Raw genomic sequence first — 44,180 nt, forward strand, 5'->3', positions numbered from 1 at the left:
TCATGCGTAAGATGATTGTGTGTTTAAATGCCATGTTAAAAAATAACATCGCATTTTATCCGCTTTCTGCTTGACCTTTAAGACGATAGATCCCCGCGTTCGCGAGGATGACAGTAAAAAACAAAGCCAGAGGATGACAAGGAGCACGACACTAAGGAACCAAACGGAAGGTGCGTGATTGTTCTAGAGGCACATCCAAACCTGTAGCCTCCAGTTTGCACTTAAAGGTAAATGAAGTGGAAGCATTGAACTCATTGCTTTCCGGCATGTGAAAATTGAAGTGGAAGGTTTTCTCTTCTTCGCCTGTGTCTAAGCTGCAATCACACATTGCGGGGTTTGAGCCAGGGTCACAATCTGCTGCGGGCAACGCTGATATCACATCAATTTTTGACTGAAAATCACAAGACAGTTCGCAGTTTTGCACTTTGCCTTTGCGCTGATTTTTAACCGTGATGTCCATATCAAAACGAGAACCCCAATCAACATCGCCATCAAACTGTTGGCTCATGCGAAGTTCCGGGGTGGCATCTACATTCACTTTAATCCCTTTGAGATCGTGCACGCCATCGGGGCAATCTGCTTTGGGAAGAAAATCGTAGCTTGTAGTACGTGGTGGAGCATTTCGATTTACCACAAAATAAAATTTTGTCTTACAAATATCAGCCTTCCCTGCTCTGCCTTCTCTGATAATGACGGGGTTTGAATTAAGAGAAAATTCGAAGTGACCAATGTCGGCATCAAAACTTCCAGTGTCCGCAGAGCTATGCACGGTGAGGAATTCCGACGGCACGAAAAAATCTTGCAGCGTACAATCGCAAGGATATGGAACCGAAACTTCGCATGACTGCAGCGGAGAAAGTTCACACGGCTCGCGCGAGCTCATGTGACTTATATCTCCCAAGAGATCGTAACCTAGACTGATGTCTTTTTTCACAGAACCTGCAAACCCTTTTTTGCGAATACAGTTTTCTGCAACAGGAGAAGTGTCTTCTGTTGAACTTGAAGAACTGTTCGCATTCGAAGTTGTGTTGTTTGAATTATTTTGCGTTGAAGAAGAATTATTATTCGAGTTGTTTTGGTTTGAAGAGTTTGTATTGGAGTTTGTATTTGAAGATGAGTTAGAGGACGAGCTTGATGATGAAGTATTCGATTCCTCTCCACCAAAACTGGGAACTTGTTTTGTGATCTGTTCGGCAGATATGTTCTTGGCCGTGGTTTCCGAAGGTGACGCCGAAAGCGTTTTCTTGTCTACCTCAATGCAGAACACACCCTTTTCGCCGGTGAATTGGTATTCGCCAGTTTTGTCAGAGATGAGCTCTTCAGCAAAGGTTTCGCCATCTTTTACAACGCTAAAACGCACAAACTGACCAGCCTCTTCGCCTGTATCCAAGCGGCCATTCTGGTTTTTGTCGTAATAAAAAGCCCCATTCACCTTTCCCGTGCAGGCAAAGCCAGCAAAAAGTGAAAGGATTACAGCAAGTTTCACAAAAGTATTTAGAAATGAAGGTAAAGTCATATGTCCAAATAGTACGTAATATTAGCTATTTACGCAAGCTCCTTTCTCAAAAACATTAAGGTTCCCGCCCCCACTCCTTTTATTATCGGCCGGAAGCAGGGGCAAAGTTGCATTAAAGACCAAGCTTTTTTGAAGCAAAAAACACACAACTTTTTTGAGCTTTTGCGATAAGAGAACAAGTACAACATTTCACTTTATGAGGAGTAGATATGAATATTGCAGCAACACCTATAACCTTGGGTACACAAATGACAACAGCTTCGTGTTTTATGAGGCTTCCGGCTAATTCTACCACGGATATTTTGAGAAAAGTTTTGGTCCGCCTAAATGATCAAAATATGACAACTTTTGCGTCTCCGCAGGGGATTAAACATCTACAAGATGAATTCAGGAGGAACTTATTTCCTATCTTTACTGGTAAAATGAAAGACCTCGCTCAATTGCCTAAACCTACCCAGAACATGTTAAAATGTCAGCTTCTTACGATAACAGAATCTGAAAATGGTGCACTTGATGTGAGTTCCCCACTCCCCGCTACGGTAGAGCTGGGGCTTGTTTCCGCAGCTGCTTGCATGGGATTGATTGATAGCTGCTTGGATCAAACTGCGAAAAAATTAGCTGAACTTACCGCATCACCTCTCTTAAAATGTCAGCGCGGAAGAGTTTTTGATTCAGATCAAACAGGAGGAGCAAATCACGCTCTTACTGCTTTCGTTTCTGGCCTTATTGCTGCTGGAGTTTTATTGTCGGGATACACTATAGCCACCGAACAATTCCCAGCGGAAACAAATGTTATCATGGGCGTGGCAAGTGCCATAACGGCCTGTGCGCTAGGTGCTGTTACCTATCGCCTTGAAGCTGCTGGGAGAAAAAAATTAAGCGACTATACTTACGTTCCACGGATAGACGCAGATGCTATAACTGCTGGAGCTTTAATTGAGCAGATTAAAACCGCATGGAGATACCAACTCCTTTTAGGAGAATTACGCTATCAAATCGAATGGGCAAAAAGTGAATTGTGGCATAATGAGCCCAGAGATCCTATAAGTGGCGCATTTTGGAATGTGCTTGTAGGCGGACTCACGCACGGCAAACGTCCTTACGAGTTACCTCAGTTTAACTTTGCTCCATAATTGTCTCTTGCAAAGATGCATTATCTCGTTTACGAGGGTGCGCATGAATCAAAAAGATATTCGGTGGAAACAGCGTTTTCAGAATTTTGAAAATGCTTTTTTTAATCTTGAAAATACTATAGCTATTTCAAACCCTTCCATTGCGGAAAGAGCTGGGCTTATTCAGTTTTTTGAAATTACGTTTGAGCTATCATGGAAAACGTTGAAAGATTATCTAGAGTCAGTCGGTTTTCAAACAGCAAGTCCACGCGAAACTTTGAAGCAGGCATTTCAAGAAGGCACCATTCAAAATGGTCACCTTTGGATAAAAGCTTTGGAAGACCGCAATCTTACCACGCACACTTATAATGAGGCTACTGCACAAAAAGTGGAAAAACTTATTCGTGAAGATTACTTTCCCTTGCTCAAACAACTTCACACCACCCTCAAAGGTAAACTCACGTCATGACAGTCGGTCTCAACTCTGAAGAGCTTCAACTCATGCACAATGTCTTTGTTCAGTTTTCAGATCTTGAAAAAGTAATTCTTTTTGGCTCGCGCGCCATGGGAAATTTCAAGCCAGGCTCTGATGTGGATTTGGTGCTGCTTGGTGAGCTAGACCACAGCACACTTCTTGAAGTAAAACATCAGCTTGAAGAAGAAATTCCACTCCCCTACTTTTTCGATGTCCTCTTAGAAAGTGAAATTAGTAACGAATCTCTCAAACAACATGTGAAAGAATGTGGACAAGTGATTTATAGGCGTTGAGGAAAAACAAGAATTGCTGGATCCCCTGCCCCTGCCTGCCGGCAGGCAAACCTGCTCAAGCCAGAGGATGACAAATCTAGATCCAGATTGCTTCAGCACAAAACACTTCGCAATGACGAATCAAAATTTTCTTCCTCGCTACTACTCACTCATCAATCCCTGAAACGCTTTTGTTAATTCTGGAACCACTTCGAACATGTCGGCTACGATACCATAATCTGCGTGTTGGAAAATGGGGGCGTCGGCATCTTTGTTGATGGCTACTACAATTTTGCTGGTGCGCATGCCGGCAAAATGTTGGATGGCTCCAGAAATACCGCACGCGATGTAGAGGCTTGGGTTTACGGTTTTTCCGGTTTGTCCCACTTGGTGATCGTGGCCAATGTAGCCTGCATCAACGGCTGCGCGCGATGCACCAACACTTGCGTGCAAGGCTTTTGCACAATCGTAAATCATTTTAAAGTTATCTGCATTTCCGATTGATCTTCCAGCTGAAATAATTTTGTCTGCTTCAGTTAAATCCATCACACCTGCTTCAGACTCTTCTATTTTTACCAGCTCACTTCGCGAAGCAACAGCTACAGGTGCAAAGGCAACTACATCAGCTGTTACAGCTTGGGCTTTTAGGGGAAATGTATTTGGACGCAAGGTTGCCATTTGGATTTTGCTTTCCAAGCTTACATCTACAATGGCTTTGCCTGCAAAAATAGGACGCTTTGCTTTTAATTTTCCGCCGTCGCAGTCGATGGCGATGCAATCGGTGGCTAATCCAGCATTGGCCTTCATTGCAGCCCGGCCTAAAATATCTTTTCCGAATGGGCTTGCACTTCCCAACACACACGTTGCCGACTGCTCTTGCATCACTTGCACAAGCGCTGCGGAATACTGCTCGCTGTTGAAAGCTGAAAGTGAAGATGCTGCGAAGATTTTTTTCACGCCATATTGTTCAAGTTCGGCTTTTGTGTTTTCTGCACCTTCGCCAAAGCTAAGAGCAATCAAGTCTAAGTTGCACTTGCCCGCAAGTTCAGCTGCCTTGCTGGCAAGCTCGAGGCTGTATTTTTTTACTTTTCCATTTGTATGTTCAACTAGAATTAAAAGTGCACTCATTATTTCTCCCTTTATTTCAATATTTATTTGTCATTGCGAACCGATGTTTTGGTGAAGCAATCTTAATTCTCTTGTCATCCTCGAATACTCATCAAACTGTCATCTCCGAATGTGTTAGTCGGAGATCCAGCAATTCAATTCCAATTTAAAACCCCTGGATTCCCGACAAGTTCATTCGGGAATGACAAAGAGGAGATTGCCACTCCGCCAGAGGCGGATCGCAATGACATTAAAACCTCTAAATCACTTTTGCATCTTCTCTTAAACACCTTGCTAACTCTTTCGCTGCGGTGGCCGCATCGCCTTCGATGATTTTGTGCAAGCGTTCTTGTTTGGGCAATGACACTGAAGTGTTTTTTAGCTCCACTGTTTTTCCTGCTAGCACATCAGCAAGATTTTTTTCTGCAAGTGGCTTGGATTTCGCCTTCATAATGCCTGGAAGTGAAGCATAGCGCGGATCTTTGGGGCCTTTATCGCAGCCAATTACTGCAGGCAGTGTTACTTTGTGCACTTCAGTTTTTCCACCGGGAATTGGGCGCTTTGCAGTCACAAAGCCTTCGCCAAGTTCAAGGTGCTCAACAGGCGACACATGAGGCCATCCCAAAAATTCTGCAACGCCAAGATGCACTTGGCCGCAATCATCGTCTACAGCTTGTTTTCCCGCGAAGATGATGTTGAATGATTCCTCTTTGGCAACGGCTGCAAGCGCTGTTGCTGTGGTGAAGGGATCAAGCTCTGCGCCTTCACTTTTGATGTGAATAGCGCGGTCTGCCCCCATGGCCAAACCTTGACGAAGCGCTTCAACCACTCTTGCTGGACCACAGCTTATCAATACTACTTCTGTGGCTTTGCCAGCATCTTTCAGCTTTAGGGCTTCTTCAATTCCAAATTCATCGTAAGGGCTCACTACCCATTTAAAGCCTGATTCATCAATTTTTCCATCGGACACTACAATCTTGCTCGCAGTATCGGGAACTTGTTTTATAAGCACGCCAACTTTCATAACAACTCCTCTATCTATAGTGATGTAAACCATTGAACTAGCTGCGACTACATAGCCGAGTGAAAATTTGATTCAAGGAAAAACAGCACCAGCAATGCTTGGCACTTATCTTTGTGCTGATGGGCCTAAGAAAAGGACTTCAGAACGCAGTTCTCGTTGTTGCTTGTTTTCTTTTACTTTCACGGTAAATGAAAATTCATGTGAAAAATGTTTGGCAGGCATTTCTACAAAAAAAGGAACCTGTTTATCTTCTAAACTTTTTAGAGAAATGCTTGTAATTGGCAAAAGCACATTTACTTCTTGCGGAGCTTCAACAGAAAGGAAAAAATTATTTTCCTCCCCTCCTTTGTTGGCGATATGCACTATAAACTGATTTCGAATATTTCCTTCACTTGTGAGCACATATGGCGCCTGCCCTAAAGCGCGCAGCGTATTTGCTTCGAAGGGTTTTCGCATCGTGACAAAAAAAGAAAAAACAGCAACACCGAGAAAAAAGAAAAAATTATAGAGCAAAAGCCGCGGCCTTATAATGCGTCGCGTTTTTTTCAACAACCCATTGAGTGAATCATAGCGAATCAAACCTGGAGCTTGTCCAATTTTGATCATAATTTCATTGCACGCATCGATGCAATTGGCGCAGCCAACACATTCAAGCTGCATTCCTTCGCGAATATCAATGCCAGTTGGGCAAACATCCACACAACGATGGCAATTGATACATGCTCCGCGTGCGGGATCATTCTTTTTTCCTCTGGGCTCACCTCGTAAATAATCGTAGCCAATTACCAAGGTGTCATCATCGGCTAACGCAGACTGGATACGGCCATACGGGCAAACGATTAAACAGAGCTGTTCTCGAAACCATGCAAAGTGTAGGTAAATAATGCCCGTCATTACCATCATCCACACAAACACTGGCCAATGTTCATACGGGCTTTGCTGCATGTAGTTCCACAAAATGGGAAGTGAAATAAAATAGCTCAAAAAAATATGCGTGATGACAAGGGCACAAAGAAAAAAGAGAAAATGTTTAACGGAAAACAAAAAGAGTTTTTTAATGTTCCAAGGAGCTTTTTCCAAAGCAAGCTGCGCCGACCGTGGACCTTCTATCCAGCGCTCAATTCTTCTGAAAACTCCTTCCAAAAAAACAGTGTGCGGGCAAGCCCAGCCGCACCACAACCTTCCTGCAACTGCAGCAAGATAAAAAAGAGAAAAGGCAATGCCGGTCACAACAAAAAAAACCAGATAAAAATCTTGGGCATTAAACGTAAGCCCAAAAAGAAAAAACTTTCGGTGGGTAACGTCAATGAAAACAAGTGGATTCTCACCAATTTTTATCCACGGCAAAGCTGCATAAATAAAGATGAGGAGAAGGAAGACAAGTTTTTTCCAACGCTGAAAAATTCCTTTTACATCGGCAATACGAATCTTAATTCGTTTTCCGTCGGTACGAATTGATGATGGCCGTTGATGAAGATCATTGGAATTTTCCATAGTATTTTATTTTGCTGGTATTACAAGTTCCCCCTGCGGCCCTATTGCATCCTTTGGCTGTGTTCCTCGTAAAGATAGTACGTAGGCAACAAGCTCTTCTATTTTTTCACGTGAGAGCACACCCTTCCATGCCAACATTCCTTTTTCAACAACGCCATTTTGAATTACAGCAAAAATATCTTGAACGCCAGCACCATGAATCCAATAGTCATCGGTAAGATTTGGGCCAATGCCACCACCCGCTTCAGGGCCATGACATGCAATACAATTTTGCTGAAAAACTTGCTTAGCCTCATCCATTTCATGAGCGTCAGCCTGAATTTTTTCTACCGCCGCAAGATCAAACAGCACTTCACTTTCTGCACTCTTTTCTTTGGCTTCTGACGCTTGAATACCCAGAACATCGTTGTAAGCTTCAACTTGAGATTTTCCAATGTCAAATACTTGATAGTAAAACCAATATCCCAATCCAAAAATGACGGTGAGAATAAAAGTGCCTACCCACCAACGTGGAAGCTTGTTGTCGTATTCTTGAATGCCATCGTAAGAGTGTTTTTTTACCACATCTTTTTGATTGTCGTTTGTCATGTGCTACTCCTTATCTTCATCATCTTGGAGAGGAAGTTGGGAAATTTTTTCGTATTTCTTTTTCTTTTTTTTGCGAAAGATCAAAACAATCGCAACTACAAAAAGGGTGACAAACAAAATCAAAACAGCAACAGAGCTTCCTTCCATGCCAAGTAGTTTTAGAAATTCTTGTTTCATGGTTGCTCCTTCGAGAATTGTTTGTGATCTTTTCCAATTTTTTGAAGATATGCAATCATCGCCAACAATTCACTCTCACTGGAAGTCCTTATCCCTTGCGCTTTTAAGCCTTGTGCAATTTTTTTGGCCTGATCTTTTGCATTGATTGGAGCAAGGTAAATATCTGCATCAGTATAAGGCACTCCAAGTTGCTTCATCACTTTCACGCGATGAGAAAGAGTATCGAAGTCAACGTTAGTTTTTTCAAGAAATGCATACGAAGGCATGAGCGAACCTTGTGATGTAGAGCGAGGATCTACAAGATGCTTGTAGTGCCAGAGATCTGGATATTTTCCACCAACGCGTTGTAAATCTGGGCCCGTGCGTTTTGAACCCCATTGAAAAGGATGATCGTACATCGATTCCCATGCTTCGGAATATGGACCATAACGCATTGTCTCGGAAACAAGCGGACGCACCATTTGCGTATGGCAATTGTAGCACCCTTCGCGCACATAAATATCACGGCCCACCAATTCAAGCGGCGTGTAAGGCGTTGCTGCATGCTGAAACGATAAAGCATCTTTGCTCATAAGTGGCGGAATAATTTCAGCTGCTCCACCAATGAGAATGGCAACAAGCACAAGCGATGCAAACAGAAAGGGTTTCCCTTCAAGAGCCTCATGCCATGATTTTCCGCCTGGCCTGTCTATTTTTTTACTCACCATAATTACTGCAGCTACAATCAACACCGCAAAAGCAAAGAGCACTAAAAACGATTGCACAATACTTTTACTGGCAAGCAAAAACAAAAGCGCAAGCCCCACCACAACAAGACAAAACGTTGGACTCATCAGCAAACGCTTTGTGCTCACTTCCTCTTGTTTTTCTTCAACAATGACATGCACCACTCCATCTACTGCCCGTCCGGAAAGTGCCGTACGCACTAGGTTGTAGGCCATGAGAATAAAAGTGAGGAGAAAAAGTGAACCTCCAACAATGCGAAGATAATACATATTGTGAGAAGCGATAATCGATTCCAAAAAGTTTGGATACGTTAAGGTTCCATCGGCAGAAAGCGCTCTCCACATCAAGCCTTGAGTAAGTCCACTTGCATACATGGCGGCAACGTAAAGCAAGATGCCAATGAGCCCCACCCAAAAATGGAAGTCTGCCATCTTTTTCGAATACAACTTGGTGTCGAAGAGTCTTGGGATAAGCCAGTAAAACATTCCCGCTGCCATAAAACCATTCCAACCAAGCGCTCCAGCATGAACGTGAGCAATAATCCAATCGGTAGAATGCGCCAGCGCATTGATGGACTTGATGGAAAGCATAGGCCCTTCAAAGGTGGACATTCCATAAAACGTGATGCCTGCTGCCAAAAATTTCACCACAGGATCGGTGCGGAGCTTATCCCACGCACCTCTAAGCGTGAGCAAACCGTTGATCATACCACCCCAGCTTGGAGCCCAAAGAGCAACGCTAAATACCATCCCTAAAGTTTGAGCCCAGTCGGGAAGTGCAGTGTACAAGAGGTGATGCGGCCCGGCCCAAATGTACAAAAACACTAAAGCCCAAAAGTGAATGATGGAAAGCCGATAAGAGTAGACGGGTTTTTCAACTGCCTTGGGCATGAAGTAATACATAATTCCCAAAATGGGCGTAGTGAGAAAAAATGCCACAGCGTTGTGACCATACCACCACTGCACCAACGCATCTTGAGCTCCAGAAAAAATGGAGTACGACTTAAAAAAATCGAGGGGAAGACTTAAACTGTTTACAATGTGAAGCACCGCGACGGTAATAATCGTGGCAATGTAAAACCAAATTGAAACATAAATATTTTTTTCATTTCGTTTTTTGAAGGTCCAAAAAAAGTTAATGGCGAAAACAACCCACACTACAGCAATGGCAATATCAATGGGCCATTCAAGCTCTGCATATTCCTTCCCTTGGGTGATGCCCATTGGGAGCGTGATTGCGGCTGCTACAATAATAAGCTGCCATCCCCAAAAATGAATTTTGCTTAAAAGATCGGAGGCCATTCTGGTTTTAAGTAAGCGTTGAGTGGAATAATAAATTCCCGCAAAAAGCATGTTGCCCACAAAAGCAAAAATAACGGCATTGGTATGCAACGGACGAAGCCTTCCAAAGCTCAACCACGATGTATCAAAGTTGGCTTGCCAAAACGCCAGCTGAGCCGCAACAAGCACGCCAACAAGCATGCCCACAATTCCAAACAGAATGGAGGCAAAAATAAAATACCGCGTTACACTGTCGTTATAAACTATCTTCGTTTCTCTCATGGGTATTTTCTTCCTTTCCCTGATATAATTCGTCATCTAGTGGCATAAGCGACAGTTCATCACTATGATCTAAATCATGATTTCTGCCTGAGTAAACAAAAAGAAGCACCGCTCCCAAAACAAGCACAAAAGAAATAAACAAGAGCAAAACGATGATGTTCATATTTTCCTCTTCATCTTAGAAAAACTAAGGGCAATAACCAAGAGTGAGCTTGTAGGCATTAGCACCGCACACAAGAGCGGATTCATAAGCCCTGCAAGGGCCAGCCCTACTGCTATTAGATTGTAAACCGCCGCGAAAAAAAGATTGAAGCGAAGCACTGCGTAAAAACGTTTCGCAATATCAAACATTTTTGGCAACCATGCCAAGGAACCTGAAAGAAAAAAGAAATCTGAATCCTCCAGTAAAAAAGTTTTTTCGCCCAACGGAGTTGTGGAAAGAAAAGCATTCGCAAAAGCTTGCCTATCGTTTAAGCCATCTCCCAAGAAAAGTGGGTACGTGCCTGCAAGTTGTGAAACAAAAGCCGCCTTTTCTTCTGGCTTTTGCTCACCGAAAGCATGTTGTTGTGAAATGCCCAGAGTACTTGCCATATGCTGAACTCGATTTTGCTTGTCTCCGCTCAGTAAAAAAACTTCGTATCCTTGTGATTGAAGTGCTGAAAATGATTGTGCCGCATCTTGTAAAACATCTTCTTCAAAAAGAAATTGGGCCCTAACCTTGTCATCAATACAAAAATCAACTTGGTATGAAAAATTTGTTTGCGCTTGTGATCGGCCTAAAAAATATTTTTTCCCTTTTTCAAAAATGAGAATACCCTCTCCAACCCGCTCCTCTACTGCTTTATCTGCCCATGGAAGTTTTTTGAGGGAGAGATAATGGTACAAAGCCCTGCTTGCAGGATGCCTACTTTTTGAAACCATGTGGTACAACACAGCCTGGTCTTCACTGCTTAACGATTCAAGTTTTTCCGGATTGAGCAGATACAAATCACTCAACGTAAGTGTGCCCGTTTTATCACAAACCACACTTTTTACCTTGTGAAGGTTTTCAAGCAGATCATTTCTACGAACGAAAACACCTTCCGCAATCAGACGTTGGTTGGCAATACTTCTCGCCAAAGGAATGGCAATGCCAAGGCTGCAAGGACAAGTGACCACCAAAATGGAAATCATCACCGGAAGCATAAGGGCTGCATCAAGAAAAAACCACAGTACCCCTCCAAGGCTTGCAGCCACCAACACAAAAAGTACGTAGTATTTACTCACCACTTGCCAAAGGGCAGAAAGCTCTTCTTCTTTTTCTTGCTTAAAAAAAGTTTTCCAAAACTGTGCATCATAGCTTGAACATGCAGCCACTTTTGCGGCTTTAGCGCTGAGCAAAATACTTCCTGCTTCAATCAATTCACCCGGAGAAACAAGCACAGCTTCACTTTCCCCAGTTCTGAAACTTTTGTTTATCTCAACCGCTTCCTCTCCGCACAGCGAACATTGAACGGGAAAAACATCTCCCGTTTGAAGAAGTAGAAGATCGCCTGCAACAAGCGTGTTCACACTGACCTCGCACAATTGTGTTCCTTCAATCTTTTTCACTTTTTCTGCAAAGTCATACTGCTCATTCAAAACGCGTGATCGATTTTTTGCCACAAAACGATGCTGAAGATATCGGCCCACCAGCATAAGGGCGATAAAAATATTGAGCGTATCAAAATAGAGTGCAGAATAGTGATGCTGCCAGGAAGCATAGATGGAACCTGAAAATGCCGCCACGATACCAAGCGCAATGGGTAAATCGAAGTGAAGAACGCGATGCTTTAGCGCCAAGAAAGCTCGCGAAATAAAATATGTTCCGCCCACAAAAAAGGAAACAAACGAAAGAAAAAAGTTGAGTTTTGAAAAAAGCGAAAACAACAACGCTTCATTTTGGTTGAGGCCAAGATAAAATGAGATGGTCAGAAACATCGTGTTCATCGCTATGGCAAGGCAGATCCCCATACGAAGCAAGATCGATTGATCTCCAGATCTTTCTCTCTCTTGAAGTGGAGCCGTGCGATAACCAAACTCTTGCAAACGCAGCAGAAATGCCGTCACATCAACTTTTTCTGGAAGGAAGCGAAGGTGCAGCTCTCCTAACGAACTATCAACTTTCACCTGAAGATGCGCAAACTGTTTGGCCAGCTCTTTTATCAGCCACACACATGCTGCACATTGAATGCCTTCAAGCGAAAGGTGAAGTGAACCTGTTTTGAAACCATCCTGCTCTTGGAGCCAATCGAAATTTCTCTTCCGGGAAAAATAATGCACGAGCGGCAACGTTTTTTCATCCTTCAGCTTGTAAAAGCGCTGCAAGCCTGCATCGTGCAGCAGCGTATACACCGCTTCACAGCCAGCACAACAAAACTGGCTGACACTTCGCCTGGCAGGGATAGCTTGTGAGCAATGTAAACAAGGTGCTGGCATATTTTGGGGGAACCTATAGTTTTTTCTCTTTTGAACTATGATCTAAATCATAGTAAGCAAAGAAAAAAGAAGCCAAAGAAGAAAAATGAACGAACTCTGCCACCACATCAGCACCAACATTCCACTCACTCTCTTCGCCTTTTTTCTTTTAGGGCTTGGAGGAAGCCTGCACTGCTTGGGCATGTGTGGGCCGTTATCAGCTTTGTTTATTGGGCCACAGCAAAACAGAAACACCTTCATCTTGGCTAGCTATCATTTTGCACGCCTCTTAAGCTATGCACTTGCAGGTGCTGTGCTGAATGTTTTTGGCCAAGGCTTGCAGCAGTTTTTTGTGCATCTCCCACTCAAGTGGCTTGTTGTTATTCCCCTTGCCCTTTACGCTTTTGGCCTTCAGCTGAAAGCGCCGCGCTTTGTATCACGTCTGCAACTTTCGCTTTTGAAGCATCCATTGTTTGCTTCCGCTCAAGCAAGGGCAATGCTGCTTGGAAGTTTCTCGCCGCTTCTTCCCTGCGGCTTGCTGTATGCCGCGCTGGCAAGCTCACTTCTGGCAAGTTCTGCACTTCAAGCTGCTATACTCATGGCAAGTTTTGCCTTGGGCACCATTCCCTTGCTTGCCCTTGGACAAGCTGGCCAATATTCTCTTCACAAAAAACTTGATCCCCACAAATACAGATTGGGCTTGCGTTTGGCGGCAGTCTTTGCTATCGGCGTTCTACTTGGTTTGGGGAGATTATTGCCTGGTTTTTAGTTAAAAAAATATGAGCAACTTCTTCAGCGTCCACAATCTCATTCACAGAGATACAGCTTTCACGCCTGGCATTGCACTTAGTCATGCTCTTCACTTGCGCAGTCACCTTGCGGGTGAGCGAATACTTTCTCCCACGTCTCTTAAAGCAAGAGCTCAGCCAATCACTCGTTTGTTTGAAAAAATGGGGAGGCCAGATTGGCTGAATGAAGACCACTTTTACCTGCTTCACAGTCAATCACCAGAAGAGCGTGCTCACTTTTTCACTAATAATGTTGCAAGGGTTTTAAGGCCTCTCTTTGACAAAGCTTTAGTCGATAGTGTTGCAGGAGCATTTCATCCCAATGCTGAAACTTTTTTGAAGCAGCAAAAAAGAATAGCTATCCCCTTTGATCTGCTTGCCCAGTCTATCCAAGCGGGGCTTATTACGTTAGCAGGCGCAGTGACGTTTCTCACCGGAACTTTGCAGCATATTGATCATTTAGCACATCTTCAACGTGAGCAAGCGAGGCCAAAGTTCGAGCCCGTTCAATCTCTATGCGTTGTGGGAATGGCAGCAGGTATAAACTTTATTGCGGAAGGCGCAGCTTGGCTTTACTTGCTTTCTCCACTTGCTGCTTTGCTTGGTTGCGATTTTCTCCCTCGCCTGGTTTTTTCTCACTTCCTTTCACAACATCTCAAGCTTGATGAACCTGTGAGGAGCATACAAACCAAAGCTCACACAACACTTACTCAACTACGGGAACTCCATGGGGAGGGAACTCTGTCTGGTTATTTTCCACAACAAGCACTCATTCCTACCTTACAGATAACGGCTAAAGGAGACATACCACTCCTTTCCATTTCACCTGAGGTTCATCAGGGCTATGTTCCTTTTCACCATGGCCCTCTCGTATATGGCGGACTTTATCTTAAACAAGCACAAGCCCCGGAAAGCTAGATTCTGCTTGATTTAGCTGTGTCTTATCATTATGCACACCCACCTTTAATAAAGAAATAAAGGACGTAAGCGAAGATGGCGGTTCAAGCATTTCACTATCCACGGTTCAATGCCACTCAGGTTCTTCCTCATTTATGTGTGGGTGATACTCTAAAAGATGCGCTTGCGTTTAGACGCAAGACGCTCGAAGCCATTCAAGGAAGACGCCCCTTCGATCTTGCAGAACGGCTCAATCCACTTGCATCGCTCTTTGCCAAAATGGGGCAGCCAGGATGGCTTACCCTTCCCAACACGCTAGAGCATATGGATACCCCAGCAAGCTTTGAGCGTTTTTTTGCCACTCGCGTTGCAAGACCACTTCAGCCTGTTTTGCATCGAGCTCTTATACGAGAAGTGAGCGGCATCATGCCCCGTATCACTGATGGTTTTATTGATTTTCTCCACTCAACAAACATAACTCCCAAACGTCTTGCAGCTGCAGAGCAAGCTGGGCTTCTTTCTGAAGTGGGAGCAAATCTTTTTCTTCGAGGTGTGCATCGAAGATTTTGTTTCGCTGCAAAATCAGAATTGCTGTATCGCTACCTTCTCGGCGGAATGGTTGGTGCTGCTGCGGGTTATGGCAGTAAAGATCTTTTGAAAACAACTGCCATTGCCAGCTTTCCCACTTCATATTTTGTGCTAGCGCTAGCCATCACCATTTCTTTGGGTTTGGCACAAGTGCAAAGAGCTCCCAAAACATTTTTTCATAGCCTTCCCCCAAAGGAAAAAAAGTTCGTATTAGCTTTTCTAAAAGCAGCCAGAGAAAGTGATATGAATCTTCTTCCACAAAAATGGTTTATGGAGCGGCGCAGTCATTGGAGCTTATATGCATTTCCACATCCAGATCTCTCTAGAGACCCAAAGAAAAATGAACCCATAGTTGAAGGTGGATTGTATTTGATAGAAGGGTCGTGATGTTCCTTTTGACCAGAAAGTGCCTGGCACTTTTTTGATCTTTTGCCTAAATAATCGCCACACCATCGCAGTTTTGCGTTGGCTTTACATCAAGAGCGTCAAGCACGGTGGGGAAAAGATCTGCGCTTCTGGCATGCTTCCGTTCAAAGGTAGTATTGCAGAGCATTACGCAACGCATGTGCTCCCAGTGAAGTGAACCGTGTGAGCCGTGATGTTCTGGGTGTTCAAACTTTAAACGTAAATCATAGCCAGACTTTGCACTCACAATTAAATCACCTGCTCTCGGCGAACGCAGTAATTGCGCTAGTTGCAGCGGAGCATCTGGATATTCACTGTCGATGGTGCGCTCAAAGCTTTCGGCAAAACTCATCTTTTGTGGAAGTGCATCGTAGCCGAAAGGATCTGCATTTACCACTTGATAGCAAATCTTATCGCCTTCTTCTTTTACTTTTGCCTCGCCACGCTTGCTGAGAATATCAAAACCACCTTCGTTATTTCTGATAGCCACTATATCAACTGCCTCTTGTGCCAAAAAATCTTTCAGTAAATCTGGAGACATTTTTCTCAGCTCTTCTTGCGTGGTAATACGCTGCCAACCATCGTGATTGCGAAATGAAACATTGCTCATACCATTTCCAGAAACCATGCTAGCAGCTCTGGCATTGAATCTTCGGTGAATGAGGGGATAATAAAAAGTTGGAAAATCTCGTTCTTCCAAAAAAGTGTTAATACAAAAGTGATGATCGGTTTTGGAAAGTCCATGATCAGAGACAATCCACAATTGCGTATTATCCCATTCATTTTTTTTCTTCAACTCCGCTACAATTTCGCCAATGGATTCATCCAAGAACTTGTAGCTGTCTAAAGTGGCCTCGTGCTTTGGCCCCGCCAAGTGGCCATATTCGTCAATGCCGGGATACACCACAAACAAAAAACGCAAATCGGGAATACGAAGTGCATTCATCGTTTTTTCATGCGCTGCTTTGTCGGCAAAAGTCCAGTGGTCGGTAAGATGCGCGTAATACCAATACCAAATGCGAGAAAGTTTAGTGAGATTTCGATTTCCAAAACGCGGCGTCACCGCATTAAAAATATTGTAGGCTTCGGGGATAAGATCAAACAAGGTGTCTGTTCCCGCCTTGATATCTTTGCCCATGAAGTAGCTTTCTAAACCAACATAACTCCTGTGACCATCTGGCCAGCCAAAGCCTTTGGCGAAAGCTTTTTTATCGAACCATCTTATCCCCGGCATGTTTGCCGTACCGGCGAAATTTCCGGTGAGAAATGGAAGATAAGCTGGACCTGTTGTGGAAGGAAAAGTGGTGGTGGCCTTAAAGTCAGTACCAGCCTGAATCAGGTGTTCGGTAATGTAAGGAAGTTTTCCAAGCGCAGAAAGCTCTTGAATCACGTCTGGCCTTGCACCATCGGCAAGAATGACAATTACTTTTTTGTAGTTTTTTTTCATTTTGAATTTTATTTTCGTTGTTTTAGGGCGTGTTGACAATCAGCTTCTTGTCATTCTGAGCGAAGCGAAGAATCTACTACATTTGCTGAGGAGATCCTTCACTACGTTCAGGATGACAAGCTTAGAAGATCACATTACAACTTCACAATGTGCGTCACAATATCAACCGTTTGTTCTTCATTATTTTCTTGCCACGAGACAATCAGCTTCAACTCCCGCACGGTTTTTTTGATTTCTTCAGTTAATTGCTTTCCCACCAAAGCTTGGATACTTCCTTCGTTTCCAAGAGGTGGCGCTGGAAGGTCGATGCGCTTTATTTCGTAGCTCCACTTATAGTCAGAGTAGATGCCTTCAAACGTACCCGATTCAGACTTCTCGTCTGGAAACTCGCCTTTTTTTTCATCTTTGTGCAGCTCAATTTCAATCTCGCCCATTTTTTCTTCGGCAAGTTGAGTTGCAATGGTAAGCGTTTCGGCTCTGCGGCTGGTGAGCAGTGTGTTCCCTTGCAGCGAAACAAGTGCCACAAGCGAGAAAGCCAAAATGGCACTGGATACGAGGATTTCTAGAAGCGTAAATCCTTTTGACGTTGAGGAAAAAACTCGGCTCATTTATTTTCCGTTGGCGAACCTGAAGTCACTTTTTTTTTGAGTCCGCTGCAACTCTATCGCAGCTCGTTCTTCTTTTACCTGCTTCAGTTTCTTTTCCATGAGGCCTACCAAATGGCCATATCCATCTTTATTGATAATTTTATTGAATTGGTATTTGTAATTTTGAACCAAGCTGGCTTCATCTACAATGATGTCGTAAATTTTCCACTCGGTGCCTTCTTTTTTCAGTTTATAGTTGAGCTGCATTTTTAAACGCTCGGCCGGAATGTTAATGAGGGTATACACTTGCGCGCGGTCTTTCTTTTTGGCAATGTAACTTTCTTTCACATAAGAAACGGTATATTTGCTTCCACCTTTTTTCTTTGCTTCAAGGTGTTCGTTTGAAAACAAAGCCTTCTCTTGCAAAATATCCGTCATGAGTTGCGTAAATTTTTCTTGGTCTTTAGCTGAAAGTTCAGCCCAATGACTGGCAAGCGAAACCTTGGAAAGCTCACGCACATCAAAGGTACCGTTGATAATTTGTTTCTTGAGATTTTTATTATAGGCTTTATCAGCTTCGGTTAAATGATCACCCTTTTTAAAAGAGGAAAGCTGATCATCCAAACTTTGAATAGCTCGCATGGGAGAACCAGGTTTGGCGGTGATCTTTGCATGACCAGAAGCCGAAAAAAGAAAAAGGCACACTACAAGTGCCAGAAATGAAAAAATATTTGAAGCCTTCATGTTTATTGTTCTCCTTGTTGAATCTGTTTGAGGGATACTGCAACTGTTCGTTCCAGATCTGCAAGCGCTAAATTGTAGTCGTACACCGACTTCAAGTATTCGCCTCGTTTTAAAAGCAGAGTTTGTAACACTTCGGCATATTTATCTTGGTCTCCTACTCCTATGTCTTGATTGCTTTTTTCCAGGAAAACCGCCTGCCTCGCAAGAGATTTGGCTTTGTCGGCAGCGAGATAATTTTCTTTAGAACGTTTCGCAAAAAGGAATGCCTTTTTCGCCCTAATTTCTAAACCTTTCTTGGCTTCCATTTGATCAAAACTTGCCTTGAGCATTTCAGCTTTTGCTTTTTGGATTTTAGCATTGCTCGCGTGAAAATCGATATCTCCACTTAACTGAAAGCCAACTCCACCTCGTTGATAGTTGAAAGGATTACTGTAATCATCAGTGTTCGCAACTCCCGTTACCGTTGAAGTAGTGCCACCCACTTCATAAAAAAGACCAATTCCAGCTTTGGGAAGTCTTTTATATTTTTCAAGTTTAAGCTGTCGTTTTTTTGTCTCAACCCCAATGGCCAGCAACTTGGCATCTGGCTCTGTTTGAAGCGCAGCTCTTTCAATATAAGATTCAAAGGCTTCAAGTCTGGCTGAAGTAGGATTTAAGTTTCGTGTAGAAAGTTGAAAAACTTGCTCGTCTGGAAGCTGAAGATAAAAACGAAAACCATCAGTGGCTAAGGCTTGATTTTCAATGGCTTCAAGAAGACGCTTTTCCAGCTCAACCTTAAACAGCTTTAGGCGAATAAGGTCTGTTGGTGCAATATCGGGTGTATCTTTTTCTTCTTCACTTTCAATTTTATCGTTCACTTTTTTTGCAGCATCTTGAATGAGACGAATCACTTCGTGCGCATACTGCAAGCCAAAGTAAAGTCGTTTCACTTCATACACCAGATTGAGTTCTTCTTTTTGCTTGTAGTATTTTGCAGCTTCAATTCCACCATCTGCTAAGTCTTGAGCAATTTTTAACTGCCCAAAGGTGGTGAGAGGAATAATCACATTCGTATGAAACGAATTGAACATGGTAATATTGCCATCAAAAAAAGAACCCAGCGCATTGCTGACATCACTGGGAACTGGAGCTGCTCTATATTTGTATTCTAATTTTGGCCAAAAAAGTGCGTTAGCCTCTTCGCGCTGAAATTTTGCAGCATCGATACCAGCGCTTGCACCTCTCAGTTTTGGATAATTTTCTAGTGCGCGTTCAAGTGATTTTTCTAGGCTCAGCACCAAAACTGGTGGAGCTGAAACCATATCTGCAGCTGGCAAATTATTTTCAGCGTGAACAACAACAGTAAAAAAAGAAAAAGAACCCAATATCATTATGAAAAAAAATACCTTCACCAATCTTCTCATTCAAAAACCCCTTTTCCCTGCTTATAGAGCGCGTTTTGTATCAAGAGAAAATGAGGAACGCAAGAGATAGATAGCTTAGGCACTAAGCTCGGGATGCCTTACTCCTACAGGCTTTAGCGGGAGGGTAAACGAAAATTCACTACCTCGGTTTGCTTTGCTTGAAACCCAAAGTCTTCCACCGTGTAACTCCACAATCTTTTTGGTGATGGTAAGCCCCAAACCAAGGCCTGCAAATTCTCGTGTTTCACTGCCATCACCTTGCACAAAACCATCGAATATTTTTTTTCTTTTTTCTGGAGGAATGCCCACCCCAGTATCTTTTACCGAAATGCGCAACATCTCACCAATCTTTGCCGCATCCACCGAAACAGAGCCTCGCTTGGTGAACTTCATCGCGTTATCCAAGAGATGCTTAAACACTTGAGCAATTTTTTCTTGGTCGCCGTAGACACCTGGCGTGTTTGGATTGAGGTGAATACTGAGATCAATTCCCTTTCGAAGTGAAAGCGTGGGCATGACTTCGGAAACAATTTGATGCAAATCGAGACGATGAATATCAAGGGTTAGCTGATGTGATTCAAGCTTCGAAAGATTGAAGAGCGCATTCAACGTGTCCGAAAGCCTTATGCCCGACTGGCGAATAAGCGAGAGATGTGCAATTTGCTCTTCTGTCATTTCGCCATCAGCTCCGTCTATCATCATCTCGGACAAACCAATAATGGCATTGAGTGGAGTACGAAGTTCATGAGAAACATTGGAGAGCAATTGATTTTTCAAAATATTGGCCTGCTTCAAAGCTTGATTTTGCCGAGCAAGTTTTTCGTAGAGAAAAGTATTTTGCAGTGATTGAGAAAATTGAACCGCAATCACTTGCATAAGCTCATACCATTCTGCAGTAAATTCTCCTGAAAGAGGCGAGTCAAAATTTAACAACGCGATTACTTTTTTCTGCGAATAAAGGGGTAAGCATGCTTCACACGAAAGCTGCACAAAATATCGAAGCGCCTCGCAACGACAGGCACGCCAATCATCATCCGTCATCAGCTCTTTTTTGGTAAGCAAATTTTTCCTCTTGCTAATCAATGAAACAAAATTACGGATATCATCTAAGTTAAACTGCAACGGTTTTAAGTTGTGCTGCGTTTTGATGTACCACGCACCCTTTTCATCACAGAGCAAAAGTGAACAGCCCAAAACTCCCAAGGTTTCGGTGGCGTAATTCACCATGAAGGAATACACGTCTCGAGGGTCTGAAAGTTCACTCAATCTGGTAAGTAAATCTTTTACGGTGGAAGAAACATCGAGTTTTGCTTGCTGGTGAAAAAACCGTTGGAAAAAACGTGAGACAGAAGACCAGTTGAGAATCATTTTTAGAACAAAAATCACAAGCCCAAGCAAACTCACCGCACCAAGCACCCAAAACATTCCTAGCGAAGAAGAGCTTGTGAAAAATTGTAGCAAGTGAAATCCCCCGGTTTGTAGTGAGGATATTATAACAATATTTTAAGGTAGTTACAAGATTTTCTTCAAGAAAAGATTATCTTTTTGGCTCCAAGAACTTGAAACATATCATGTATCCAAAATGAAATTGAAAAGAAAAAAATGAAGTTTGAAGGAAGCCGCTGAAAAGGTCTTGAATTCCAGTGCATTGACGACTATCATCCCTCGACTATGAAATCATATAAAAAATCGTTTTTCGGCTTCCGTTCACTCTCCTTTTTGCTGCTTTTTTTAGGGGTCTTCTACGCTCTTCTTTTTCCGCTGAAGGGAAACGCCAGCAAAACGTCCTCACACGCCCTCTTTTTTAACACCGCAAAGGCCATTGAGCTGCATTATGTGGATTCGGACCGAGTAAAAGCCGAACACATGCTTGAAAAATCGCTTGAAAAACTTGAACTCTACATTCCCGAAGTGCTCGTAAAAACAAATGGCAAATCTCTGGATGTAAATGTGGGAATGGCAAAGAAAAGTTTTTCAAAATCAGAGGCCATCAAAGACCTGAGCCATTTGGCAAAAGTTTTAGACGACATCTATCTTTTTGTTGCGGTCAATTATGATGGAAAACTCGAAAAAAGTGACATCCTCTATGTAATGCTCAACGGAATGCTGGAGCCACTTGATCCTCACAGCTCGTTTTTGACGCCCAAAATTTTTAAGGAATTCCGTGTTGGCACAAAAGGCGAATTTGGTGGACTTGGTTTTGTTATCGGCATCAGAGATGGAAATCTTACTGTCATCTCACCGCTTGAAGGCAGCCCTGCCTTTCGCGCTGGCATAAAATCTGGCGATAGCATTCACGAAATTGATGGCGTCTCCACTATTAATATGTCACTCACCGACGCCGTGAACAGATTGCGTGGAAGAATTGGCAGCAAAGTAAGTTTGCTGCTTATGCGAAAAAACAAAGCTCAAACATTTGCAAAAATACTGAAACGCGAGCTCATTAAAATTGACAGCATTCAGTCTAGCCTGCTTTCGGTCCAAGATAAGGACATTGGCTACATCAAGGTAAAAAGCTTTCAAGAAAACACCACACACGATCTCAAACTTGCCCTGAAAGATTTTCAGAAAAAAAGCACTCACTTTGAAGGCCTTATTTTGGACCTTCGCAATAATCCTGGCGGACTTTTGCAGCAGGCCATTGAAATGTGCGACCTCTTTCTTTCTTCTGGCACCATTGTCTCAACTGTAGCAGCAAGGGGTAAACTGTTGGAAGAAAACCAAGCACAAGCAGTTGGCACCGAGCCACCTTATCCTCTTGTGGTTATTGTCAATGAAGGCTCTGCTTCGGCTGCCGAAATTGTTTCGGGTGCACTCAAGGCAAATAACCGCGCTGTCGTGGTGGGCGAAAGAACCTTTGGAAAAGGTTCGGTACAAACGGTCTTCAACTTTGGTGAAGACGAAGCGCTAAAACTCACCATTGCTCAATACTTGGCGGCAGGTACTCTTCCCATTCAGCTCCGTGGACTCATCCCTGATATTGAACTTGTGCCCACTATCATCAGCAAAAAGAATATGAATTTGGTAAAAGATGAGTTCTTTGGTGAAGAATCACTCGATCAACATCTGGAAGAAAAAAACGACGCTCTCGAAAAACCGCTCTACACAATTCCCATGATTACAAAAGATGAAGATCTTGATGAAGAAGAACTAAGCGAAAAAGCATATTCAAATAAAATAAATCTGGATGATGATTTTGCAGCAACTTTTTCTCGCGATTTTCTCTTGAGAGCTGGCGCATTTGTGAGGCCAAAAAGCTTGGTAAATGCAAAGCCTTTTATCCAAGAAACGCTTCAAAAAAACACTGCCGAAATAGCAAAAAAACTTGCTGAACTTGATATCGATTGGAGTCAGAAAAAAAATGGAGCTGAGAAAACTTCGACATTAAATATCATCACCTCTTACGAATTGCTTCAAAATGAAAAGAAAGTCGCCTCTCTCACAGGTGGCGAAAAAGCTACACTCAAGTTAAGCTTGACCAACAAAGGCAAAACTCCTCTCTACCGTTTTATTGCACTGGGTTCTTCGGAACATGGACTCCTCAACAATCGTGAATTTGTGTTTGGAAAAATAAATCCGAGCGAGACAAAAAGCCAAAGCGTTTCCATCGACATTCCAGATGGTGTCCCTGCTCAGGAACTCCCCATGACCCTTAGCTTTCAGAGCGATCACACCGAAATGAAAACCGAAAAAGAAAAAATGCTCCTCATTCCTATTCGTTCTAAGGATACTCCCGAGTTTGGCATTAGCTTCAACTTTAAAGAAGAGGGTCAGAAAAATTTAGGTAACAAAAAACCTCTTCACCTCGAAGTTTCCGTTGAAAATACCGGAAAAGGAAACTCTGGAAAAGACACCATCGCCACGCTTAGCAACGAAAGTGGAGATTCAGTGTTTTTGAAAAAAGGCCGAGCTGTGTTGGGAACCTTAAAGCCAAAAGAATCTAAAACGGTTGATTTTGTTTTCTATCTCGAACCAGAATTTACTGAAAAAGACGTGCAACTCGATTTTCTCCTCTATGATTCCGAACATGTCGTTGCTCTTGAAAAAACCATTAGCCTCCACCTCGCAAATGGCCACCTGTCACCAGCTCCAGGCCAACAGCTTCGTGGACCGCAAATTTTCTTATCCCAAAAAAATACTGATTCTAAAAATGTGGGAGCAAAGTGGCAGTTGGAAGGCGTGATAAAAGACGACAAAAACATAAAAGATTATTTTGTTTTTGTTCAAGAAAAAAAGATGGCTTATTTTCCTGCTGAAAAGCTAACAAAAGAACTTCCGTTTTCACTTTCTCTTCCCCTGGAAAAAGGAAACAACAAAATCACCATTGGCGCGCGTGACTACGACGATCTTGTCAGCCGCGAAACCATCGTGATAAGGAGAAGTGATTCCTAATGGAAGTGGTGTACGGCTCTCAAGCTTTTCCAGATTCAGTTTTGTCTCCCATCGTGTGCATGGGAAATTTTGATGGCGTTCATAGTGGGCATCAGATTTTGCTCCAAAAAACCTTAGAAATCGCTGCGACACAAAAAGGAAACGCTTGTCTTTACACTTTTTTTCCTCATCCTGCGCAAGTTCTTTCTCGTGACGCAGCTCCAGTGCTTATTCAAACTCTAGATCAAAAAATTGATTTTCTTTCTCAGTTTCACCTTTCGTTTCTCATTATCGAAAAATTCAATGCAGCCTTTTCAGAATTAAGTCCCGAAGCTTTTTTTCGTGAAATCATTCTTGATAAACTTCATCCAAACACCCTTATTGTGGGATACGATTTTACGTTCGGAAAACACCGCACAGGAAATATTGAAAGCCTAAAAAGAATGTGCACCGAACAAAACATAAAGCTTGTTGTGGTTGAAGCACAGTTTCAAGACAAAACACTCATCAGCTCTTCCCACATCAGAACTTTGGTGGCCGCTGGAAATATTTCAAGGGCAAATGAATTGCTTGGGCACCCTTACCAAATTGAAGGCACGGTCATTAAAGGCCGTGGGATGGGCGGTTCGCTTGGTGCTCACACGGCAAATATTGAAACCGAAAATAAACTTGTTCCAAAAAATGGCGTTTATCTTACGCGCACTTCCATTTTAGAAAACACAAAACCACTTCACAGAAGCTATCACCTCAAAGAGGCTCCCAGCATTTCAAGTGTCGGCTGGAACCCTACTTTCCCAGGTTCGCCGTTTTCTATTGAAACCCATTTTTTGAAACACAACGAAAATATTTTGGGAAAATTTATCCAAATCGATTTTCTCGAACGTCTTCGAGATCAAATCAAATTTGAATCTCCTGCTGCTCTCAAAGAACAGATTGCTGCAGACATTGATGAGGCAAGGCAAAAACATGGCTTGTGAACTTGATCTTGGTACTTTAATTGGAGTTGCCTCAAGAAAAAATGCTGCTTCACATAATTTTCATCAGCTTACGCAAAAAGTATTTTTCACTTCTCCCAAAAAATTTACGTTTATTCCCTTTCATCTCCCGAAGAAAAAAGAAAAACACCTTCCGCATCTCATGAAACTTCTCGATTTTGAAGCTCTCTTTTTAGAAGAATCTGTAAGTTTCCCACACACAAGATTTGAAAATGATTTTTTGTACCGCAAAGGAAAAACAATTAAAGCATCTTCACTGAGTTTGCTGGTATTGCAAGAGCTCTCCAAGGAAATGAAGTACACTCACTTTGTTTTACGGGGCTCCAAAAAAACGGCGTGGCTTCAAGCTGCGCTTGGAGGAAAAAAATCTCACTTCACGCATAAAGCAAAACACACAAAACAAGATTCAAAACTGATCATCGAAATCTCTCCACCAAAAACAAAGTCAAAACAAAAGCCTTTCATCTCCCATACCACCTTTCAACACCTACGCACACTCATGGCCTTAAAGCTGATGAGAAAAAAATAAAAGCGCACATTTGAGGTAGTTTTTACTCGTTTAAAAGGTAAGTTTCACCCCTTTTTCTACTTCTCGATTTTTTCCACTTCATTTTCACCTTACAATTCAGACGTTTACGAAACATCTTTCAAGCAGTTCTTGGCATAAGGCTTGTAGCCTATCACCTTGGGGCCAACAGGGGTGGAGGTAGATGTGCCAAAGGTTCAGGAAAAAAAGATATTGCTGGTAGAAGAAGATTCAGCGAAAACGAGATTTTGGGAGCGATGCCTGAAGGAAACAGGTGAACACGTTCATCATGTTACGTGTAGTTTTGAAGAAGCTCAGCATTTACTTAAAGACGAACGCTACGATCTTCTTATCAGCGAAGTAAACCTCAAAGATAAGCACGGCTTCGAACTCTCGCGTTTGGCGAAGGCAAAAAATCCAGCTATCGAAGTGATTTTCACCACCAGCTACAAAACGGATTTTTCGCGCTATCATCTTTCGGATAGCCATTTTCACTTTTTGCAACAGCCGTTCATCAACGTTTCAGAAATCGCGCAATTTATCTCACGGCTCCTCTACGGAAAAAACGTCTACGCCTCAGCACCCGAGGATTCGTTCACCGAAGATGAAATCTATCCACAAGTGACGCGTTGGAAGTTATAGCGGAACGAGGCCAGCAAATTCTGCAATGAGGCGTTTCACCATTCCACTTTGAAATTTCACGGTTACTTTGTGGCCTGCATTTGATTTTTCAGATTGGGTAATAATACCGGAGCCAAAACTTGGGTGTTGTACTTTTCTTCCTTTTGGAAAAAGTTTTTGCTGCTCATAGTTTGGCGTTTGATCGAAGTCGTAATCAAAGTCATTGCTGACATCAACAGCACTTTCTTCCACAACAGCATAGTGGCCAGCTGTGTGCGAAAGCTGATTTAAGTCTCGCAAGCGAGAAGCTGGTGTTGACGCTTTTGCACTTCGTCTCTCACTGAGTTCGGCTGGAATCTCTTCAAGAAAACGAGAAGGAATGCTGTATTTTTCTTTTCCAAACACGCGACGACGAAACGCGTGCGTTAAGTGCAGCTCTTGCATCGCGCGTGTCATACCTACATAGCAAAGCCGGCGCTCTTCTTCCAACTCTTCGGGGTCATCAAGCGAACGTGCATGTGGGAAAAGACCTTCCTCCATACCCACCAAGTAAACTAGTGGATATTCAAGGCCCTTCGCTAAGTGAAGTGTCATGAGGGTTACAGCGCCCATGTCATCGTCAATTTTGTCAGCTTCGGAAACAAGCGCAACTTGGTCTAAAAATTCTGCCAATGCATTTTCAGCTTCAAGTGGACGAAATTCTTCAATAGCACTTACAAGTTCGTTGATATTTTCAAGCTTTGCTTCAGCTTCAATAGTGCCAAGACTTGCAAGCGATTCAACATATGCTGTTTTTTCCAAAACTTGATGCACAAGATCCTTCAGTGAAAGATTTTTTGCTTCATCCCGAAGCAGAGAAAGCAAAGCATGGAAGTCTTGTATTTTTTTGGTGAGGCCACCTTTTGTGAAACCACTTTCACTAAACGGCTGAAGCGCATCAAAAAGGGAAAGCGCATTTTCTTGTGAAAACAACTCCAGTTTTTCTAAACTTGTTTTTCCAATTCCACGCGCGGGTACATTAAGAATGCGCTTGAAGGCGATATCATCACGAGAATCTTGCAAAAGGCGTAAGTAGGCAAGAATGTCTTTCACTTCTGCGCGAGCATAAAACTTCATACCACCATAAATTTTATAAGGAATACCATGTTCACGAAAAGCTTCTTCAAAAGATCTTGATTGAGCATTGGTGCGATAAAAACATGCCACCTCTTTGTAGCTTTTTCCTTCTTGAATATACTGCTTAATATGCCTCGCTACACTTTTTGCTTCTTCACGATCTGAAGCAAAAGAAGAAATGACCACTTTTTTTCCTTGTTCATTTTCAGTCCAGAGTGATTTTGACTTCCGCCCTGCATTCCTTGACACCACTGCTTCTGCGGCTGCAATGATAGATGCGGTTGAACGATAATTTTGCTCCAATTTTACCACTTGCGCGCCAGCAAAATCTTTTTCGAAGCGCAGAATGTTGGAAACATCAGCACCTCTCCATTTGTAAATAGACTGATCATCATCTCCAACAACACAAATATTTTTATACTTTTGTGAAAGCAAGCGAAGCAATTTGTACTGCGCATTGTTGGTATCTTGATATTCATCCACCAAGAGATAACGCCACCGTTCTTGATACGCTTCACAAAGTGCTGGTTGCGTTTCAAAAAGCCAAACCGTGAGACGAATGAGATCTCCAAAATCCATGGCTTGCAATTCGGTAAGACGTTTTTGATACAAGTGGTAAATCTGTGAAATTTTTCTGAGGTATGGATTCTGAAGGCCCTCTTTCTCAAATGCTTCTGGAGAAAGGCAGGCATCCTTCGCTCGGGAAATGCGGTCTAACACTGAACGTGGTGGCAAACGATTTTGATCGAGGTTCAGCTGCGCTAGACATTCTTTGAGCAAGGTAAGTTGATCGGAGTCGTCATAAATAACAAAGTTTGAAGAATAGCCAAGATACTCTGCATGCTTTCGTAAAAGTTTTAAACAGGTAGAGTGAAAGGTCCCCGCAGTTACTTCTCTTGCCTTAAAACCGATGAGTTCTTCACATCGCTTTCTCAACTCGGCTGCCGCTTTGTTGGTAAACGTTAAAGCCAAGATGTGAGACGGAAAGGCAATGTTTTCGGAAATGAGCCGCGAGATTCTATGTACAAGCGTTTTCGTCTTGCCTGAACCTGGGCCCGCCAAAATCAATAGTGGCCCATCGGAAATTTCTACAGCTTTATTCTGTGCGTGATTTAACATAGTAATATCATTTCGCGAAAACCTTATTCAACGGTTACGCTTTTGGCTAAATTTCTGGGTTGGTCAACATCGGTACCTTTGTGGTCTGCCACATAATAAGCAAAAAGCTGTAATGCAACAGAAACAAAAAGTGGCGACACGCACCAAGAAGATGCTGGAAGAAAGAGACTATTTTCAGCCATGGCAGCTGAAGCCACATCACCTTCTGTAGCAAGCATCAACACTTTTGCTCCTCTTGCTTTTACTTCTTCTACATTAGAAAGCATTTTTTCATGCACTTGATCTTGCAAACAAATGGCGATGACGGGAACACCTTTATCAATAAGGGCTATAGGGCCATGCTTCAATTCTCCTGCGGCATAACCTTCTGCGTGAATGTAAGAAATCTCTTTAAGCTTCAAGGCACCTTCCAAAGCTGAAGGAAAATGAATACCTCGTCCCAAATAAAAAATATGTTCAGAAGCAGCATACTTTTTTGCAAGCTCCTGAATACTTGGTGCCACATCCATTAAAATGGAATCAATTTCCCTGGGAACGGTGAGCAGTTCTTGAAGCGAATGTGATATTTCAGCATCGCTCATTGTTTTTCGCCGAAACGAAATATCTAGTGCAAGCAAATACAACAAAATAAGCTGAGTGGTAAAAGCTTTTGTGGAAGCCACTCCAATTTCAGGACCTGCATGGTTATAAAGTGTTGCATCGCTTAAACGTGGGATAGCACTGCCAACCACATTGCAGATGCTTAGGATGGTAATCTTGCTCTCAAGTTTAAGTTTTTTAATCGCAGCCAAAGTATCTGCTGTTTCACCGGACTGAGAAATAGGAAGCAAAAGCGTGCGGCCACTCAAAACAGGCTCGCGATATCGAAACTCGCTGGCAAGCTCTACGCTCACTCTCACTTTTGCAAGGCTTTCGATAAGGTATTTTCCAATCACGCCAGCATGATAAGAAGTGCCGCACGCCACGATGGTAATTTCATCAAAAGGAAATTCATTGTTGCCACACACTTCTTGAAGCTCATCGAGGGTTACTTTTCCTTCTGAAAGACTAATCCTTCCGGTGAAAGCATCCTCAATCACTTGCGGTTGCTCGTGAATTTCTTTGAGCATAAAATGTTTGTACCCGCCACGTTCTGCCATGAATGGTGTCCATGGAATGTGTTTCGTGGGCCGAGAAACTTCTTTTCCATCAGCCGAATAAATGGTGGTTTTCTTTTGTTCAATAACAGCAAGATCGTGATCTTCGAGAAAAATAACTTCGTTGGTATACGAGAGCAACGCGGGAATATCAGATGCGACAAGGCCCATCTGTGCATTGGCTCCAAGCACAAGTGGTGAGCCGTGTTTCGCCAGATAGAGTCTGTCTGGTTCACTTTCGTGCATAATTACAAAGGCATAATTTCCTTTGATGTCACTCAAAGCTTTTCTAAGCGCTAACAGCATGTCGCCTTCCGTTTGAAAATAATAATCAATAAGATGGCACGCTACTTCAGTGTCTGTTTCAGATTCAAAAATATGGCCGCGTTCAATAAGCATTGCGCGAAGCTGATTATAATTTTCAATAATTCCATTGTGGACCAAAACAATTCCACCCGACCTATGCGGATGGGCATTAATTTCGGAAGGTTTTCCATGAGTGGCCCATCTTGTGTGGCCGATTCCAATTATGCCCGAGAGTGGTTTTTCTTGTAGTAAAGTTTCAAGCTGTGAAAGTTTTCCCATGGCACGACGAAGTTCAATTTTTTGATCATGAATAATAGCAATGCCCGCAGAGTCATATCCTCTATACTCAAGACGACGAAGCCCTTCCACGATAACACGAGAAATATTTTGATCACCAACACAACCAATAATTCCACACATAAAAATATCCTATTTCTTTTTCTTTCGTTTCCATTTTGGCTGCCAAGACTTGATGATAACTTGTTCAGCGCGAGAAAGTGCCAAAACATTTGGCGGAACATTTTTGGTAATGGTTGAACCTGCTCCAATAGTACTGCCAGCCCCAATGCTTACGGGAGCAATGAACTGCACATCGCTGCCAACAAAAGCCCTGTCACCAATTATGGTTTTGTGTTTTTGATTGCCATCATAATTGCACGTAATGGTACCACAACCAATGTTTGCATCTGCACCGATGACGCTATCACCAAGATACGTGAGATGAGAAACTTTAGCGCCTTTTTTCAAAACAGATTTTTTTATCTCTACAAAATTTCCAATTTTTACCTTTTCTCCAATACTTGTTCCAGGTCGAATGCGTGCAAATGGCCCCACCACAGCACCTTCCGCCACTTTACTTTCTTCAATGGAACTCATTGACTTCACACAAACTGAATTGGAAAGTGTTGCATTTTTCAACACCACCGAATGTTCAATCACACAAGAAGAACCCACACTACTTGCTCCTTGCAAATGAGCTCCAGGAAAAATGATGCTGTCTTCACCAATTTTTACATCTGCATCCACATAAGTATTTTCAGGGTCAACAAACGTAACTCCGTTTAACATGTGAGTTGTGTTAATTCTTTTTCTCATCAATTTTTCAGCGTAAGCTAAATCGACACGATTGTTCACTCCTAAAAATTCTGTTTCGTCTGAAGAAACAAAAGTAAAAATGGAATGATTTTCTTTCACTGCCTGAGGAATAATTTCGGGGAGATAATATTCGTGCGTAAGTGTATCGGCTTTTATTTTTTTGAGGCTTTTAAAAAGAAATTCTGCTTTCACACAATAGACACCTGCGTTTGCTTCCGTAATTTGCAACTCTGCTTCTGTTGCGTTTTTTGCCTCTTTCACCTTGATAACTCTGGCGTCTAGGTCTCTGATAACTCTTCCATATTGTTTTGCATCTTGAAGCTGCATGGTAATAAGGCCCAATGTCGCCTTTTTTTCTTGTACGCGCTTCACAAAGTTGAGAATGGTTTCCTGTTTTAAAAGTGGAACATCGCCACTCAAAATGAGCACATAGCCTTTAAACCCCTCCAAGGCTTTTTTTGCGGCCAACACGGCATGAGCTGTTCCCAAAGGTTTAGACTGGATGACAAACGTATGTTTGTTTTCTTTGAGGTATTCCTTCACATCACTTTGAGCAGGAGAAACAATACTGAAGACACGTTTTGATTTCAAAACTTTTGCGAAATCAAGAGGATATGAAATCATCGGCCTGCCAGCAATCTGATGCATCACTTTAGAAGACCTGGATTTCATGCGTGTTCCCATGCCTGCGGCCAAAATGAGAACTGAAATTTCAGACATACTTTAAACTCCTTCTCTGATGCATTTAAAGGCTGATATGCAAAGTGCGGCACTCTATGAAAATATCATTGTTGATGCAAGTACGATTTCGAACCACGAAACACCAATGCCCTTTTGACAATGAATGGCAGCAATGCTAGCACTGGCCGCACTTGCGCGCCAAAGCCAAGTGTGGAGCAAACTGCATGGAACAACACGAAGACAATCTGCACGACGAAGCCACTCATGTGGAAAAAGTAGAAACTCCAGCAGGCGAAATCAAATTGCCTCATAAAGACTTGTACCCAAACGCACCAAAAAAAACCTTTGGCAGAAATTTTTTCGCTGTTTTTGTCTTTCTTCTCCTTCTCACTTTTATGCGAGCCGTTCTTCTTTCATCTCCAAAACAACTCCCCTTAAAGAACGAAGCAGATCCTGTGGAAGAACAGCTTGCGCCTGAAAAAGCGCATGAAGCAACTCCACAAACAAAAGTTGAAGAAACTCTCAAAACAATCCTTGAAAATAAAGTGTCCAAAGATGAAACAAGCGAAGAAAAAGCCGCGGAAGATTTACCTAAGGCAAACATAATCGATTTCAACACGCTTACCGAAGCGAATGAAGCAAAAAGACAAGAAGAAGTGAAAGCAGAAAAAATTCCAAAGCCCAAAAAGAAAATGCTTAAAAAATCATCTCCAATTGAATTCACAGAAGAAGAATTGAATAACGATTTGGCCGAAAAGCTGAATCTTGAGCGCCTCTCCAATGGCGAATCTAACGAAGCCGCGCAATAAAGCTCACTTGCCTTTTTTCCGTTTTGTTTTTTCTGTAGGAAGCAAGCCTCTCATCTTCAAACGTGCATATGTGCACTACATCAATATTATTTTCGCCAACGCCTGCATGCAAAAGCTGTTGTTTATTTATCTGAGCCAAATCTAAATGCGTTCCTGTTTCAGAAAAACGCGACGCAAGTTCACTGCCCACTTCGTAATGTGTTTTACAAATGCACGGACCAATTACTGCCAAAAGATCTTGAGGTTTGGTTTTGTAGTTTTTTTGCAAATACATTACCGTTTTCTTCAGAATTTCTTGCTCTGTTCCTCTCCAACCCGCATGAACAGCTGCCACATGATTTTGCTTTGAATCATAAAGTAAAATGGGAACACAATCTGCCGTTCTCACGAAACATAAAACATTTTTTTCCGTGCTCACAAAAGCATCTGCCGTATACATTTCTGATTTCTGCTCATCAAGAGAAACAATAATGTCAGAGTGAATTTGCTTCGTGTGTGGAATAAAAAATGAAGAAAATGTTTTATCAGAAATCAAAAGATCAGCATTACCAAATCCATGAACAATTTCTTTTTTTTCTTTCAACAAAGCTGATTGATAGATGCATTCATTTTTCATGAAAGAGTTGGCTCACTTTTTCTCAAAACGTCTAAAAGCTCTTGCAAATCGTTTGGCAACGGTGCCTCAAATGAAAGTTCATCGTGCGTACGAGGATGAGAAAAATTCATCCTGAAAGAATGCAACGCCGGCCGCTGAAGTTTGGAAAGATAAAGTTTAAGCTGCTTTAATTGGATGCGGTTCACTTGTTTTTCTCCGCCATAAGTAATGTCTCCTACCAAAGGAAAACCTGCTTCCGAAAAATGCACTCGAATTTGATGTGTTCTTCCCGTGTGAAGCGCAACCTCTACAAGTGTCACCCCACAGGAAAACCGCTCCAGCACTTTCCATGCGGTCAATGCTTCTTTTGGCTTTAAAGTATGTTGCGAATATTTTTTTCTATCTCTTTGCGATCTCCCAATGGCTGTGGAAAAACTTCCGCTTTCGTCTTTGAACTTTCCATAGACAAATGCCAAGTAGGTTTTGCTGAGACTTCGTGAAGAAAATTGCGTAGCAAGTGATTGATGCGCAAGATCATTTTTGGCTGCAACCATCACTCCACTTGTTCCCTTGTCGAGGCGATGCACAATGCCTGGTTTGAGTTCTCCGCCAATGCCAGAAAGGTCTTTGCAGTGTGCAAGCAAGGCATTAACCAGCGTTCCCTTCGCATTGCCTTTTGCCGGATGAACCACAATGCCCGCCTGTTTGTTCAACACAATAATATCAGCATCTTCATACAGCACATCCAAGTGAATATGTTCTGGAATAACATCTATGGTTTCAGGTTCCGGAAGCGTAAGGGAAAACAGCATTCCCTCTTCCACAATAAGGGAGGGCTTTAGCTTTGAAGTGTGAGGAGAGGAAATAAGTTTTTTTTCAAAAAGCCGCTTTACCGATGAGCGAGAATAATTTTGCACCTTCTCGGAAAGAAAGACATCAAGCCGTTTTCCGGCCGACACCCCATCTACTTTGAGTTGAATTTTTTCTTCTTGTTGATGCTTCATAAGCTGCAGGCTTACGATGTCGAAGAAGAGACATCAAGGGTTATTCCGGGAATTGATGTTGAGTTGGAAATATTTTGCGGAAAACTTTGCTTCGCTCCAATTTTCCCGCTCAAGCGCCGCGGGAAAATCGTCCAACATTTCGGCCTTCATCGTTTTGCTTATGGCTGTTAAAGAGATGAAGGCCTCAAAAGTGCACTCCCGCAAAGTTTTCCGCAAAAGATTTTGAATTGGAACATCAGTACCACTGCATTTCGTTTTTGAATCACTAGATTCACAAATGCAGTCTTAAAAATGGATTCCACTGTTCATAGAGGCTTTGCATTTTGAGTCCTGTTAAAAAGGGAACTGCGTTTGGCCTTTTAGGCTTCTTCAACAATGGCATTCCTGCTTCAAAAGGAAGAAAATCTCCTTTTTTGTGATTGCAGGCATAACAGCTGGTGACCACGTTTTCCCAACTGGTTTTTCCTCCCCTCGAACGTGGTATGACGTGGTCGAAGTTGAGCTCGGCCCTGGGAAATGTGTGATAGCAATACTGACACGTAAAGTTGTCTCGAAGAAAAATATTATTGCGAGAAAACTTCATATTTCTCATGGGAAGTTTGTCAAACGTTTGAAGTAGTATCACCCGCGGAACCGCAACAGACCTATTCACCAGGCCAATGAGTTCGGAAGAAACACCTGATTGCTGCCATGAGAAAAAATCAAAGGTTTGATAATTGCCATCAACGGCGCGTGCAATACCACCATACAACATAATAAAGGCACGTTTTACAGAAGTAATATGAACGGGAAGAAAACTGCGGTTTAAAACGAGAACGGCGGTTTGAAGAAGAGCACTTTGGCGTTGGTTCTTGAAGACACGCTCCTTTCACTTATGATTCTGCGTTCACCTCTTTAATCATCAATCCTTTTCCAAGCAAAGCGTTTGCGCGAACTAAAGCTTCGGCAGCGTCGGCATCACGAATTCTCATGGCTTGCACGATATCTCTGTGCTGTGCAAAGGCTTCCTGATTTTTTCCTGATAATGCAATATGAATGCTGAAACGCTGAAATTTGTTTCCTAAAATGGAAATCATTGAGCGCAACTGCTCATTTCCTGATGCTTTGTTAATAATCTCGTGAAAGGCGCGATGAACGCGCAAATTTCCTTGAAGGTCGCCAGCATGATGATACTTTTCCATCTCTTCGTTGCACGCTAACATTTGATCAAGCTCTGTAGCACTAATGCGCGGAGTAGCTAGCCTTGCAGCATAGCCTTCCAAAAGAGCACGCACGTCGTAAAATTCTACTACGTCTTTTTCGGTAATGGTTGAAACCCTTGCTCCTCGCCTGGGAATGACGGTGAGAAAACCTTCAGAACCAAGTTGCCTCAAAGCCTCGCGAATAGGCGTTCTGCTGATGCCAAAACGTTCGGCAAGCGCAGGTTCGGAAACCCTTTCGCCAGGACGCATATCCCCTTTTATGATTGAAGTTCTGATGGCGTCTACAATGCGTTCTCGAAGAGTGATACTGCTTCCAAAAGAAGACCGAATCTGAGTTGACATAAACACCCCTCCAAAGAAATGAAAGATTCATGTTTTCAGGCCGTCGGCACTGTCGCATAAAAAAGAGCGGAAGTCAATTTGAGATCGTCTCAAAAAGGGAATGGCGCATCACAAGTGCATCTTCTTGATTATCAGAATAGTAAGATCGGCGATATCCCACGCCTTTAAAGTGGTATTTTTCGTATAAACGGATGGCTTGAAGGTTGGAAGCCCTTACCAAAAGATAAATATGCTGGACCTGATGTTGCCTTGCCCTGCGAAGAAGCTCTTCCATCAACAAAGCGCCTATTCCTTGCCGCTGCTTGTCCACACGAACGCCAATATTGTGGAGTTCGATCTCATCTTCAATTTCTTGAAAGACCATATAGGCAAGCAAATCATCAGCTTTTTTAGCAACTACAATGTGCAAGGCATCGAGACTAGAAAGCTCTTCGTATGATTGTCTGGACCAAGGAAGTGTAAACAGCGTTTGCTCAATCTGCATCACGTCATCAAGATCTTCTGGATGAAATTCAGTCAAACGAATGCCGGACGTTGTCTTCATGTGCGAATCAAGCTTTTGCCTTCGTAGCAAGCGGCGGTTCCCAAATGGGCTTCTATGCGAAGCAGTTGATTGTATTTTGCAATGCGATCGGTTCGGCAAAGGCTTCCAGTTTTTATCTGACCCGCAGATGTTGCCACAGCAATATCTGCGATGGTTGCATCTTCTGTTTCACCAGAGCGATGCGAAATAATGGTAGCAAACCCAGCTTCTTTCGCCATGCGAATGCAGGCTAAAGTTTCGGTGAGCGTTCCAATTTGATTTGGCTTGATCAAAATAGCATTGGCAGCTTTCTCAAGAATTCCCTTTTGCAATCTGTTGGTGTTGGTCACAAAAAGGTCATCGCCTACCAACTGACAACGTTTTCCAAGTTTTTTCGTTAAGTGCTTCCAGTCTTCCCACGCATCTTCAGCGAGTCCATCTTCAAGTGAAAACAGTGGAAATGCTGAACACAACTTTTCATACCAAGTGCACAGCTGTTCAGCTGACCACACCGCATTTTCGGCTTGCAGGTGATATTTTCCATCTTTGAAAAATGAAGAGGCCGCTGCATCAATGGCCAACACAACATCTTTGCCAGCTTTGTATCCAGCTTCTTCAACGGCTTGCACCACAAGGGCTGCAGCCTCTTGATTGGAAGCTAAGTTTGGGGCAAAACCACCTTCATCGCCAACTGAAGTTGAAAACTTTTTTGCCTTCAACACTTTTTTTAAGGTGTGAAAAATTTCAGCGCCCATACGCAAGGCTTCCGAAAAAGAGTTGGCACCTACTGGCATGATCATCCACTCTTGAATGTCCACATTATTATCGGCATGCTCTCCACCATTGAGGATATTCATCATGGGAACAGGTAATATATTTGGTTTCTCAACGCCCGCTAATTCAGCAATGTAGCGATACAGCGGAATGTGCTTTGTTTCACTTGCAGCGTGAGCAAGCGCCAATGAAACTCCAAGAATGGCATTAGCTCCTAGCTTTTCTTTATTTTCCGTGCCGTCAATTTCGCACATGAGTTTATCGTGAGCTGTTTGATCAAAAACTGATTTCCCCTTCAAGGCATCGGCAATCACCGTGTTAACATGTGACACCGCTTTGCTCACACCTTTTCCGCCGTAACGTTTTTTATCACCATCCCGAAGTTCGCAAGCTTCGTGAATACCAGTAGAAGCACCCGATGGCACAGAAGCTCTGCCTTTGCTTTTTGAAGTGATCACTTCAACTTCAAGCGTGGGATTTCCCCTTGAATCTAAAACTTCAAGGGCTTTGATTTCACGAATTTCACTCATAATGTCTCCTTGTTGAAACAGCTGCTATAAGTTTTAGGGAGTGATTGCAAGTTCAAGATCTTTGCGAATCTTTTCTTTCTCATTCGGATGATACCAATGCACATTTTTTTCTTTTCGAAGCCACGTCAGCTGACGCTTTGCATACTTGCGCGTATTTTGTTTCATCTCAGAAACAGCTTCGTCCAAACTTTTTTCACCTTGAAGATGAGCAATCATTTCTTTGTAGCCAACGGCATGAAATGCTTGCAAATGGGGCGAATGCTGGCGAAGCAAATTTTTCACTTCCTCTAAAAAACCTGCATTCATCATTTCATCAACTCGTGTATTAATTCTTTCGTAAAGCACATCGCGCTCAAGTTTCAGTCCAATTTTGAAGGATGGATATCGCTCATGCTCTTGCTCTAAAAGAAGCAAGTCGCTTGGTTTTTTTCCGGTGAGGTGAAGCAATTCAAGTGCGCGCATGATGCGACTGGAATGATGTGGATGCACTTTTTTTGCAAACGCGGGATCTTGTTCGAAAAGCTCATCATGCAAAAACTGTTTTCCCTTTTCAGCTTGAAGCTTGGCTAAGTGTTCCCGAAAAACCTCATCCCGTTGAGGCAGTGGCGAAACACCATACAAAAGGGAGCGAATATACAAACCAGTTCCTCCAACGACAAAAACATTTTTTTTCCGTTGCCAAATATCAGCTATTGCTTTTTCGGCATGTTGCAAAAACTGGCCAAGATCAAACGGCTTGTCTGGAGGAAGAAGATCGATAAGGTGATAAGGAACTTCGCTGCGTTCAGCTTGCGTTAGTTTCGCCGTGCCAATATCCATTCCTTCATACACTTGCTGGGAGTCTGCTGAAATAATTTCAGCATCAAAGAAAGGCGCCAAAGCATGAGCCAGACTACTTTTCCCGCTTGCGGTTGCACCTAAAAAGAGAACTAGTTTTTTCACGTTTTCCTAAACCCGTTTGAAGCGACGTTCAATTTCATTTTTTTCGAATACAATTAATATGGGCCTGCCATGAGGACAGTGCGTCACGTTGCCCTCTTTAATTTGACGAAGCAAATCTTGCATCTCGAGCGACGAAAGCTGATCGCCACCTCGAATTTGACGATGACATGCCATAGTAGCAAAAAGCCTATCCAGGCTTTGCTCTAGCGCTGCGCTTTGGCCAAACTGGGACAAGTCATGCACGATTTGCTCCAGCAAACTTGGCAGCGAAGAAACTTTCAGCAAAGAAGGATATGCCTTAATCACAAAACTGCGCTCACCAAAAGGTTCGATCTCAAATCCCAAACGCGGGAAGAGATGCAAGTGTTCCAAAAGTGTGCTGGCTTCTTCCAAGCCCAGCTCAAGGGTTTCCGGCAACAGGAGCTGTTGTTGCTCAATGCGAGAAGCTTCATATTGCTGTTTGAAGAGATCGAAGCCGATGCGTTCGTGCGCGGCGTGTTGATCGATGAGCACCAACCTGCTTCCACTGGCTTCGCAAATCACATACGTGCGATCGAACTGACCCAGCACATCCACATCGGAAAGCACATTTCCACCGGGAAGTGGAAGTTCCAACGAGGCATCGTGATGCATCTGCTGTTGAAGGGGCTCAAACGAATTTGCTTCAGCAAGGGGATACACCTTTTCCTTTTGGGAAAAAATTGGAGACGAAAACACATTTCGCTTTTCAACGTGAGCAACGGTTTTCTTTTCATAGCTTCTCTCTGTTTCGTCACGTGTATTGAGAGGAGAAACATGAGCAGCAGAAAACTGAAATTCTTCCTGAGGCTTAAATGACAACGCTTTCCGAACGCTTGATTTTATAAAATCATATACAAGTGATGGTTCAGAAAATCTTACTTCGCGTTTTTGTGGATGCACATTTACGTCGACTAAACTGGGATCAAGTTCCAAAAACAAAACCCCCAAAGGATAACGTCCATGCGCAAGCCTTTCCCCATAAGCCGATGAAAAGGCATGAAGTAAACTTTTGTCTTTTATTGCTCTCCCATTCACAAAGAGTGAAGCATATTTTGCCTGCGCTTTTGAGTAATCTTCATGCGCCACAAAACCTTGCAGTGAGTAATCGTCGGCATGTTCTTCCACCGTAAAGAGAGCTTCTTCTTTTATTTTCTGGCCGAAGACATCTGCAATTCTGCCTTTGGGATCTGGCCGAACGGGAAAGACCATGTACTGTTTTCCATCGCGAAGAAGTTCAAAACGTTTTGAAGGATGAGATAAAGCTGCCTGCTGAAACACTTCGACAATGTGGTTGAATTCAATGTGATCCGATTTTAAAAACTTAAGCCGCGCTGGAACGTTATAAAACAAATCTTCCACCACAACACTAGTTCCCGCGGGACATCCAAAGTGTCCTTGCTCAACTATTTCGCCACCCATGGCTACTATTTTGATGCCGTCACTTTTGCCTGAAGCAAGTTTCGTCTCTATGCTAAACTTCGACACTGCACTAGCCGCAGCCAAGGCTTCGCCCCGAAAACCAAAAGAAGCAATGCTCCACAAATCGTTGTCAGACTTGATTTTGCTGGTGGCATGTCGAATGATTGAAAGCTTTGCATCTTCGGCATCCATGCCGCAACCATTGTCGGTAACACGGATACACTTTTTTCCGCCTTCGCTAACTTCTACTGTAATCACATCGGCAGCTGCATCTAAGGCATTTTCAATCAGCTCTTTCAACACCGATGCCGGGCGCTCTATCACTTCACCAGCGGCAATTCTTTCGATCACACTTCTCTCTAGAACGCGAATATTCCCCATAACGCCTCTTTCGTTGCCTCAATAGTTCAGTTCTCTTATCAGCCTTTTCAAAGACTGCAAATGTGAAAAAAAATTCTGCCCCACTTCTGTGGAAAAGTTCGGATAAAAAGAAGAGAACGAAAATTTAAAAAAAATACAACCTATAAATTCGTAAGCTTTTATTTTATATCATTTTATTTTGATTAATTTTTGTGCATTCCGGAGAAAGAAGCATTTCGTATACACTCGAAGCCAAGCACATGGGTTTTATACACACACTTATCCACATTTTGTGTGCACAAAAAGTTTCACGAAAAAGCAGAACTTCGTTATTTTTTCAGCTCTTGCTTCACTGCTTCCACAATCGCATCTTTATAAGACTTAAATTCTTCCTGATAATCTTCCGCACCAAGATGATATGGAATGTCGGGAATAACTCCCACATTTTCAATGTAGCGCGCCATGTTCCCACTGGGAAGTTGCACGGCTTTCGGCCGCACCATAAGTGAAGCCGTGTAACGAACCGTGAGTTCTGAAAAACCAAATTGCTGTTCCTCCACCACATTGCCACCGCACCCCATGGTATTCTCGCCAAATACTTTCACTCTGCCGGCATCTTGCAAAAGTGCTGGAAACATATCACCACCCGAGCAGGAAAGTTCATTCACCAAAAGGACAACCGGTTTGTTATAAGTGAGCTGCTCACCCGTTTCTCTATCGAGGTACGGCAAAATTTCTCCGTAGGGATTACACAAAGGCATGGCATTGGTAAGAAAAGCTCCGTCTTTCAGCGCTGCTCTAATCGTCTTGGTGTAAATACGAAATAATGCTTTGAGCTCATCGAGTTCTTTATCATCGCTTTGTTCAAGGCTGATAAGATCAGATTCAAAATCCTGAAGCCAAGTTCTGGTAGCGCGCAAAGAAAACAACATTGAGGGTGCAGGCTCCTGCAAAAAAAGCCCTGCCGCGCGTTCCACAAAACAAGTGTTTCCTCCCGGATTATTGGTCTGGTCCAAAACTAAAGCATCGGTGTGTAAAGAAAGATATTGCAGCTCGTGAGCAAGAGCAGCCAAAGCTTTTTCAGCCCTATCCCTCCTTTCAATTTTCCACGTATCAAGGCGAAGGTAGCCAATGCTCATTCCATCTTGCGTAAAAATGCCCGTTTGAAATGGAAGTTTTTTACGTTCTACAAAGCTGTCCCAAAGGGGAAAAAATGATTCTTTGCGATAAGGATTCGCTGATTCAGGAAGCAAAGAAGCAAGTGCAAAACTTTGCTTCTGAAAATCATCCCGAGAGGGAATGGTTTGTTCTGCAAGCGTATACCCTTCAACTTTCCAAGGCAGCAAAAACTTTTGCTTGGCTCGCCGTTGTGGAGAATACACTTCAAGCTCTACGGGGTTTTCGGAAAGAAAAGGAAAAATTGACTGCGGGCGAACACTCAAAAACAAAGCTGCAATTTTAAGCGTAGCCAGTTTATTTCCAAGATGAACATATCGCTCCAAATTTTCCAAAGCCTCTAAAGCTGGAACTCCATCCACTGAAAGCACTTCATCACCCTCTTCAAATGGAAAATGCTCTTTTGGCAACAGATCACGATTGATCTCAGTAATAAAAAGCTTTTGCGGATAATATTCCATTTGCAGCGGAAGCCGCACAATTCGAGTGCTGGGAAGTGACCATGAAACATGCGCATCTTGAAGGGTGCTCATGTAATGGATAAAAGCCTCATAGAGATCTTCATCCGAGTTTGCATCTCTTGCCTCTTGAAGCAGTCTATCGGCCATAGTGACAGCTGAGAGCCCAAGGGTATTTTCTTTCCAGGGAAACGGTGCATATCGCTGCTCGAATAAATGAATCAGATCATTTGCATCAGCCAAGCGTTGCTCAAGGCTTAGCTTTGCTTCTGCGGAAGGCGAGAAAAAAAATTGAATGAGAAAAAATGGGGTCAAAAGAAGAAATATTTTTTTTATCATGTTATTCCTTAAAGAGCGGCAAAGACAGATCTGGCCTGCCTTTTAGGTTTTTTGAAATCGTGCACAAAGTGCTGCCTTATCTTTTCCAAAAATGGAAGAAAAAAACTCATTTTCTCCACCGGATCCAATTGACAAGCCTATCCTCGAAGATTATGAACGGCCGCACTAACCCTTACCAAGGAGTAACGTATGAGCACTGGAACCCTTATTTCCAAAGATAACAACGGAAAACTTTGCATCCCCAATAACCCTATTATCCCCTTTATCACCGGCGATGGCATTGGCGAAGATATTACACCTGTTACGCTGAAGGTGCTTGATGCTGCTGTGAAAAAAGCTTACAACGGCGAGAAAAAAATTGTCTGGAAAGAAATTTTTGCCGGAGAACGTGCTCAAAAGGCTTGCGGAGAATGGCTTCCCCAAGCCACTTTCGACGCCATCAAAAAACACCATGTTGCCATAAAAGGCCCACTTACAACTCCAATTGGTGGAGGCATTAGAAGCCTAAACGTAACCTTGCGCCAAGTGTTAGACCTTTACGCATGCGTGCGTCCCGTTCGCCATTTTTCTGGAGTACCAAGCCCCGTAAAAAACCCTGGTGCGTTGAACGTTACTATTTTCAGGGAAAACACAGAAGATATTTACGCTGGCATTGAGTGGAAAAGTGGAACCCCAGAAGCTGAAAAAGTGCGCAATTTTCTGGTAAACGAAATGGGAGCCAACATTAGAGAACTTTCTGGCATTGGCATAAAACCCATGAGCCCATTTGGCAGCAAACGCCTCGTGGAAATGGCAGTTGCTCATGCCGTGAAACACAAATGTGAAAGCGTCACCCTTGTTCATAAAGGGAATATTATGAAATTCACCGAAGGTGCTTTCTGCGAATGGGGCTACGAAATTGCCAAAGAAAAATTTGCCGATTTCATTATCACCGAAAAAGAAGTGTGGGAAAAGCACGATGGAAAAGCTCCAAAAGGAAAAGTGGTCATTAAAGATCGCATCGCAGATGCCATGTTCCAAGAGCTTCTGCTCCGTCCAGAAGAACATCATGTGCTTGCTTCATCAAACTTAAATGGCGATTACCTCTCTGATGCTTGTGCAGCGCAAGTGGGCGGCCTTGGTCTTGCGCCAGGTGCAAACATTGGCGACGAAGTGGCGCTGTTTGAAGCAACACACGGTACAGCTCCAAAGCATGCTGGCCATGATCGCGCAAATCCATCTTCTCTTTTGTTGTCAGGAAACATGATGCTGGAATATTTGGGATGGCAAGAAGCAGCAGATCTTGTCATTTCTGCACTTGAAAAAACTATTTCTCAAAAGAAAGTCACCTACGATCTGGAGCGTCAAATGGAAGGCGCCACAAAACTTTCCTGTTCAGCGTTTGGAGATGCTATTGTCGGGAACATGTAACAACATTTTCATCCTCAATAAAAAAAGCCTCAGTTCAAACTGAGGTTTTTTTTGAAAAAGCACTGGACAGCTCAGAGAGCGCTCCAGAAATTTTCTGAGACAAGGAAGTGTGACGAAAGCACCGGAGGCGTACTGTGTGTGTTGTACGTCGAGGATGCTTGAGGAGCAGTGACGCCGTATCAGGAAATTTATGGAGCGCGACATTTAGAACTTAATTTTCATCCCTACCATGAGTCCCATCCCCTTCAAGCTTACTTTGCCTTGAGTGGTATCTGTTTCTTTACTTTTGAATGGATTCACCCAAGATTTTTTATCGCCCAAAGCTGCATAGGATGGTCGAAGAATGGATGCATTATTTGTTTTTTTGCCGCTCATGGAAGCCCCCGTTTCAGTGATTTTTTGTTTCTTTTTATGATACCAAAAGAGCCTTCAAAAACCTAGTCCTTGATCTTATTCTTTTATCATTTTTAGCTAATAGGCTGAAAAACCTAGCTTTTATAGCTGTGGTATAACTTCATCACCTTGCGCACGTAGCCTTGCGTTTCGGCAAAAGGCGGCACGCCTTTATATTTGCGCACATTTCCAGGCCCTGCATTATAGGCTGCAAGGGCAAGCTCTATACGGCCATCGAAAGATTTGAGCAATTCTTTCAAGTATTTAGCTCCACCGTTTACATTTTCACGCGCATCCCAAATGTTTACGATGCCGAGATGACGTTGCGTGGGCGCATTGATCTGCATCAGCCCTTTTGCCCCCACTCCAGATTGTGCTTTTGGATTAAAATGAGATTCAGCATGGATTACAGCCGCTATAAGCGCTGCTTCCACATTGTGCTTTTTGGCTGCATTGTGAATCATGCTAAAGATGTTTTCATCTACACTTCGCCCCAAGCCTTTTTAAAGTGGCCTTGTCTGTCTAGACCAAAGATTTAAATTCCTTAGTTCCCTAAGATATATTTTTAT

39 protein-coding genes are annotated in these 44,180 nt (G+C 42.9%); 12 read left to right on the forward strand and 27 right to left on the reverse strand.

Annotated features, from left to right (window positions below; all coding sequences use genetic code 11):
* Positions 1–151: 151 nt before the first annotated feature.
* Positions 152–1,516, reverse strand: coding sequence for a hypothetical protein (locus COV43_00180; protein PIR26837.1), 1,365 nt, complete (start codon positions 1,514–1,516; stop codon positions 152–154).
* 209 nt (positions 1,517–1,725) lie between these two features.
* On the opposite strand from COV43_00180, the gene COV43_00185 reads away from it, so the two are divergent.
* From COV43_00185 to COV43_00195, 3 genes are read left to right on the forward strand one after another with little or no spacing between them, the layout of a single operon-like run.
* Entirely contained in the window at positions 1,726–2,649 is a 924-nt protein-coding gene (locus tag COV43_00185; GenBank protein ID PIR26838.1) for a hypothetical protein, read from the forward strand.
* A gap of 43 nt (positions 2,650–2,692) precedes the next feature.
* Entirely contained in the window at positions 2,693–3,097 is a 405-nt protein-coding gene (locus tag COV43_00190) for a nucleotidyltransferase (protein PIR26839.1), read from the forward strand.
* Positions 3,098–3,129: 32 nt separating this feature from the next.
* Positions 3,130–3,396 (forward strand): DNA polymerase III subunit beta, encoded by a 267-nt coding sequence (locus tag COV43_00195; GenBank protein PIR26875.1) that lies wholly within the window; start codon positions 3,130–3,132, stop codon positions 3,394–3,396.
* A 141-nt stretch (positions 3,397–3,537) separates the two neighbouring features.
* On the opposite strand, the gene COV43_00200 is transcribed toward COV43_00195, so the two are convergent.
* From COV43_00200 to COV43_00235, 8 genes are all read right to left on the reverse strand, one after another.
* Positions 3,538–4,503, reverse strand: coding sequence for an electron transfer flavoprotein subunit alpha (locus tag COV43_00200; GenBank protein ID PIR26840.1), 966 nt, complete (start codon positions 4,501–4,503; stop codon positions 3,538–3,540).
* A 238-nt stretch (positions 4,504–4,741) separates the two neighbouring features.
* On the reverse strand, positions 4,742–5,506 hold the full coding sequence (locus COV43_00205; GenBank protein PIR26841.1) for an electron transfer flavoprotein subunit beta: 765 nt from the start codon (positions 5,504–5,506) through the stop codon (positions 4,742–4,744).
* Between the two features lie 105 nt (positions 5,507–5,611).
* Complete coding sequence (gene ccoG / locus COV43_00210; protein ID PIR26842.1) at positions 5,612–7,000, reverse strand: cytochrome c oxidase accessory protein CcoG; 1,389 nt, start codon at positions 6,998–7,000, stop codon at positions 5,612–5,614.
* Between the two features lie 6 nt (positions 7,001–7,006).
* A complete protein-coding gene (locus tag COV43_00215; GenBank protein ID PIR26843.1) occupies positions 7,007–7,588 on the reverse strand; it encodes a hypothetical protein in 582 nt (193 codons plus the stop codon).
* A 3-nt stretch (positions 7,589–7,591) separates the two neighbouring features.
* Positions 7,592–7,765: a hypothetical protein gene (locus COV43_00220; protein PIR26844.1), complete on the reverse strand. Its 174-nt coding sequence runs from the start codon at positions 7,763–7,765 to the stop codon at positions 7,592–7,594.
* Positions 7,762–10,053, reverse strand: a complete 2,292-nt coding sequence (locus COV43_00225) for a cytochrome C oxidase Cbb3 (protein PIR26845.1) — start codon at positions 10,051–10,053, stop codon at positions 7,762–7,764. The genes COV43_00220 and COV43_00225 overlap by 4 nt, the downstream gene beginning before the upstream one ends.
* Complete coding sequence (locus COV43_00230) at positions 10,028–10,216, reverse strand: cytochrome oxidase (GenBank protein PIR26846.1); 189 nt, start codon at positions 10,214–10,216, stop codon at positions 10,028–10,030. The genes COV43_00225 and COV43_00230 overlap by 26 nt, the downstream gene beginning before the upstream one ends.
* The gene (locus tag COV43_00235; GenBank protein ID PIR26847.1) at positions 10,213–12,510 is read right to left on the reverse strand and encodes a hypothetical protein; all 2,298 of its coding nucleotides are present in this window, start codon (positions 12,508–12,510) and stop codon (positions 10,213–10,215) included. Before COV43_00235 ends, COV43_00230 begins: the two co-directional genes overlap by 4 nt.
* Positions 12,511–12,595: 85 nt before the next feature.
* Between COV43_00235 and COV43_00240 the strand changes: the two genes are divergently transcribed.
* From COV43_00240 to COV43_00250, 3 genes are all read left to right on the forward strand, one after another.
* Entirely contained in the window at positions 12,596–13,258 is a 663-nt protein-coding gene (locus COV43_00240) for a hypothetical protein (GenBank protein ID PIR26848.1), read from the forward strand.
* Positions 13,259–13,268: 10 nt separating this feature from the next.
* Positions 13,269–14,195 (forward strand): hypothetical protein, encoded by a 927-nt coding sequence (locus COV43_00245; GenBank protein PIR26849.1) that lies wholly within the window; start codon positions 13,269–13,271, stop codon positions 14,193–14,195.
* Positions 14,196–14,270: 75 nt separating this feature from the next.
* Positions 14,271–15,149 (forward strand): hypothetical protein, encoded by an 879-nt coding sequence (locus COV43_00250; GenBank protein ID PIR26850.1) that lies wholly within the window; start codon positions 14,271–14,273, stop codon positions 15,147–15,149.
* Positions 15,150–15,195: 46 nt separating this feature from the next.
* On the opposite strand, the gene COV43_00255 is transcribed toward COV43_00250, so the two are convergent.
* The 5 genes from COV43_00255 to COV43_00275 all read right to left on the reverse strand — a co-directional run bounded on the left by COV43_00255 (position 15,196) and on the right by COV43_00275 (position 20,773).
* Positions 15,196–16,614: a hypothetical protein gene (locus COV43_00255; protein ID PIR26851.1), complete on the reverse strand. Its 1,419-nt coding sequence runs from the start codon at positions 16,612–16,614 to the stop codon at positions 15,196–15,198.
* Positions 16,615–16,748: 134 nt separating this feature from the next.
* Positions 16,749–17,222, reverse strand: coding sequence for a hypothetical protein (locus COV43_00260; protein PIR26852.1), 474 nt, complete (start codon positions 17,220–17,222; stop codon positions 16,749–16,751).
* The gene (locus tag COV43_00265; protein PIR26853.1) at positions 17,223–17,945 is read right to left on the reverse strand and encodes a hypothetical protein; all 723 of its coding nucleotides are present in this window, start codon (positions 17,943–17,945) and stop codon (positions 17,223–17,225) included.
* Between the two features lie 2 nt (positions 17,946–17,947).
* Positions 17,948–19,348, reverse strand: coding sequence for a hypothetical protein (locus COV43_00270; protein PIR26854.1), 1,401 nt, complete (start codon positions 19,346–19,348; stop codon positions 17,948–17,950).
* Positions 19,349–19,423: 75 nt separating this feature from the next.
* Positions 19,424–20,773: a hypothetical protein gene (locus tag COV43_00275; protein PIR26855.1), complete on the reverse strand. Its 1,350-nt coding sequence runs from the start codon at positions 20,771–20,773 to the stop codon at positions 19,424–19,426.
* A 246-nt stretch (positions 20,774–21,019) separates the two neighbouring features.
* On the opposite strand from COV43_00275, the gene COV43_00280 reads away from it, so the two are divergent.
* The 4 genes from COV43_00280 (at position 21,020) to COV43_00295 (ending at position 25,882) form a co-directional block, all read left to right on the forward strand.
* Entirely contained in the window at positions 21,020–23,740 is a 2,721-nt protein-coding gene (locus COV43_00280; GenBank protein PIR26856.1) for a hypothetical protein, read from the forward strand.
* Positions 23,740–24,696, forward strand: a complete 957-nt coding sequence (locus COV43_00285; GenBank protein ID PIR26857.1) for a riboflavin biosynthesis protein RibF — start codon at positions 23,740–23,742, stop codon at positions 24,694–24,696. The genes COV43_00280 and COV43_00285 overlap by 1 nt, the downstream gene beginning before the upstream one ends.
* Positions 24,686–25,243 (forward strand): hypothetical protein, encoded by a 558-nt coding sequence (locus COV43_00290; protein ID PIR26858.1) that lies wholly within the window; start codon positions 24,686–24,688, stop codon positions 25,241–25,243. Before COV43_00285 ends, COV43_00290 begins: the two co-directional genes overlap by 11 nt.
* Positions 25,244–25,393: 150 nt before the next feature.
* Complete coding sequence (locus COV43_00295) at positions 25,394–25,882, forward strand: hypothetical protein (GenBank protein PIR26859.1); 489 nt, start codon at positions 25,394–25,396, stop codon at positions 25,880–25,882.
* Here the strand turns inward: COV43_00295 and COV43_00300 are convergent.
* The 3 genes from COV43_00300 to glmU are packed head-to-tail and all read right to left on the reverse strand — an operon-like array spanning position 25,877 to position 31,353.
* Positions 25,877–28,096 (reverse strand): ATP-dependent DNA helicase PcrA, encoded by a 2,220-nt coding sequence (locus tag COV43_00300; protein ID PIR26860.1) that lies wholly within the window; start codon positions 28,094–28,096, stop codon positions 25,877–25,879. The genes COV43_00295 and COV43_00300 overlap by 6 nt on opposite strands.
* A 23-nt stretch (positions 28,097–28,119) precedes the next feature.
* Positions 28,120–29,958 (reverse strand): glutamine--fructose-6-phosphate transaminase (isomerizing), encoded by a 1,839-nt coding sequence (gene glmS / locus COV43_00305; protein PIR26861.1) that lies wholly within the window; start codon positions 29,956–29,958, stop codon positions 28,120–28,122.
* A 9-nt stretch (positions 29,959–29,967) separates the two neighbouring features.
* Positions 29,968–31,353: a UDP-N-acetylglucosamine diphosphorylase/glucosamine-1-phosphate N-acetyltransferase gene (gene glmU, locus COV43_00310; protein ID PIR26862.1), complete on the reverse strand. Its 1,386-nt coding sequence runs from the start codon at positions 31,351–31,353 to the stop codon at positions 29,968–29,970.
* Between the two features lie 185 nt (positions 31,354–31,538).
* Here glmU and COV43_00315 point away from each other — a divergent pair, with 185 nt between their 5' ends.
* Complete coding sequence (locus COV43_00315) at positions 31,539–32,123, forward strand: hypothetical protein (protein ID PIR26863.1); 585 nt, start codon at positions 31,539–31,541, stop codon at positions 32,121–32,123.
* Here COV43_00315 and COV43_00320 read toward each other — a convergent pair.
* From COV43_00320 to COV43_00360, 9 genes are all read right to left on the reverse strand, one after another.
* Complete coding sequence (locus COV43_00320; protein ID PIR26864.1) at positions 32,104–32,739, reverse strand: hypothetical protein; 636 nt, start codon at positions 32,737–32,739, stop codon at positions 32,104–32,106. The two genes, COV43_00315 and COV43_00320, sit on opposite strands and share 20 nt — an antisense overlap.
* The gene (locus COV43_00325; protein PIR26865.1) at positions 32,736–33,722 is read right to left on the reverse strand and encodes an RNA pseudouridine synthase; all 987 of its coding nucleotides are present in this window, start codon (positions 33,720–33,722) and stop codon (positions 32,736–32,738) included. The genes COV43_00320 and COV43_00325 overlap by 4 nt, the downstream gene beginning before the upstream one ends.
* A 271-nt stretch (positions 33,723–33,993) precedes the next feature.
* The gene (locus tag COV43_00330) at positions 33,994–34,476 is read right to left on the reverse strand and encodes an HNH endonuclease (protein PIR26866.1); all 483 of its coding nucleotides are present in this window, start codon (positions 34,474–34,476) and stop codon (positions 33,994–33,996) included.
* A gap of 118 nt (positions 34,477–34,594) precedes the next feature.
* Positions 34,595–35,266, reverse strand: a complete 672-nt coding sequence (locus COV43_00335) for a GntR family transcriptional regulator (GenBank protein ID PIR26867.1) — start codon at positions 35,264–35,266, stop codon at positions 34,595–34,597.
* 73 nt (positions 35,267–35,339) lie between these two features.
* Complete coding sequence (gene rimI, locus COV43_00340; protein PIR26868.1) at positions 35,340–35,810, reverse strand: ribosomal-protein-alanine N-acetyltransferase; 471 nt, start codon at positions 35,808–35,810, stop codon at positions 35,340–35,342.
* Positions 35,807–37,093, reverse strand: coding sequence for a phosphopyruvate hydratase (locus tag COV43_00345; protein ID PIR26869.1), 1,287 nt, complete (start codon positions 37,091–37,093; stop codon positions 35,807–35,809). Before COV43_00345 ends, rimI begins: the two co-directional genes overlap by 4 nt.
* A 33-nt stretch (positions 37,094–37,126) precedes the next feature.
* Positions 37,127–38,035 (reverse strand): tRNA (adenosine(37)-N6)-dimethylallyltransferase MiaA, encoded by a 909-nt coding sequence (locus tag COV43_00350; protein ID PIR26870.1) that lies wholly within the window; start codon positions 38,033–38,035, stop codon positions 37,127–37,129.
* Between the two features lie 6 nt (positions 38,036–38,041).
* Positions 38,042–39,856 (reverse strand): hypothetical protein, encoded by a 1,815-nt coding sequence (locus tag COV43_00355; GenBank protein PIR26871.1) that lies wholly within the window; start codon positions 39,854–39,856, stop codon positions 38,042–38,044.
* Between the two features lie 308 nt (positions 39,857–40,164).
* A complete protein-coding gene (locus COV43_00360; GenBank protein ID PIR26872.1) occupies positions 40,165–41,808 on the reverse strand; it encodes a hypothetical protein in 1,644 nt (547 codons plus the stop codon).
* A gap of 189 nt (positions 41,809–41,997) precedes the next feature.
* On the opposite strand from COV43_00360, the gene COV43_00365 reads away from it, so the two are divergent.
* The gene (locus COV43_00365; GenBank protein ID PIR26873.1) at positions 41,998–43,218 is read left to right on the forward strand and encodes an isocitrate dehydrogenase (NADP(+)); all 1,221 of its coding nucleotides are present in this window, start codon (positions 41,998–42,000) and stop codon (positions 43,216–43,218) included.
* Between the two features lie 488 nt (positions 43,219–43,706).
* On the opposite strand, the gene COV43_00370 is transcribed toward COV43_00365, so the two are convergent.
* Positions 43,707–44,108, reverse strand: coding sequence for a hypothetical protein (locus COV43_00370; protein PIR26874.1), 402 nt, complete (start codon positions 44,106–44,108; stop codon positions 43,707–43,709).
* Between the last annotated feature and the right edge of the window lie 72 nt (positions 44,109–44,180).

Source organism: Deltaproteobacteria bacterium CG11_big_fil_rev_8_21_14_0_20_42_23 (assembly GCA_002796345.1).
In the GTDB taxonomy this organism is placed as follows: domain Bacteria; phylum UBA10199; class UBA10199; order 2-02-FULL-44-16; family 2-02-FULL-44-16; genus 1-14-0-20-42-23.

Excerpts from the sequence above, each read along its gene's own strand:
- COV43_00180 (PIR26837.1), bottom strand. The coding sequence starts at position 1,516 with ATGACTTTACCTTCATTTCTAAATACTTTTGTGAAACTTGCTGTAATC.
- COV43_00185 (PIR26838.1), top strand. The coding sequence starts at position 1,726 with ATGAATATTGCAGCAACACCTATAACCTTGGGTACACAAATGACAACA.
- COV43_00190 (PIR26839.1), top strand. The coding sequence starts at position 2,693 with ATGAATCAAAAAGATATTCGGTGGAAACAGCGTTTTCAGAATTTTGAA.
- COV43_00195 (PIR26875.1), top strand. The coding sequence starts at position 3,130 with ATGCACAATGTCTTTGTTCAGTTTTCAGATCTTGAAAAAGTAATTCTT.
- COV43_00200 (PIR26840.1), bottom strand. The coding sequence starts at position 4,503 with ATGAGTGCACTTTTAATTCTAGTTGAACATACAAATGGAAAAGTAAAA.
- COV43_00205 (PIR26841.1), bottom strand. The coding sequence starts at position 5,506 with ATGAAAGTTGGCGTGCTTATAAAACAAGTTCCCGATACTGCGAGCAAG.
- ccoG (PIR26842.1), bottom strand. The coding sequence starts at position 7,000 with ATGGAAAATTCCAATGATCTTCATCAACGGCCATCATCAATTCGTACC.
- COV43_00215 (PIR26843.1), bottom strand. The coding sequence starts at position 7,588 with ATGACAAACGACAATCAAAAAGATGTGGTAAAAAAACACTCTTACGAT.
- COV43_00220 (PIR26844.1), bottom strand. The coding sequence starts at position 7,765 with ATGAAACAAGAATTTCTAAAACTACTTGGCATGGAAGGAAGCTCTGTT.
- COV43_00225 (PIR26845.1), bottom strand. The coding sequence starts at position 10,053 with ATGAGAGAAACGAAGATAGTTTATAACGACAGTGTAACGCGGTATTTT.
- COV43_00230 (PIR26846.1), bottom strand. The coding sequence starts at position 10,216 with ATGAACATCATCGTTTTGCTCTTGTTTATTTCTTTTGTGCTTGTTTTG.
- COV43_00235 (PIR26847.1), bottom strand. The coding sequence starts at position 12,510 with ATGCCAGCACCTTGTTTACATTGCTCACAAGCTATCCCTGCCAGGCGA.
- COV43_00240 (PIR26848.1), top strand. The coding sequence starts at position 12,596 with ATGAACGAACTCTGCCACCACATCAGCACCAACATTCCACTCACTCTC.
- COV43_00245 (PIR26849.1), top strand. The coding sequence starts at position 13,269 with ATGAGCAACTTCTTCAGCGTCCACAATCTCATTCACAGAGATACAGCT.
- COV43_00250 (PIR26850.1), top strand. The coding sequence starts at position 14,271 with ATGGCGGTTCAAGCATTTCACTATCCACGGTTCAATGCCACTCAGGTT.
- COV43_00255 (PIR26851.1), bottom strand. The coding sequence starts at position 16,614 with ATGAAAAAAAACTACAAAAAAGTAATTGTCATTCTTGCCGATGGTGCA.
- COV43_00260 (PIR26852.1), bottom strand. The coding sequence starts at position 17,222 with ATGAGCCGAGTTTTTTCCTCAACGTCAAAAGGATTTACGCTTCTAGAA.
- COV43_00265 (PIR26853.1), bottom strand. The coding sequence starts at position 17,945 with ATGAAGGCTTCAAATATTTTTTCATTTCTGGCACTTGTAGTGTGCCTT.
- COV43_00270 (PIR26854.1), bottom strand. The coding sequence starts at position 19,348 with ATGAGAAGATTGGTGAAGGTATTTTTTTTCATAATGATATTGGGTTCT.
- COV43_00275 (PIR26855.1), bottom strand. The coding sequence starts at position 20,773 with ATGTTTTGGGTGCTTGGTGCGGTGAGTTTGCTTGGGCTTGTGATTTTT.
- COV43_00280 (PIR26856.1), top strand. The coding sequence starts at position 21,020 with ATGAAATCATATAAAAAATCGTTTTTCGGCTTCCGTTCACTCTCCTTT.
- COV43_00285 (PIR26857.1), top strand. The coding sequence starts at position 23,740 with ATGGAAGTGGTGTACGGCTCTCAAGCTTTTCCAGATTCAGTTTTGTCT.
- COV43_00290 (PIR26858.1), top strand. The coding sequence starts at position 24,686 with ATGGCTTGTGAACTTGATCTTGGTACTTTAATTGGAGTTGCCTCAAGA.
- COV43_00300 (PIR26860.1), bottom strand. The coding sequence starts at position 28,096 with ATGTTAAATCACGCACAGAATAAAGCTGTAGAAATTTCCGATGGGCCA.
- glmS (PIR26861.1), bottom strand. The coding sequence starts at position 29,958 with ATGTGTGGAATTATTGGTTGTGTTGGTGATCAAAATATTTCTCGTGTT.
- glmU (PIR26862.1), bottom strand. The coding sequence starts at position 31,353 with ATGTCTGAAATTTCAGTTCTCATTTTGGCCGCAGGCATGGGAACACGC.
- COV43_00315 (PIR26863.1), top strand. The coding sequence starts at position 31,539 with ATGGAACAACACGAAGACAATCTGCACGACGAAGCCACTCATGTGGAA.
- COV43_00320 (PIR26864.1), bottom strand. The coding sequence starts at position 32,739 with ATGAAAAATGAATGCATCTATCAATCAGCTTTGTTGAAAGAAAAAAAA.
- COV43_00325 (PIR26865.1), bottom strand. The coding sequence starts at position 33,722 with ATGAAGCATCAACAAGAAGAAAAAATTCAACTCAAAGTAGATGGGGTG.
- COV43_00330 (PIR26866.1), bottom strand. The coding sequence starts at position 34,476 with ATGTTGTATGGTGGTATTGCACGCGCCGTTGATGGCAATTATCAAACC.
- COV43_00335 (PIR26867.1), bottom strand. The coding sequence starts at position 35,266 with ATGTCAACTCAGATTCGGTCTTCTTTTGGAAGCAGTATCACTCTTCGA.
- rimI (PIR26868.1), bottom strand. The coding sequence starts at position 35,810 with ATGAAGACAACGTCCGGCATTCGTTTGACTGAATTTCATCCAGAAGAT.
- COV43_00345 (PIR26869.1), bottom strand. The coding sequence starts at position 37,093 with ATGAGTGAAATTCGTGAAATCAAAGCCCTTGAAGTTTTAGATTCAAGG.
- COV43_00355 (PIR26871.1), bottom strand. The coding sequence starts at position 39,856 with ATGGGGAATATTCGCGTTCTAGAGAGAAGTGTGATCGAAAGAATTGCC.
- COV43_00360 (PIR26872.1), bottom strand. The coding sequence starts at position 41,808 with ATGATAAAAAAAATATTTCTTCTTTTGACCCCATTTTTTCTCATTCAA.
- COV43_00365 (PIR26873.1), top strand. The coding sequence starts at position 41,998 with ATGAGCACTGGAACCCTTATTTCCAAAGATAACAACGGAAAACTTTGC.